General features: G+C 72.2%; 41 protein-coding genes, 1 tRNA gene and 3 pseudogenes. 22 read left to right on the forward strand and 23 right to left on the reverse strand.

Annotation, left to right across the window (positions count from 1 at the left end):
* Window positions 1-1,273: 1,273 nt before the first annotated feature.
* Window positions 1,274-2,827: pseudogene (locus ACH4ZX_RS31620) on the reverse strand (PT domain-containing protein); the annotation flags it as partial.
* A pseudogene (locus tag ACH4ZX_RS31625) lies at window positions 2,775-2,939 on the reverse strand (PT domain-containing protein); the annotation flags it as partial. The pseudogenes ACH4ZX_RS31625 and ACH4ZX_RS31620, both read right to left, overlap by 53 nt.
* On the opposite strand from ACH4ZX_RS31625, the gene ACH4ZX_RS31630 reads away from it, so the two are divergent.
* Window positions 2,938-4,026, forward strand: a complete 1,089-nt coding sequence (locus ACH4ZX_RS31630; protein ID WP_398280250.1) for a YihY/virulence factor BrkB family protein — start codon at window positions 2,938-2,940, stop codon at window positions 4,024-4,026. The pseudogene ACH4ZX_RS31625 and the gene ACH4ZX_RS31630 sit on opposite strands and share 2 nt — an antisense overlap.
* A 38-nt stretch (window positions 4,027-4,064) precedes the next feature.
* On the opposite strand, the gene ACH4ZX_RS31635 is transcribed toward ACH4ZX_RS31630, so the two are convergent.
* From ACH4ZX_RS31635 to ACH4ZX_RS31655, 5 genes are all read right to left on the reverse strand, one after another.
* Window positions 4,065-5,864, reverse strand: a complete 1,800-nt coding sequence (locus ACH4ZX_RS31635; RefSeq protein ID WP_398280348.1) for a copper resistance CopC/CopD family protein — start codon at window positions 5,862-5,864, stop codon at window positions 4,065-4,067.
* A 227-nt stretch (window positions 5,865-6,091) separates the two neighbouring features.
* Window positions 6,092-6,865 (reverse strand): SDR family NAD(P)-dependent oxidoreductase, encoded by a 774-nt coding sequence (locus ACH4ZX_RS31640; protein ID WP_398280253.1) that lies wholly within the window; start codon window positions 6,863-6,865, stop codon window positions 6,092-6,094.
* Window positions 6,853-7,326, reverse strand: a complete 474-nt coding sequence (locus ACH4ZX_RS31645) for a cupin domain-containing protein (RefSeq protein ID WP_398280256.1) — start codon at window positions 7,324-7,326, stop codon at window positions 6,853-6,855. Before ACH4ZX_RS31645 ends, ACH4ZX_RS31640 begins: the two co-directional genes overlap by 13 nt.
* Before the next feature lie 10 nt (window positions 7,327-7,336).
* Window positions 7,337-7,942, reverse strand: coding sequence for a GNAT family N-acetyltransferase (locus tag ACH4ZX_RS31650; RefSeq protein ID WP_398280259.1), 606 nt, complete (start codon window positions 7,940-7,942; stop codon window positions 7,337-7,339).
* Window positions 7,935-10,103 (reverse strand): penicillin acylase family protein, encoded by a 2,169-nt coding sequence (locus tag ACH4ZX_RS31655; protein ID WP_398280262.1) that lies wholly within the window; start codon window positions 10,101-10,103, stop codon window positions 7,935-7,937. Before ACH4ZX_RS31655 ends, ACH4ZX_RS31650 begins: the two co-directional genes overlap by 8 nt.
* A gap of 183 nt (window positions 10,104-10,286) precedes the next feature.
* On the opposite strand from ACH4ZX_RS31655, the gene ACH4ZX_RS31660 reads away from it, so the two are divergent.
* From ACH4ZX_RS31660 to ACH4ZX_RS31685, 6 genes are all read left to right on the forward strand, one after another.
* Window positions 10,287-10,880: an HhH-GPD-type base excision DNA repair protein gene (locus tag ACH4ZX_RS31660; protein WP_398280265.1), complete on the forward strand. Its 594-nt coding sequence runs from the start codon at window positions 10,287-10,289 to the stop codon at window positions 10,878-10,880.
* A gap of 160 nt (window positions 10,881-11,040) precedes the next feature.
* Window positions 11,041-11,706: an HdeD family acid-resistance protein gene (locus ACH4ZX_RS31665; RefSeq protein WP_398280268.1), complete on the forward strand. Its 666-nt coding sequence runs from the start codon at window positions 11,041-11,043 to the stop codon at window positions 11,704-11,706.
* A gap of 83 nt (window positions 11,707-11,789) precedes the next feature.
* Window positions 11,790-12,113 carry a hypothetical protein gene (locus ACH4ZX_RS31670; RefSeq protein WP_398280271.1) on the forward strand — a complete coding sequence of 108 codons (324 nt, stop codon included), beginning with the start codon at window positions 11,790-11,792 and terminating at the stop codon, window positions 12,111-12,113.
* Between the two features lie 49 nt (window positions 12,114-12,162).
* Window positions 12,163-12,297: a hypothetical protein gene (locus ACH4ZX_RS31675; protein WP_398280354.1), complete on the forward strand. Its 135-nt coding sequence runs from the start codon at window positions 12,163-12,165 to the stop codon at window positions 12,295-12,297.
* A 193-nt stretch (window positions 12,298-12,490) separates the two neighbouring features.
* Window positions 12,491-12,787: a type II toxin-antitoxin system VapB family antitoxin gene (locus ACH4ZX_RS31680; protein ID WP_003999914.1), complete on the forward strand. Its 297-nt coding sequence runs from the start codon at window positions 12,491-12,493 to the stop codon at window positions 12,785-12,787.
* A 98-nt stretch (window positions 12,788-12,885) separates the two neighbouring features.
* Entirely contained in the window at window positions 12,886-13,527 is a 642-nt protein-coding gene (locus tag ACH4ZX_RS31685) for a LytR C-terminal domain-containing protein (protein WP_398280274.1), read from the forward strand.
* A gap of 88 nt (window positions 13,528-13,615) precedes the next feature.
* On the opposite strand, the gene upp is transcribed toward ACH4ZX_RS31685, so the two are convergent.
* The gene (gene upp / locus ACH4ZX_RS31690; RefSeq protein ID WP_360746346.1) at window positions 13,616-14,251 is read right to left on the reverse strand and encodes a uracil phosphoribosyltransferase; all 636 of its coding nucleotides are present in this window, start codon (window positions 14,249-14,251) and stop codon (window positions 13,616-13,618) included.
* Between the two features lie 871 nt (window positions 14,252-15,122).
* Between upp and ACH4ZX_RS31695 the strand changes: the two genes are divergently transcribed.
* From ACH4ZX_RS31695 to ACH4ZX_RS31705, 3 genes are all read left to right on the forward strand, one after another.
* Window positions 15,123-15,650, forward strand: coding sequence for a hypothetical protein (locus ACH4ZX_RS31695; protein WP_398280277.1), 528 nt, complete (start codon window positions 15,123-15,125; stop codon window positions 15,648-15,650).
* Window positions 15,651-15,706: 56 nt separating this feature from the next.
* Window positions 15,707-16,138 (forward strand): tRNA adenosine(34) deaminase TadA, encoded by a 432-nt coding sequence (tadA, locus tag ACH4ZX_RS31700; RefSeq protein ID WP_398280280.1) that lies wholly within the window; start codon window positions 15,707-15,709, stop codon window positions 16,136-16,138.
* 45 nt (window positions 16,139-16,183) lie between these two features.
* Window positions 16,184-16,268: transfer RNA gene (locus ACH4ZX_RS31705), tRNA-Ser, on the forward strand.
* A 98-nt stretch (window positions 16,269-16,366) separates the two neighbouring features.
* Here the strand turns inward: ACH4ZX_RS31705 and ACH4ZX_RS31710 are convergent.
* Entirely contained in the window at window positions 16,367-16,666 is a 300-nt protein-coding gene (locus ACH4ZX_RS31710) for a hypothetical protein (protein WP_398280283.1), read from the reverse strand.
* 490 nt (window positions 16,667-17,156) lie between these two features.
* On the opposite strand from ACH4ZX_RS31710, the gene ACH4ZX_RS31715 reads away from it, so the two are divergent.
* The 5 genes from ACH4ZX_RS31715 to ACH4ZX_RS31735 all read left to right on the forward strand — a co-directional run bounded on the left by ACH4ZX_RS31715 (window position 17,157) and on the right by ACH4ZX_RS31735 (window position 20,704).
* A complete protein-coding gene (locus tag ACH4ZX_RS31715; protein WP_324790204.1) occupies window positions 17,157-17,336 on the forward strand; it encodes a hypothetical protein in 180 nt (59 codons plus the stop codon).
* On the forward strand, window positions 17,333-17,626 hold the full coding sequence (locus tag ACH4ZX_RS31720) for a Dabb family protein (RefSeq protein WP_360746361.1): 294 nt from the start codon (window positions 17,333-17,335) through the stop codon (window positions 17,624-17,626). Before ACH4ZX_RS31715 ends, ACH4ZX_RS31720 begins: the two co-directional genes overlap by 4 nt.
* Before the next feature lie 155 nt (window positions 17,627-17,781).
* Complete coding sequence (locus ACH4ZX_RS31725) at window positions 17,782-18,636, forward strand: RNA polymerase sigma factor SigF (protein WP_398280286.1); 855 nt, start codon at window positions 17,782-17,784, stop codon at window positions 18,634-18,636.
* 310 nt (window positions 18,637-18,946) lie between these two features.
* Complete coding sequence (locus ACH4ZX_RS31730; RefSeq protein WP_398280289.1) at window positions 18,947-19,840, forward strand: RNA polymerase sigma factor SigF; 894 nt, start codon at window positions 18,947-18,949, stop codon at window positions 19,838-19,840.
* Window positions 19,841-19,879: 39 nt separating this feature from the next.
* Complete coding sequence (locus ACH4ZX_RS31735) at window positions 19,880-20,704, forward strand: hypothetical protein (protein ID WP_398280292.1); 825 nt, start codon at window positions 19,880-19,882, stop codon at window positions 20,702-20,704.
* Between the two features lie 59 nt (window positions 20,705-20,763).
* Here the strand turns inward: ACH4ZX_RS31735 and ACH4ZX_RS31740 are convergent, their stop codons facing one another.
* Complete coding sequence (locus ACH4ZX_RS31740; RefSeq protein WP_351887720.1) at window positions 20,764-20,958, reverse strand: hypothetical protein; 195 nt, start codon at window positions 20,956-20,958, stop codon at window positions 20,764-20,766.
* Window positions 20,959-21,153: 195 nt separating this feature from the next.
* On the opposite strand from ACH4ZX_RS31740, the gene ACH4ZX_RS31745 reads away from it, so the two are divergent.
* The 3 genes from ACH4ZX_RS31745 (at window position 21,154) to ACH4ZX_RS31755 (ending at window position 25,181) form a co-directional block, all read left to right on the forward strand.
* Complete coding sequence (locus ACH4ZX_RS31745; protein WP_398280295.1) at window positions 21,154-21,648, forward strand: MarR family winged helix-turn-helix transcriptional regulator; 495 nt, start codon at window positions 21,154-21,156, stop codon at window positions 21,646-21,648.
* Between the two features lie 13 nt (window positions 21,649-21,661).
* Window positions 21,662-24,253: an MFS transporter gene (locus tag ACH4ZX_RS31750; RefSeq protein ID WP_398280298.1), complete on the forward strand. Its 2,592-nt coding sequence runs from the start codon at window positions 21,662-21,664 to the stop codon at window positions 24,251-24,253.
* 106 nt (window positions 24,254-24,359) lie between these two features.
* Window positions 24,360-25,181 carry a YceI family protein gene (locus ACH4ZX_RS31755; protein WP_398280301.1) on the forward strand — a complete coding sequence of 274 codons (822 nt, stop codon included), beginning with the start codon at window positions 24,360-24,362 and terminating at the stop codon, window positions 25,179-25,181.
* Window positions 25,182-25,241: 60 nt separating this feature from the next.
* Here ACH4ZX_RS31755 and ACH4ZX_RS31760 read toward each other — a convergent pair whose 3' ends face one another.
* Both ACH4ZX_RS31760 and ACH4ZX_RS31765 read right to left on the reverse strand, forming a co-directional pair.
* Window positions 25,242-25,940, reverse strand: coding sequence for a GAF and ANTAR domain-containing protein (locus ACH4ZX_RS31760; RefSeq protein ID WP_398280304.1), 699 nt, complete (start codon window positions 25,938-25,940; stop codon window positions 25,242-25,244).
* Window positions 25,941-26,069: 129 nt separating this feature from the next.
* Window positions 26,070-26,798: an ANTAR domain-containing protein gene (locus ACH4ZX_RS31765; protein ID WP_398280307.1), complete on the reverse strand. Its 729-nt coding sequence runs from the start codon at window positions 26,796-26,798 to the stop codon at window positions 26,070-26,072.
* Between the two features lie 226 nt (window positions 26,799-27,024).
* Between ACH4ZX_RS31765 and ACH4ZX_RS31770 the strand changes: the two genes are divergently transcribed.
* Complete coding sequence (locus tag ACH4ZX_RS31770) at window positions 27,025-27,378, forward strand: STAS domain-containing protein (protein WP_398280351.1); 354 nt, start codon at window positions 27,025-27,027, stop codon at window positions 27,376-27,378.
* A 65-nt stretch (window positions 27,379-27,443) separates the two neighbouring features.
* Complete coding sequence (locus ACH4ZX_RS31775; RefSeq protein WP_360746391.1) at window positions 27,444-27,914, forward strand: PPOX class F420-dependent oxidoreductase; 471 nt, start codon at window positions 27,444-27,446, stop codon at window positions 27,912-27,914.
* Window positions 27,915-28,068: 154 nt separating this feature from the next.
* On the opposite strand, the gene ACH4ZX_RS31780 is transcribed toward ACH4ZX_RS31775, so the two are convergent.
* The 11 genes from ACH4ZX_RS31780 to ACH4ZX_RS31830 form a co-directional block, all read right to left on the reverse strand.
* On the reverse strand, window positions 28,069-28,839 hold the full coding sequence (locus ACH4ZX_RS31780; RefSeq protein WP_398280310.1) for a TetR/AcrR family transcriptional regulator: 771 nt from the start codon (window positions 28,837-28,839) through the stop codon (window positions 28,069-28,071).
* A gap of 217 nt (window positions 28,840-29,056) precedes the next feature.
* Window positions 29,057-31,342, reverse strand: a complete 2,286-nt coding sequence (locus ACH4ZX_RS31785) for an ArnT family glycosyltransferase (protein ID WP_398280313.1) — start codon at window positions 31,340-31,342, stop codon at window positions 29,057-29,059.
* Window positions 31,339-32,805, reverse strand: a complete 1,467-nt coding sequence (locus ACH4ZX_RS31790) for a glycosyltransferase (protein ID WP_398280316.1) — start codon at window positions 32,803-32,805, stop codon at window positions 31,339-31,341. Before ACH4ZX_RS31790 ends, ACH4ZX_RS31785 begins: the two co-directional genes overlap by 4 nt.
* 14 nt (window positions 32,806-32,819) lie before the next feature.
* The gene (locus ACH4ZX_RS31795) at window positions 32,820-34,484 is read right to left on the reverse strand and encodes an ATP-binding protein (protein ID WP_398280319.1); all 1,665 of its coding nucleotides are present in this window, start codon (window positions 34,482-34,484) and stop codon (window positions 32,820-32,822) included.
* On the reverse strand, window positions 34,481-35,221 hold the full coding sequence (locus tag ACH4ZX_RS31800) for a response regulator transcription factor (RefSeq protein WP_398280322.1): 741 nt from the start codon (window positions 35,219-35,221) through the stop codon (window positions 34,481-34,483). The genes ACH4ZX_RS31795 and ACH4ZX_RS31800 overlap by 4 nt, the downstream gene beginning before the upstream one ends.
* Window positions 35,222-35,355: 134 nt before the next feature.
* The gene (locus tag ACH4ZX_RS31805) at window positions 35,356-36,402 is read right to left on the reverse strand and encodes an amidohydrolase family protein (protein ID WP_398280325.1); all 1,047 of its coding nucleotides are present in this window, start codon (window positions 36,400-36,402) and stop codon (window positions 35,356-35,358) included.
* 88 nt (window positions 36,403-36,490) lie between these two features.
* Window positions 36,491-37,366, reverse strand: a complete 876-nt coding sequence (locus ACH4ZX_RS31810; RefSeq protein WP_398280328.1) for a DUF2797 domain-containing protein — start codon at window positions 37,364-37,366, stop codon at window positions 36,491-36,493.
* A 245-nt stretch (window positions 37,367-37,611) separates the two neighbouring features.
* Window positions 37,612-37,926, reverse strand: coding sequence for a hypothetical protein (locus ACH4ZX_RS31815; protein ID WP_398280331.1), 315 nt, complete (start codon window positions 37,924-37,926; stop codon window positions 37,612-37,614).
* Between the two features lie 322 nt (window positions 37,927-38,248).
* Window positions 38,249-38,548, reverse strand: a complete 300-nt coding sequence (locus ACH4ZX_RS31820; RefSeq protein ID WP_398280334.1) for a hypothetical protein — start codon at window positions 38,546-38,548, stop codon at window positions 38,249-38,251.
* Window positions 38,549-38,801: 253 nt separating this feature from the next.
* Entirely contained in the window at window positions 38,802-39,074 is a 273-nt protein-coding gene (locus tag ACH4ZX_RS31825) for a hypothetical protein (protein WP_398280336.1), read from the reverse strand.
* A gap of 22 nt (window positions 39,075-39,096) precedes the next feature.
* Window positions 39,097-39,723 carry a DUF6313 family protein gene (locus ACH4ZX_RS31830; RefSeq protein ID WP_398280339.1) on the reverse strand — a complete coding sequence of 209 codons (627 nt, stop codon included), beginning with the start codon at window positions 39,721-39,723 and terminating at the stop codon, window positions 39,097-39,099.
* Between the two features lie 464 nt (window positions 39,724-40,187).
* Here ACH4ZX_RS31830 and ACH4ZX_RS31835 point away from each other — a divergent pair, with 464 nt between their 5' ends.
* Window positions 40,188-40,787 carry a hypothetical protein gene (locus ACH4ZX_RS31835; protein WP_398280342.1) on the forward strand — a complete coding sequence of 200 codons (600 nt, stop codon included), beginning with the start codon at window positions 40,188-40,190 and terminating at the stop codon, window positions 40,785-40,787.
* 411 nt (window positions 40,788-41,198) lie between these two features.
* A pseudogene (locus ACH4ZX_RS31840) lies at window positions 41,199-41,598 on the forward strand (transposase); the annotation flags it as partial.

Below are 41,598 nucleotides of genomic sequence, written 5' to 3' on the forward strand. Positions count from 1 at the left end.
GACGCATCAGCGCGGCCAGCAGCAGCGGGTGCTCGATGATCGGCTCCTCACCGCGGTCCTCACGGCGGGACAGCATCGCTGCCAGCAGGAGCGGGCCGAAGGCGGATTCCTCGCCGAACTCTTCCTGGCCGGCCTCGGCCTTTTCACGAGTGGGAGTCTCCGTCGTTGCCGTCATGGTTCCCTCTTTCTTCGACGCATGTTCAACGGAGTGCCCGGCCTTTGCCGGCCTGGCGCTCCGCCCTTCATCGCCATCGTCCTGGCGCAGGTCGTCGGCCGCACTTCGATCATGCGCCAGATGGCTGGCGAATTCCCGAAAACTCGCGCACGCCGAAAGCGGGAGTTATAGCGGCAGCAAATGAGGGAAGAGTTTCCGGTCCGGCCTGCCCCGCAGGCCGGAACACCGCGGTCCGCGGCCCGTACGGCGGCGGACCGCCGCTGCCGTACGGGCCGCGGCCGGCCGTCGGTGGCGGCCTCCACTGATCACCCGACCGGCCCACCGGTCCTCGGTGCCCGTACGGACGAAGGCCCCGACCGGTTCGCCGGTCGGGGCCTTCGTCGGGGCGGGTAGTCGCCGGGGGTCGCCCGGGCTCAGCCGGTGAAGGTGAAGTACTTCCAGGTGCCGTACGTCGTGGTGTTCACGCTGTCGCCCGAGCCGCTGATGTAGGAGTCGCGGACCCGGTAGCGGTAGCCGGTGGGCGGGGTGCCCGTGATGGTGACGACGGACTTGCCCGTCGAATCGAGCGTGAAGTACTGCTTGGCCGTGTTCTGCCAGACACCGCCGTAAGAGATCTGGACCTGCAGCAGCTGCTTGCGGCCCGGGTACGCCGTCATCGTGGTCGTGACGACCGGGTCCTTGGACTGGTGGAAGTAGTAGTAGGTGTGGTTCCACGCGTACCGCGTCTTGTAGGAGCCGCCGAGCGTGGTGGACACCTTCACCTTGGCGCCGACCGTGCTCGTCGCCGTCTTCGGCGCGTAGCGGGCGTCGCCCGCGAACTTCGCCGTGAGCTTGGTCTTGCGGGTCAGGGTGAGGGGGGCGGACAGGTTGCCGCTGGAGTCGACCGTGCCGGACTTCACCAGGGTGTCGGGTTTGTCGGCGCCGTACGGGTTGGCCCAGATCTCGACCGTGCGGTTCTTGTATGTGGTGCCGAGGTGCGCCGTGAAGGTGACGGACTTGGCGTAGTCGTAGACCTTGCCGTCGTTGTTCAGCGTCAGCGTGGGCGTGGCGCGCGAGACGCTGACGGTGTCCGAGGCGGTCGCCGCGGTGTGCGTGCTGTCACCGGCGTACGTGACCGTGTACGTGACCTTGCCCCCGGCGGGCGGGGTGTCCGTGAAGGAGTACGCGCCGCCCGTGCCGAGGGGCTTGGTGCCCAGGGACTTGCCGTTCGGGGACTCCAGGTCGGTGCGGGTGACCTGCAGCGGGGTGCCCGCTGGCAGCGCCAGGTCCGCGGTCAGCTTGCCCTTGACGGTGAGGGAGGCGGCGCGGATGGCCGTCGCGGGGGCGTCGGCCGTCAGGGTGGGGGCGTACTTGCGGGGCGCGTCGACGGTCTGGAACCGCATGGCGTTCGCGGACCCGGTCAGCACGAACAGCTGCGAGCCGTCGGCCGACCAGGTGGTGGTGTGTCCGCCGCCCGGCATCCAGGAGTGCGACAGGTTGCGGACACTGGCGGGCTGGGCGGGGTCGGTGCCGAAGACGTAGGTGTCGCCGACGTCGTCGGTGTCGAGGACGGTGGCCGCGACCGTGCCGTCCGGGGCGACGCCGACCGTCAGCGGATTCGAGGCGATCGGGAAGGTGCGCACCGCGGACAGGTCGGAGAGGCGGTACTCGGTGAGCGTCCGCGGCGCGGGCCCGGTGACGATGACGTTCTGGCCGTCCGGGGTGAGGGCCGCGTCCTGGACGGAGGCGCCCTTCTCGGCGGAGACGCGGATCACCGGGGTGCCGGAGGAGATGTCGTAGACGACGATCGGGCCGGAGCTGATGTGGGCGTCGAGGGCGAGCAGCGTGCCCGGGTTGTCGGGGTCGGCGTAGAGCTCGGGCGGGCTGGAGAAGTCGTGGCCGGCCGCCAGGTCGAGGGTGACCGTGGACTGCTGGGCGGTCAGGTCCACCTCGCCGAGCCCGGAGTCCCACTGGTCGCCGTAGCCGAACCACAGCCTGCCGTCGGCGTAGGCGAGGCGGGAGGGGGCGGTCTTGTCGCCCGTCGGGTACTCGGCCGCCTGCGTGAGCTGCTCGGTGTCGAGGGCGACGATCTTGTCGGCGCCGGCGACCGCGGCGTACAGGGTGCTGGAGTCCGGGCTCAGTTCCAGGTCGAGGACCTGGGGCAGACCGGTGAACTTGGTGACGACCGTGCCGGTGAAGTCGGTGACGACGATCTGGTTGCCGTAGCTGTCGCTGATGAAGACCCGCTGGTGGACGCCGTCCACCACGGTGTCGTCCGCCCCCCAGACCGGTATGGACGTGCTGGAGTCGGCGGACGCCGGTGCGGCGAGCACCACCGAGCCGAACAGGGCCGCCAGGGCTGCGGCGGCCGGGAGAGTGCGCAGACGCACGGTTCGAACCCCCCGGAACGAAGTGAGCGCAAGTGGGTGCCACCCGTGTGTCCGGTGCGTCCGGTGCGTCCGGTGCGTCCCCGGGCGCGCCCGGTGCGTGTGAAGCAGGGGCCGCGTGTGGCGGGTGAGCGAAGAGTAAGTGATGCCGTGGTGAACCCCTGCACAGGGGTCCGGTCCGGGTCCCGGGCGGACCGTTGCCCCCGGTTGGCCGGTCGGTCGGCCGGTTGGCCGGTCGGTTGGCCGGTTGGCCGGTCGGTTGGCCGGTTGGCCGGTCGGTTGGCCGGTTGGCCGGTCGGTTGGCCGGTTGGCCGGTTGGCCGGTCGGTCGGCCTGAGCCCGGGAGCGGCCTGTGGGCGTGGTGCTTGAGGCGGGAGGCTCGGGGCACCCGGCGCCCATGAATCAGCCGCTCGAACCCAGGCATACGCGACACACGGCACGTCCCGGTCCAGGCGACCCGGAGTCCGGGGAGGAGCGGGCGGCGGACACCTCCGAGGAGTCGTTCGGCCCGGACCCGGAGGTCGAGGAGCGGGCTCCGGACACCCCGGCCGGTCTGCCGAAGCAGCGCTGGGGCGCGGCGCTGAAGGGCACCTTGAAGGAGTTCAAGGACGACGAGCTGACCGACCGCGCGGCCGCGCTGACGTACTACGGGGTGCTCTCGCTCTTCCCGGCCCTGCTGGTGCTGGTGTCGCTGCTCGGTCTGGCCGGCCGGTCGGCCTCCGAAAAGGTGCTGGACAGCCTCAACCGGCTGGCGCCCGGCTCGGCCCGGGACATCCTCACCCGTGCCGTGCACCAGTTGCAGGACAACGGCGGTCTCGGTTCGGTCATGGCGATCGTCGGCCTGGTCCTGGCGGTGTGGTCCGCCTCCGGGTACGTCGCGGCGTTCATCCGCACCGCCAACGCGGTCTACGACATCCCCGAGGGACGCCCGGTGTGGAAGATCCTGCCGGTGCGGCTCGGGGTGACGGTCACGCTCATGGTGCTGGCCGTCATCAGCGCGCTGATCGTCGTCTTCACCGGCGGCGTCGCCCGTCAGGCGGGAAAGACGCTCGGCATCGGCGACACGGCGCTGACCGTCTGGTCCATCGCGAAGTGGCCGGTGCTGGTCCTGCTGGTCACGATCATGATCGCGATCCTGTACTGGGCGACGCCGAACGCCAGGACGCGCGGACTGCGGTGGGTCACGCCGGGCAGCTTCCTCGCCCTGCTGATCTGGCTGGCCGCCTCCGCCGGGTTCGGGGTCTACGTCGCCAACTTCGCGTCGTACAACAAGACGTACGGCACGATGGCGGGAGTGATCGTCTTCCTGATCTGGCTGTGGATCGGCAACCTCGCCATCCTGCTGGGCCTGGAGTTCGACGCGGAGGCGGCACGGCAGCGGGCCCTGGCCGGCGGGCATCCGCCGGGCGAGGAGCCGTACACCACGCCGCGCGACACCCGTGCCTGGGACGAGGAGGACCGCCGCCGCCTGCGCGGCACCACGTGACGGCGACGCCGCCTCCCCGGCCTCACAGGGCCATACAGCTAGCCGGTGATGCGGACCGGCTTCGTGACAGTCACCTGGTCGACGTCGGAGACGCGGACCGTGACCCTCATCGTCCAGGTGCCGGCCAGGGGGAGGGTGAGGGACCCGGTGCCCCAGTAGCCGCCCCGGTCGGTGAGGCGGGCGTCGACCGGGCCGATGCCGCGGGCGGGCAGCGTGAGCGACATCCGCAGTTCGGGGACGGTGGAGATACCGCCGTCGGGCCCGTACACCACGGCCTGCACGGAGTTGCCGCCCACCCGGCCGGGGTCCAGGGTGATCTGCACCTTGCCGCGGCCGCCGGGGGTGCCGACGTCGAAGGGGACCGTGGTGACCGACGCCACCGGCAGTCCGCCCGCGGTGGTCGCGGGCCCTCGGGCCGCCTCGGCCTCGGCGCGGCCGGGCAGGGTGCCGGTGAGCACGGTGGTGATCACCAGCACCACCAGGCCGACGGCGACCTCGGCCAGCACCCGATGACGCAGGACGCGGCGGTGGTCGTCGCCGGACGCCTCCTCGGCCGCCTCGGACGCCTCGGCCGCCTCGGCGGGCTCCGGCGGCAGCGACGGCAGGGACGCCAGCGACACCAGTGGCGGCGGGCCGCCCACCGGCTCGGAGACCCGCTCGGGCACAGCTGCCTCCGCCCGCGCCGCCGGCAGCAGCGCCGTCGCCCGCCGGGACAGCCCGGCCGCCGCCAGCAGCAGCGCCACCGCGGCCAGCTTCGCGGTCAGCAGACGGCCGTACGCGGTGCCGGTGAACTGGTCCCAGGAGCCGAGGCCGCGCCAGGACTGGTAGACGCCGGTGATCACGAGGACGGTCACGCAGGCGAACGCGATGCGGGAGAACCGGGCGACGACGGCCGCCGGGACCCGGTCGCGGTGCAGCGTGCGCAGCAGGGCCGTCAGGCCGCCCAGCCAGACCGCCATGGCCAGCAGGTGCAGCACCGACGACGCCATCGCCGCCGGCACCTGGATCCCGGCCGACGCGTGCTCGGCGGACGCCCAGGTCAGCGCCAGGCCCACGGCGAGCACGGCGCCCGCCGCGAGCGCCGGGCGCGACCATGCCCCGCGCCCGCGCAGCCACCGGGCCCACACCGCCGCGGCCACCAGCAGCAGCGCCAGCCGGGCCAGCAGGGCCAGGCCCGGCCGGCCGGTCAGGGTGCGGGCGAGGGCGGAGGGGTCGAGGGCGGCCGACGGGCCCGCGCCCGTCTCGTAGGGGCCGCGCAGCACCAGCAGGGCGAGCGTGGCGGCCAGCAGCGTCCACCAGCCCGCCGTCAGGGGCCGCCGCAGCGCGCCCCGCTCGGGCGGCCGGCACAGCGCCACGAACGCCGCCGTGCCGATGAGCAGGGCGGCGGCCAGGTACGCCAGGTAGCGGGCGACGGTGAAGAGGCTGCCGGTGACCGGGTCCTCGACGGGGCCGGTGTCCACGGGCGCCGTGGTCGCGGAGGGCCGGCCGACGGAGAAGGTGAAGGCGCCGGACACCGGGTGGCTGTCGGCGGAGACGACCCGCCACGCCACGACGTACGTGCCCTCGGACAGGCCCGCGGGCAGCGGCACCCGGACCGTGTCGGAGCCGCCGGGGCCGTGCTGGGCGCCGCCCGTGCGGACCCGCCGGTTGCCGGGGTCCAGGACGCGCACGGAGTCGTCGAGCAGTCCGACCGACTCGGTGAAGGCCAGGGTGACGTGGCGGGGGGCGGAGTCGAGGACGGTGCCGTCGGCGGGGTCGGTGGAGCGCAGGGCCGCGTGGGCGGACGCCGGGACCGCGCCGCCGAGGACGAGCAGGAGCAGCAGGGCGCCGAGCAGCACCAGGCGCGGCGGTCGCCGGGGTCCCCGGCGGGCCGGGCCGGCGCGCCGGGCCTCCCGGCGGGCCGGGTCGGCGCTGTGCGCCGGGTCATCCGTCACGTCGTGTCCCGGACTCTTCGCCACGCTCCCTCACTTTCCGCCGTCCGGCCGTCGCGCCGTCGCCGCACCCCTCCGCATAGGTACGGACGCCGGTCCCCGTGCGCTCACCACGTGGGCCGGTCCCCGTGCGCTCACCACGTGGGCCGCGCCGACACGCCGCCGTCGACGACGAGGTCGTGCCCGGTGATCCAGGAGGCGAGCGGGGAGGCGAGGAACACGCAGGCGTCGCCCACGTCCTCCGGCCGTCCGAGCCGCCCCGTCGGCGCCGCCGCCCGCCATCGCCGCACCCCCTCCGGCCAGTCCTCGGCGAGCCCCGCGCGGTCGATCAGGCCGGGCGAGACCGTGTTGACCCGGATGCCGTGCGGGCCGTACTCCAGGGCGGCGGAGCGGGCGTGCATCACGACCGCCGCCTTGGACGCGCTGTAGTGCGCGTGCCCGGGGGCGGGCTGTCGTGCCTCGATGGAGGCGATGTGCGTCACGGAACCCCCGCCGGCCTGCTCCCGCATGATCTCGGCGGCGGCCTGGGTGCAGGCGAAGACGCTCGACAGGTTGGCGTCCACGACCGCCCGCCACTCGGCCGCCGTCATGCCGGGCAGTTCCCGGACCGGCTGCACGCCCGCGTTGTTGACCAGCGCCGTGAGCCGCCCGCCGCCCCAGTCGGCCGCCTCCCGCACGACCCGCGCGCACGCCTCCTCGTCGGTGAGGTCGCCCCGCAGTACGACGGCCCGGCCGCCCGACTCCTCGATGCGGCGGGCCACGTCGTGCGCCGCGTCCACCGCCGTACGGCAGTGCACCGCGACCGCCGCGCCCTCCTCGGCCAGCCGCACCGCGATCCCCCGCCCGAGGCCGCCGCTCGCGCCCGTGACCAGGGCGACCTGGCCCGCCAGCAGGCTCACGGGCGGCACAGTCGCGCGATCCGCGCGGCCTCGGCGGGATACCGCGCGGTCAGCGCGGCCGCGTCGCCGTGCTCGTAGCCGGCGTAGGTGAAGCCGGGCGCCATCGTGCAGCCGAAGAACGTCCACGCCCCGCCCGCGGCGACCCGTCCGCCCATCCAGGTGCCGGCCGGGACGGTCAGCTGGGGCTGCTGGCCGTGCAGCACGTCCGGTCCGAGGACGGCGTCGGCGGAGGTGCCGTCCGGGGCGAGGAGCAGCAACTCCAGCGGGTCGCCCAGGTAGAAGTGCCAGATCTCGTCGGCGGGCAGGCGGTGCAGGGCGGAGAAGTCGTCCGCGGTCAGCAGGGCGACGATCGCGGTGCCCTCCGGCCGCCCGTCGGCACGCTCGGGACCCGCCCAGGTACGGCGGAACAGGCCGCCCTCGCGCGGGATCGGCTCCATCCGGTAGTGGGCGACGAGGTCTTCCGGAGTCATCCGGCGAAGGCTACCGCCCTCCCCCGGACTCCCGGTGGAGGAACGCCAGCCGGGCCGTCTTGGCGGGCAGGTACACGTCCGGGAGGTCGACCTCGGGGAGCACGACCACCGGGCCCGCCGTGAAGCCCTGGCGCAGGAAACGGGCGACCGCCTTCTCGTTGCGCACGTCGGGGTCGACCACGATCCGGCGCCGGTCCGGACCTGCCAGAAGGTGGGCGGTGACGACACCGAGCAGCGCCGCCGTCCAGCCGGAACGCGGCCCGCCCGGCCCGGCGGGCGCGAGCAGCAGGTGCAGGCCGATGTCGCCGGGGCGCACCTCGTAGCACTCGCCGACCCGGTCGGCCCGCGGGTCGTACGTCTGCACCAGCGCGGCCGGTTCGCCGTCCTTGACGACCAGGAAGGCGTGGTGGGTGTCGAGCGTGTCCAAGTGGGCGTAGATGTCGGCCACCTGGTCGCGCGTCAGGCCGTTCATGCCCCAGAAGGCGGCGCGTTCCTCGCGGACCCAGCGGTGGACCGTCCCGGCGTCGCCGTACGGGTCGAGGGGCCGGATGCGGACGGTGCCGAAACCGTCGACGGTCTCCTCGTGGACCGGGGCGGGCGGGACGACGTCAGGCATGGCTCTCCTTCTCGAGGCGGGCGAAGTCGGTGACGACCGGGACGAGGTCTCCGGTGAGCCACCGGGGCAGCTGGTCGCGGTGGTGGGGCGAGCCGGGGACCCCGGAGGCGCCGAACGGGACCACCCACCGGCTGTCCTCGCGCCGGGCCAGGTCCCACACGTAGCGGGCGGCCGGGCCGCGGGCGGCCAGATCGGTCAGCCCGGGCACGCCGGAGGTGCACAGCACGCAGTCGTGGTCGCCGGACAGGCCCGGTTCCTCGGGCGCGGAGGCGGGCGTGGGGAGCGCCCGCCAGGGGGCGAGGCGGTGGGTGTCGCCCCAGGTGGCCTCGGTGCCCGCGGCGGCCACCTCCTCCAGGGCCGCGCGGACCGTGGCCGGGCGGTCGACGCCGTACAGCTCCTCGGCCCGCAGCAGGTGTTCGAGGGCCAGGCCGACGCGCGGCGTCAGGGCGAGCCAGGGAAGGAAGACCTCCGGGTAGGCGGGTGGCACGGCCAGCGCGGCGAACGCCGGGTGCGCGGCGAGTCGGCGTACGACCGCGCCGCGCACCGCCGCGTAGCCGGCCGCGTCGGCGCTGTCCGCGTCCATCCGGCGGTCCCAGCGCAGCAGGCGGTCGCGCAGGGCGGCGGCCTCGGGGGACAGGCCGTCCAGGGCCGCGAGGAGGTCCAGCAGGGGCGCGGCGGAGGCGAGGTGGGTGTCCATGTGGATCGCCGCCATGTCACCGGGCGCCCAGCGGTCCTTCCCGGCCAGCAGGTCGGTGATGCGGTCGGCGCGGTGCGGCGGGGCGAACTCGACGCCGAGGGCGGCCGCGGGGCCGCGCTGGTTGGCCATCACCGCGACGCCGTCGGTCAGCCCGGCCCGCGGGGGTTCGTGCCAGCCCCGCCATTCGTGGCCGGGCTCCCAGGCGGGCACGAGCCGGACGCGGTTCGCCGCGGAGCGCACGGGCACCCGGCCCGCCACCCGGTGCAGCACGCCGCCCTCGGTGTCGCCGGCCAGCACGACGTTGACGGGCTCGGCCCACAGGTCGACGGCCCGGTCGACGTCCTCGACCCGGCGCGCCCGCAGCAGCGGGAGCAGGGCGCTGAAGCCGAGGTCACCGGTGACCCGGGGCGGGTAGCGCAACGCCAGGGCCAGGGGGGCGGGGGCGGACGCGGCATCGGAGGGGGCGGCGGACCCGGCCTGGGTGCCAGCGCCGGCGCCGACGCTGGCGTCGGGCGGGGTCCCGGCTTCCGTCACCCCGCCGTCCAGGCCCTCCGGGCCGCCGATGATCACCGGTCCGCGGGCGGTTTCGAGGATCTCGATCTCGACCGGTTCCTCCCCGGCCACCTCGACGGTCTCCGTGTGGCGCGAGGCGCGGTGCCAGGCGCCGTCCGGACCGAGGGCCTGCACGCCCGCGCCGGTACGCCTGAGATGCTCCCGGTACAGGTCCTGGTAGTCGGCCATGGCGTTGGTGATGGCCCAGGCGACCGTGCCCGTGTGGCCGAAGTGAGCGATGCCGGGAACGCCGGGGACGGCGAGGCCGACGACGTCGAACTCGGGGCAGGAGAGGTGGATCTGCTGGTAGACGCCGGGGTCCTCGATGAAGCGGTGGGGGTCGCCCGCGAGGACGGCGTGCCCGGTCGCGCTCCGCTCGCCGCTCACCAGCCAGCCGTTGCTGCCCGAGGTGCCCGGTCCGTCGGCGGCGAACAGCCCGACCACCTCGGGCCCGAGGTGCGCCAGTGCCTGTTCGCGCCAGAGCTTGGCCGGGAAGCCCGCGAAGAGGATGTGCGTGGCGAGCCAGACGCCGAGCGGGGTCCACGGCTGCCAGCGGCCGGGGCGCAGGCCGGTCGCGGCGAACTCGGGCGCCGCGGCCCGCGCGAGTTCCGCGTTGACCCCGTCGACGTACGCCCGGACCCACTCCGCCGTCTCCGGGTCCTGTTCCGCCAGGCTCGCCCAGCAGCGGCGGGCGGTGTCGGCGAGGCGGGCGCGGCGGGCGAACAGGTCCCAGGGCAGGGCCGCGGCGCCCAGGAAGGACGCCGAGGTGCCCTGGGCGCGGTGCCGCTCGACCTCCAGCTGCCAGGCCCGGTCGCGGGCGGTGACGACGCCCTGGGCGCGGGCGAGTGCGCGGGCGTCGTCGGCGCGCAGATGCGGGATGCCCCAGGCGTCGCGACGGATCTCGGCTGCCACCCCGCGACCCCCTTTCACTTAAGTAAGCCTTGCCTAACTAATCCGGACGGAATCGTACGTCAGGGGGCACGGTGGGAGTTGCCGTGGGAGCGCCGTACTGCCGGAAGCGCACGGCCGGAAGCTCCGTACCGCCGGGAGGGCGCATCGCGCGCGGCCCGGAACGGTCCGCGGGATCATCGGTCCATGGACGTCACCCTGCACCTCGCCCAGGACCCCGAGGCCGACGCGCTCCTCGGGCGCTCCCCGCTCGCCGCGCTCGTCGGGATGCTGCTCGACCAGCAGGTCCCCATGGAGTGGGCGTTCAAGGGGCCCCGCACGATCGCGGACCGGCTCGGCGCCGACGACCTGGACGCGCACGACATCGCCGTGCAGGACCCGGAGGCGTTCGCGGCCCTGCTGGCCGAGAAACCGGCCGTGCACCGCTATCCCGGCTCCATGGCCAAGCGGGTCCAGGAGCTGTGCCAGTACCTGGCCGAGCACTACGACGGCAACGCCGAGCTGGTCTGGAAGGGCGTCAGCGACGGGCGTGAGCTGCTGCGCCGCCTGCAGGATCTGCCCGGGTTCGGCAGGCAGAAGGCGCAGATCTTCCTGGCCCTGCTGGGCAAGCAGCTCGGCGTGCGCCCCGAGGGCTGGCAGGAGGCCGCCGGCGCGTACGGCGAGCCGGGGTCCTTCCGCTCCGTCGCCGACATCACCGGACCGGAGTCGCTGGCCAAGGTGCGCGCCCACAAGCAGGAGATGAAGGCGGCCGCGAAGGCGGCGAAGGGCACGCGCAGCTGAGCGACTGAACGGCTGCGATGGCCGCGACGGCAGCGACGGCTGCGACAGCTGCGACAGCTGTCGCGGCCGCGACGGCCGCGACAGCTGAACGCCGAATGCCTGTAAGCCGACCGGCCCGCGCCCGGTGGCGGGGCGGCCTGGGCCGGTCCCAGCATGGACCATGACCGAGGCACCGACCGGCTCCTCACAGGGCCCTCACTTCGACGACCGCAAGGTCCACGCGGCAGGCCACGCACCGGGCGCACACGAACCCGAGCCGCCCCTCGAAGGGCCCCTGCACGCGCTGTCCCACGCCGCCTGGCAGATCGTCCTGCTCACCGGCGTGGCGTCCCTCGTCCTGGGCGTCCTGCTGCTGGTGTGGCCGGGCCCCTCCCTGCTCGCCGTGGGCGTCCTGTTCGCCCTGTACCTGCTGATCAGCGGCGTCTTCCAACTGGTTGCCGCGTTCGGCACGCACCGCACGACGTCCCTGCGGGTGCTGGCATTCGTCAGCGGCGCCCTGTCGATCCTGCTGGGCCTGTTCTGCCTGCGCGGCCCCATGCGCTCGATCCTGCTGCTCGCCCTGTGGATCGGGATCGGCTGGCTCATCCGCGGGATCACGCAGACCCTCGCCGCCGCCTCCGACCGGTCCATGCCGGCGCGCGGCTGGCAGATCTTCCTCGGGATCCTCACCTTCCTCGCCGGGATCGTGCTGATCGTCTCGCCCTTCACGTCGGTCGCCGTGCTCACCCTGGTATGCGGGATCTGGCTGATCGCGGTCGGCGTCGTGGAGATCGTCACCGCGCTGCGCATCCGGGGCCTGGCCCGGCAGGTGCCGCGCGCCCTGTGACCGGCACGGCGCCCGATACGCCGAACGGGCGGATTCCGCGTCCGTGTGACGCGCACCGGGCGTGCCGGGGGAAGCCACCCGGCGTGAGCACCGCACGACGCCTCCCGCGCGGCCGCGCCTGGCCGCGGCTGCTCGTGCTGCTGTTCGTGCTGCTGGTGCCGGCCGCGCACACCGACGCCCTGACGGCCCCGCCGATGTCCGTGGAGACCGTCGAGTACGACGCCCCGGACACGGCCGTACGGCCACCGGCCCCCGCCGCCCACCGTCCCGCCGCACCCGCGCGCCCGGCCGCCGTCGCGGCCGCCGCGCCCGCCGCGCGCGCCGTGCCCGGGGCCCGCCCGTGCGCCGCGCCGCCGCTGCCGCCGTACGCCCTGCGGGCCCGGCGCTCCGTGGTCCTGCGCTGCTGACCGGCCCTCCTTCCTCCCGGCCCGTCGGCACAACGCAAGGAGCACCCCCATGCCCACAGACATGCCCACAGACCCGTACGCGGTGCTGCGCGCCCTGCTGCGCGCGGAGGCCGTGCGCAGCGCCTCCCGGCCGCAGCGCGCGGAAGCGAAACCGCAGCCGGCCGAACAGGACCGGCGCGGCTGACCGCGCGGCCGGGCGCCGCCGGACGGCGCCCGGCCCACCCCCGGCGCCCTTCGCTCATCCATGCCGACATGTCCCGGCAAGCCGGCCACAGCCAACCCCTTTGACTGACATGGCCGGAATCTCCGCGTACTTGCCCCGCCCCGCCGGGGCCTGGAGGCTGCGCCCGGCGAGGCTCGCCCGGTAGGCTTTCCGTGTGATCTTCAAGCGCATCGGAAACGGCCGGCCGTACCCCGACCACGGCCGGGAGAGCACCCGGCAGTGGGCGGACGTCGCGCCACGCCCGGTCCGCCTCGATCAGCTCGTGACGACCAAGGGGCAGCTCGACCTGGAGACCCTCCTCGCCGAGGACTCGACCTTCTACGGCGACCTGTTCGCCCACGTCGTCAAGTGGCAGGGCGACCTGTACCTGGAGGACGGACTGCACCGCGCGGTGCGGGCGGCGCTCCAGCAGCGACAGGTGCTGCACGCACGCGTCCTGGAGCTGGACTGACGCGCTCCCGCGTCCCGGGTTGGACCTTTCGGGTTGACTGAGCGGGGTCCAATGATCATCTAGTAGGAATCACCGCCCGGGCGCACTACGCTGCGCCCATGAGCATGCTGACTCCCCCAGGCATGGGCGGGAAGTACCGGATCACGGGGGACACGTACCCGCGGATGCGCCCGCGTCGGCGGCACGGAAGGATCCTGGCCGCCGTGGCGGCGTCCGTCGCCGTGCTCGGTCTGATCGGCTGGGGCACCCTGCAGCTCATCGACGTCTTCACCGGCGGCGCCAAGAAGGACTCGGCGTCCCGCACCAAGGCGGCCTGCGCGGCCCAGGCGAGCCCGTCGGCCACCGCGGCCGCGCTGCCCAGGCCCGCGCAGATCACGGTCAACGTGTTCAACGCCACGCCCCGCAGCGGGCTGGCCAAGGAGACCGCGGACGAACTGAAGAAGCGCGGCTTCAAGATCGGCGAGGTCGGCAACGCGACCAAGAAGTACGACAAGAAGGTCAAGGGCACCGGGCTGCTGCTCGGCCCGGCCTCGTCGCTGAAGACCTCGCTGCCCGTGCTCGCCACCCAGCTCTCCTCCGCCGAGCAGCAGGCCGACGCGGCCCGCAAGGGCACCGACGTGGACCTGATCATCGGCAGCGGTTTCAAGGCGCTCACGAAGAAGGCGGACGCCGACAAGGCGCTGGCCACGCTGGCCGAGCCCCGGCCGACGCCCACCGCGGGCAAGAAGAAGGGCTGCTGAGCCCGGCAGGTCCCCGGCGCGGGGAAGACCGGCCGGGGTCCATTCGGCGGTGGACGGCCGGGGCCTATTCGGCGGTGGCCGCCCGGGCCTATTCGGCGGCGCCGTAGAGCCGGTCGCCCGCGTCGCCCAGGCCCGGCACGATGTAGCCCTGCTCGTTGAGGTGGTCGTCGACGGCGGCCGTCACCACGGTCACCGGGGTGCCCGCCAGCTCGCGCTCCATCACCTCGACGCCCTCCGGGGCGGCCAGCAGCACCACGGCGGTCACGTCGTCGGCGCCGCGCCTGATCAGCTCCCGGATCGCGGCGACCAGCGTGCCGCCGGTGGCCAGCATCGGGTCCAGGACGTACATCTGACGGCCGGAGAGGTCCTCGGGCATACGCGTGGCGTAGGTGGAGGCCTGCAACGTCTCCTCGTTGCGGATCATGCCCAGGAAGCCCACCTCGGCGGTCGGCAGCAGCCGCATCATGCCGTCCAGCATGCCGAGCCCGGCGCGCAGGATCGGCACGACCAGCGGGCGCGGGTGGGACAGCTTGACGCCGGTGGTCGCCGCGACCGGCGTGTTGATGTCGACCTGCTCGGTACGCACGTCGCGCGTGGCCTCGTAGGCGAGCAGGGTGACCAGCTCGTCGGCGAGACGGCGGAAGGTCGCGGAATCGGTGCGGCGGTCGCGCAGCGTGGTGAGCTTGTGGGCGACCAGAGGGTGGTCGACGACGTGGAGACGCATGACCACACAGTAACCGGGCCCGCCGGGGCCGTCGTCCTCACCAGGCACAAGCCGCCACACCGGCCTTCACCCATGAGCCCGCATCAAACCACTCGCCCGAGGGAAAGTGGGAGGGACGGACCAGGGTGGTGAACCGATGCCTGAGCTGTCTGACCTGTCTGAGCTGCCGGAAGGCGAATCCGAGAGGAAGTACCGATCCGAGGGGAAGTACCGACCCGGGCGGAAAGCCCGATCCGAGCCGGAGCCCCGATCCGAGCCGGAGCCCCGATCCGGGCGGAAGGCCCAATCCGAGCCGGAGCCCCGATACAGGCCGGAGCCCCGAGCCGAGCCGGACTCCCGATCCCAGCCGGAGGCCCGACCCGGGCCGGAGCCCTCCGCGCAGGACACCGATGCCGAGCGCCGCAGGCGCCGCGCCCAGTTCCTGCGCGACCTCGCCGAGGCCCGCGAACTGCGCGCCCGGGTCCAGCCCCGGCGCGCCAAGGCGGCCCGGCTGCGCCACGCGATGCGCATGCGGACGTTCCGCTGGTAGGACCTCCGCCGGGAGCCTCCGCCGGCGGCACCCACCGCTCCGCCGCGCCGGGAAGATCTTCGGGGCACACGGGTGTTGACCGGGTGGCCGTGCATGGACTCGGGGGAAAGCCGCGTACGATCCGCTGGTGGCGGCAACGAGTTTGCTGGTGAGTGCTTGACCGACGCGCCCGCGTACGCGCGGTCGAAACTGCCGGACACAGGGAGCCGAAGACGTCCCCTGAACGCCTTGTTTCTGCCACGATTCCGAGTGGGTGGGGCTCGGAGCCCGAGCTCTCCCCGCCCGTAGCCTCCGCCGGGGGGATCCCCAACCGGCACGCCTAAGAACAGTGGGAGAGTCACGGTGTACTTCGCCGCACTGCTCGCGCGCACCGAAGACGGGTGGGAAGCGAGCGACACAGAACTCCTCGACAACGTGGAGACCCTGTCGGATCTGGCCGACCTCGCCCGGGAAGCCTCGGCCGACGAGGACACGGTGCTCGTTCTGATCGAGCAGGAGGACGAGTGGTTCGGCGTCGTCCGCGTCGACGGCGAGGACGACCCTCGTATCTACGTCTCGGACGCCGCAGCCGCCGCCCGCAGCAGTTACGGCGAGATCCTGCTCACCGACGAACTGCTCGGAAGGGAGCCCGGCGACGACGGCCCCGACCTGGACTCCCTGGACCTCGACGGCACGGAGGACGGAGAGGACGAGGACGGCGACGAGGACGCCCCGTCCGCCGAGTCCGTGCCGCACGGCCCCGTCGGTGACAGCGAGATCCTCGACGACCTCGGTGTCAGCGCGAAGGAGCTGCGCCTGCTCGACGAGGACGCCCTGACCACGATCGCCGAGGCCCTGGGCGCCTCGGAGGTACTGGAGACCGTCCGCTGACCTCGCCGACCGCACCCCGTACGGCCGACCCGGTACGCGACCCGTGGCGGGCCGCGATGCGACTCGCCCTGGCCGAGGCCGAGCAGGCCGGCCGGGGCGGGGACGTGCCGGTCGGCGCCGTCGTGCTGGCCCCGGACGGCACGACGGTGCTCGCCGCCGGGCACAACGAACGGGAGGCCACCGGCGACCCCACGGCCCACGCGGAGGTGCTGGCGATCCGCCGGGCCGCCGCCGGGCTCGGCGGGTGGCGGCTGACCGGCTGCACGCTCGTCGTCACGCTGGAGCCCTGCACGATGTGCGCGGGCGCGCTCGTGCAGTCCCGTGTGGACCGCGTCGTCTACGGCGCCCGCGACGAGAAGGCCGGCGCGGCCGGCTCCCTCTGGGACGTCGTGCGCGACCGGCGGCTCAACCACCGCCCGGAGGTGATCGAGGGCGTGCTCGCCGACGACTGCGCCCGGCTGCTCACGGACTTCTTCCGGAACCGCTGAATACCGATTTCTGAGCTGGGCCGGTCTTGCTGTAGGGTCTCCCTCGGTAGCGTGTCCGAGCGGCCGAAGGAGCTCGCCTCGAAAGCGAGTGTGGCGCAAGTCACCGAGGGTTCAAATCCCTCCGCTACCGCTTGAAAAAGGGTCCGGCTCGGTGAGCCGGACCCTTCGCGCTTCTCCCGCTTGCGGTTTCCATCCCAGCGGCCCCGGCACCCGGCCGGGGCTCGTCCGTCAGACGCTCGCGGCGAGCCAGCCGATGGTCTCGGTGGTGTGCTTGCCGTCGCTCTTGGTGGCGCCGGCGTACACCTCGTTCAGGCGGATGAGGAAGCCCGTGTTGGTGACGTCATGGATGCGGATGCCCGGCGTCTCCGGACCGTTGAAGGTCTGGGTCAGCGGGAGGACGACGACGCTGGACCCCTGCGGGAACGGGGTGGGGAACGTGACGCGCGTGAAGGTCGAGGTGTTGCCGCCGCTCGTCTCGATGGGGTTGTCGGACCTCAGGTCGATCTTGCCGGTCTGGATGAGGCTCATGGTCGACGCCCTTCATGGGGGGTGGGATGTCCCGGCCGTCCTCGACGGCCAACGGGAGGATCGTCACGAAAGCGGCCCCGCATGCCGAAGTCCCGCAAACGAGTGATCACTTTTCAGACACCCACAAAACGGCAGCTGAGACCCGTCCCACCAAAAGAAGGCCACCGAAGAAGGCCACCGAAGAAGGGCCCCGTCGTGAGACGGGGCCCTTCGGGTGCTTACGGACGGACCCTCAAGTGCGCGTCGCCGACGGGGGAGAACAGCGCCGCACACCCCGCAGTGGGGGTCCGTCCGGGCCCTTGGGACTCCTGCCAGATCCGCCGGGCTTGGTCCCATGATGGCCGCCGGCGGCGCCGCGCGGACCCGGCGAAAGCCCCTGATCCACGGGCCGTTGGTCCCTAAAGACGATGTGAGGGGGACGACGCGGGGGTTACACTCGCGGCCGGCAACAGGGGGCCCTCGGGGCACAGCAGTCACAGGGGAGGCCGCGGTGGCGGTGAACTTGAAGAGGATCGCCGTCTACCTGCTCGCGGTCTTCGCGCTGTACGTGATCATCACGGACCCGGCAAAGGCCGCCGACTACGTCCAGATAGGCTTCGAGGGCATATCGGACGCAGCCAAGGCCATGGGCGACTTCATGACCTGGGCCGTCAACGGAGGTAAGTCATGATCCGCCATCTGGTCCTCTTCAAGCTCGACGAGGGCGTCGAGCGCGACGACCCGCGCGTCGTGGAGGGCTTCGAGGCCTTCCGCTCGCTGGAGGGAAAGATCCCCGAGATCCGGTTCTGGGAGCTCGGCTGGAACCTCAGCGACCGGCCCATCGCCTACGACTTCGCCATCAACTCCGGCTTCGACGACGTCGCCGCGCTGCGCCGCTACGTCGAGCACCCGGAGCACCAGGCGGGGGTCGCGCTGTGGAAGCAGTTCTCCACCTGGGTGATCGCCGACTACGAGTACTGAGCCCGGCATTCTCCGAGCCCTCCGCCACGACGGCGGGGGGCTCTCTCGCGTTCACCGGCCAACTCGTCCCTCAACACGGCGTTATGCGGTGCTTGCACACAGTGCACATGTCTTGTGATGCTATGACCGCTTTTGACGGATGAGTTGACCGATGTATGACCGATGAAGAGGTGGCGTTGACCGTGTCGGCCAGTACTGCGCCTCCCCAGGACGTCGACGATCCCGCTCCCGCCGCCGAACGGCGCAGCCGCGGCGCGGACACCCGGGCCCTCACCCAGGTGCTCTTCGCCGAGCTCAAGCAGCTGCGGCCGGGCACCCCCGAACACGACCGGGTGCGCGGGGCACTCATCGAGGCCAACCTCCCGCTGGTGCGCTACGCCGCCGCCCGCTTCCGCTCCCGCAACGAGCCCATGGAGGACGTGGTCCAGGTCGGCACCATCGGCCTGATCAACGCCATCGACCGCTTCGACCCGGACCGGGGCGTGCAGTTCCCGACGTTCGCGATGCCGACGGTCGTCGGCGAGATCAAGCGGTACTTCCGCGACAACGTCCGCACCGTCCACGTACCGCGCCGCCTCCACGAGCTGTGGGTCCAGGTGAACAGCGCCACCGAGGACCTGACCACCTCCTTCGGGCGCAGCCCGACGACCGCCGAGATCGCCGAGCGGCTGCGGATCACCGAGGAGGAGGTGCTCTCCTGCATCGAGGCCGGGCGGTCGTACCACGCGACCTCACTGGAGGCCGCCCAGGAGGGCGACGGGCTGCCGGGGCTGCTGGACCGGCTCGGCTACGAGGACCCGGCGCTGGACGGCGTGGAGCACCGCGATCTGGTCCGGCATCTGCTCGTCCAACTCCCCGAGCGGGAACAGCGAATCCTTCTTCTGCGGTACTACAGCAATCTCACCCAGTCGCAGATCAGCGCGGAACTCGGCGTGTCACAGATGCACGTCTCCCGGCTACTCGCACGTAGCTTCCAGCGGCTGCGGTCCGCGAATCGCATCGAGGCATAAGAGGCGCACGGGAGCATGGCCGGAACACACCCGGAACTCCGCAGTTCGCAAGCAGGATCGACGGGTAACCGATGCGAGCGAATCGCTCACCAGCGCTCTTCCCGACAGTTTCGCGCCGAAAAAGCCTCAGACCCCCTCTTTCCAGGGCCGATTCAGCTCTTACATGTCGACATGTCACTACAGCGTGTTGCCGACATGTGACATTCTTCCGGAAGCGCGTTTGCCGCGGCTTCGGCTCCGGTATTCAGGTGAAGGCTGCGTTCCTCGATGGGACGTCGCCGCGACCGTCCCGCGACCCAGAGGGGGTGGCATGTCCGTAGAACAGGGCAGCTCCAAGGTGCTCACGCTCACGAAGAGCGAGGTGGCGCCCGCAGAGCCCGACGTGCTCGACGACGTGGTGGCTCTCGAGGCCGCGCCGGCCCCGGCCCTCCCGGCCTCGGAGACCATCGACACCCGCACCCTGTCCCGCTCCCTCTTCCTGCGGCTGGCCGCCCTCGACGAGAACAGCCCCGAGCGCGCGTACGTCCGGGACACCCTGATCGAGCTCAACCTTCCGCTGGTGCGCTACGCCGCCGCCCGCTTCCGCTCCCGCAACGAGCCGATGGAGGACATCGTCCAGGTCGGCACCATCGGCCTGATCAAGGCGATCGACCGCTTCGACTGCGAACGCGGCGTGGAGTTCCCGACCTTCGCGATGCCGACGGTCGTCGGCGAGATCAAGCGGTTCTTCCGCGACACCTCGTGGTCGGTGCGCGTGCCGCGCCGCCTGCAGGAGCTGCGGCTGGCCCTGACGAAGGCGAGCGACGAGCTCTCGCAGAAGCTGGACCGCTCGCCGACGGTCACCGAACTCGCCGGCGCGCTCGGCGTCTCGGAGGAGGACGTCGTCGACGGCCTCGCGGTCGGCAACGCCTACACCGCCTCCTCGCTGGACTCCCCGGCGCCCGAGGACGACGGCGGCGAGGGCTCCCTCGCGGACCGCCTCGGCTACGAGGACAGCGCGCTGGAGGGCGTCGAGTACCGCGAGTCCCTCAAGCCCCTGCTGGCCAAGCTCCCGCCCCGGGAGCGCCGGATCATCATGCTGCGCTTCTTCGCCAACATGACCCAGTCGCAGATCGGCGAGGAGGTGGGCATCTCCCAGATGCACGTCTCGCGACTGCTGACCCGGACCCTGTCCCAGCTCCGCGAGGGGCTCATCTCCGACTGAGGGGTTCTCTTCTGACGGAGCGTCAGCCACACTGGCGCGATGCTTCGCGGGTCTTCTCGGACTACGACGACATGGACACCCGGCCGTCGGCGCGCCCTGATCGGCGCGGCGGCGGCCGTCGTCTGCCTGGGCGGCGTCCTGGGCGCCTGCGCCGGTGACGACGGAGGCGGCGGATACGTGGCGACCGGGGCGGCGGGCGGACCGCCGCCGGCCTCGGGCGCGGCCGCGGCGCCGACGGACGGGGTGCGGCTGGTTCCGCTCGACAACAGCGCCGGGGGCGGCGGGAACGGCGGGGGTGGGGGCGACAGCGGGGACACCGGTGCCTCGGGTGACGGCGGTGACGGGGGTGACCGACGGGCGGCGAGTGCGGACGGCTCACCGGACCGCGGGGCTGCGCCGGACCCCGGCGGTACTCCTCGGTCCACGCCGACGAAGGCGTCCGGCACGCACGGCGGCACCGGCGGGCCGGGAGACGGCACCACGTCCGGCGGCGGACCGGCCGGTCCGGGCTCTCCGGGCTCTCCGGCGCCGACTCCCGGTCAGCCGACGCCGGCCGGCCCCGCCGTACTGAGCTGGGGCGAGCCGGAGCGGGAGGCGACGGACCGCCGGTGGTGCGAGAAGGTGACCGTCGCCTTCGACAACTCCGCCGGTACCGCGGTGCGTTCGGGCACCGTCACGTTCGGCACCCATGTCGTCGGCGCGCTCGGCGTCGACTGGGGGACCGTCGAGTCGACGGTGGGGCTTCCGGCGCCGATCGGGGCCGGGACGCGGACGGAGCGGACCTGGACGGTGTGCGTCGACTGGTGGCGGGTGCCGCTCGGCATGCACATCGAGACGCGGGACGTCTCCGTCCGGTGGGAGTAGCCCGGCCGTCGGGACACTCTTGAACGCCGCCCGGCCGTTCCGCTCGAACGCGGCCCGTTCTACTTGAACGCCAGCCAGGCCACCGCGGCGACGACCGCGACGGCGACCACGATGCCGACGATCAGGCCGACGCGCGGGCCGGACGACGCGGCCGCCTGCTGCCGGGCCGGCGGCGCCTCGTCGACGAAGGCGCGGAACATCTGAGTGCTGCCTGCGGGGTCGTGATTGCCCTGGGGGCCCTGGGGGTTAGCCATAGCCCGGAACCCTAGCGAATACCGGGTGGGGACCCAAGTGCGGGGCGGCCCACCACCACGGACGCCCCCACCTGCGCGTTTACGTCCGCAATACTTGCCTTTGCCAAGTTTTTGGCCCACACCCGCCCGATTTTATTTGCCTGCGGCAACCAACAACTCTTACGGTTGCCCCAAGCAACGAATGTGGGAGGTGTCATGGCCGAGCGGGCGCAGTACGAGGAACTGATCCGCCAGTTCAGCGCCTTCGGCGCCGTGAAGCGGGAGCTGGGGCGCATCCTGCCGCACGACTGCCCCAGTGGCTCCGCGGCCGTCCTGACGCTCCTCGGACGCCACGGCGACATGCGCATGAGCAAGCTCGCGGAGCTGCTCTCGGTGGACATGTCGGTCACCAGCCGCCACGCCGCGCACCTCGCCGACCGGGGCTGGATCGACCGCTCCCCCGACCCGTCGGACAAGCGGTCCCGGATCCTGCACCTCACCCCCGCGGGCCGCGCCCAGCTGGAGGCGCTGTCCGAGCGCACCGCCGAACTGCTCGCCGACCGCCTGAGCGACTGGAGCGACGACGAGGTCGCACAGCTCACCCGGCTCATGGCGCGGCTCAGGTCGAGCTTCGACGACTGCCGCACCACCGCGCCCCGGCACGCGCCGCCCGCACTCGCACCGACCACCCGTACACCCGCAAGCACGTAAGAGAAGGAAGTCCATGGCAACGACCACACCAGCCGGTGTGCGGGCCCACGCCAAGCACGGGGGAGGCTCCTCCGACGGCGCTCCGATGACGCACCGGCAGATCATGGAGGCGCTCTCCGGGCTGCTGCTCGGGATGTTCGTGGCGATCCTGTCGTCGACGATCGTCTCCAACGCCCTTCCGGAGATCGTCGGCGACCTCGGCGGCGGCCAGTCCGCCTACACCTGGGTCGTCACCGCCAGCCTGCTGGCGATGACGGCGACCACTCCCCTGTGGGGCAAGCTCGCCGACCTGTTCAGCAAGAAGGTCCTCGTCCAGGCCGCCCTGGTCGTCTACGTCCTGGGATCGGCCGCCGCCGGTCTGTCGCAGAGCTCGGGGATGCTGATCGCCTGCCGTGTCGTGCAGGGCATCGGCGTCGGCGGTCTGTCGGCCCTGGCGCAGATCGTCATGGCCGCCATGATCTCCCCGCGGGAACGCGGCCGTTACTCCGGCTACCTGGGCGCGACCTTCGCCGTCGCCACCGTCGGCGGGCCGCTGCTCGGCGGTGTCATCACCGACACCTCCTGGCTGGGCTGGCGCTGGTGCTTCTACGTCGGCGTGCCCTTCGCCGTCATCGCGCTGATCGTGCTGCAGAAGACCCTGCACCTGCCCGTCGTCAAGCGGGACGTGAAGGTCGACTGGGCCGGCGCGTTCTTCGTCTCCGCCGCGGTCTCGCTGCTGCTGCTGTGGGTCACCTTCGCCGGTGACAAGTACGACTGGCTGTCGTGGCAGACGTACACGATGATCGCCGGGTCGGTCGTGCTGGGGCTGATCTTCCTGCTGGTCGAGTCGCGGGCCGCCGAGCCGATCATCCCGCTGCGGCTGTTCCGCAACCGCACCATCACCCTGTCGTCGCTCGCCTCGCTGTTCGTGGGCGTGGCGATGTTCTCCGGCACGGTCTTCTTCGCCCAGTACTTCCAGCTGGCCCGGGACGAGTCCCCGACCATGTCCGGCGTGCTGACGATCCCGATGATCGGCGGCCTGTTCGTCTCCTCCACCGTCTCCGGGCAGTTCATCACCCGCACCGGCAAGTGGAAGGCGTGGCTGGTCAGCGGCGGCGTGCTCGTCACGGCGGGGCTGGGCCTGCTGGGCACCATCCGCTACGACACGCCGTACTGGAAGACCGCCGTCTTCATGGCGCTGCTGGGTCTCGGCATCGGCATGATGATGCAGAACCTGGTGCTGTGCACGCAGAACCAGGTCGACCCGCACGACCTCGGCGCGGCCAGTTCCACGGTCACGTTCTTCCGGTCCCTCGGCGGTGCGATGGGCGTCTCGGCGCTCGGCGCCGTCATGGCCAACCGCATCACCGACTACGCCCGGGACGGCATCGCCGGCCTCGGCCCGAAGTACGCCGCGCTGGCGTCCGGCTCGAGCTCCTCCAGCCAGATCCCGGACATGGACAAGCTGCCGGCGCCGCTGCGCACCGTCATGGAGAGCTCCTACGGCCACGGCATCGCGGACGTGTTCCTGATCGCGTCGGGCCTGGCGCTGGTCGCCTTCCTGATCACGCTGTTCATCAAGGAGGTCCCGCTGCGGACCAAGGGCGGGCTGGCGCAGGCCGCCGAGAGCGAGACGCCGGCCGGGGCTCCCGCCGTCGAGGCCGCGTCCGCCGTCGAGGCCGTCGAGGCCACGTCCGTCGTCAACGCCGGGGCCGCTTCCGGGGGCACCGTCGAGGCCGGGGCTCCCGGTGCCGAGACGGCCGCGGGCCGGGCGGTGTCCGGCACGGAGCCGGCGTCCGAGGTCGGGCGGCCGCTCGCGGCCGTCGCCACGGCGGCCCGCCCCGAGGAGACCTCCGGCGCCTCCGGGGGCTTACCGGTGCGCGGGTTCGTGCGCGGCGCCGAGGGCGTGGCCGTGCCGCAGGCCGCCGTCACGCTGATCTCGCTGACCGGACGGCAGCTGGGCCGGTCGGTCGCGCAGGCCGACGGCTCCTACGCGCTGGACGCGCCGGGCGCGGGCTCCTACGTCCTGATCGCCGCCGCCGACGGCTTCCAGCCGCAGGCGTCCACGGTCGTGGTGACCGGCGAGCCGGTCTCGTACGACGTCCTGCTCAGCGGGACCAGCGGGCTGAACGGTCTCGTGCGGGCCGCGCGGACCGGTGAGCCGGTGAAGGACGCGATGGTCGTCGTCACCGACGTGCGCGGGGACCTGCTGGCCACCGGGACGACCGGGGAGCAGGGCGAGTTCGGCTTCACGGAGCTGGTGCCGGGTGCCGTGACCGTCGCCGTCAACGCCTCCGGGTACCGGCCGCGGGCGCTGCCCGTCGAGGTGGGCGGCACCGGCGTCACCCGGATCGAGGTCGGCCTCGACGCGGGTGCCCAGGTCCAGGGCGTCGTACGGGCCCCGCACGGGCCGCTGGCCGACGCCCGCGTGACGCTGGTCGACGCGGCGGGCAACGTGGTCGGCACGGCCACCACCGGGCCGGACGGCGCGTACGCCTTCACCGACCTGGACGGCGGCGATTACACGGTGATCGCGGCGGGCTACCCTCCGGTGGCCACGGCGCTCACCGTCAGCGGCCGCGGAGTCGACGACCACGACATCGAACTGGCCCATCCGGGACAGTAGTCCGGGACCGGCCCCGGCCCGTGGCGGTGGCGCACTGTGAGCGGCGGTGCGCCCGCCACGGGCCGGCCTCTTTCACGACCACGTGCTGTTGCAGGGAGAAAACGGGATGGGACTGACCGCGAGGATCCGCACGCGGGACGGATGGGCCGTGTCGCACGCGATCGTCACGGTGACCGACATGACCGGTGCGCAGGTGCTGCGGGCCGAGGCGGACGCCGAGGGAAACGTACGGGACACGACCGGGCTCGCTCCCGGGCCGTACACCGTCGTCGTCACGGCCGTCGGGTACGCGCCCGCCGCCGCGACCGCGATCGTCACCGCGAGCCGGCGGGCCGAGGTCGGCACGGTGACCCTGGACCGGCAGGGCGGCACCGAGCTGCCGGCGCCCGGACCGTGGACCATCGACCCGGCGCACTCGGCGGTCACCGCCGTCGCCCGGCACCTGGGGATCTCCAGTGTCCGCGGCCGGTTCACCGAGTTCGCCGGACGCGTCGAGATCGCCCCGGACGAGGTGGGGAAGTCCAGCGTCGAGGCCGTCATCCGGGCCTCGTCCATCGACACCGGCAACGGGATGCGCGACGGCCACCTGCGCTCGCCGGACTTCCTGGACGTCGAGAAGTACCCGGAGATCGTCTACCGCTCCACGGGCCTGACGGCGGCCGGGCCGGACCGCTGGACGGTGCACGGCGAGCTGACGCTGCACGGCGTCGTACGGCCCGTCGACCTCGACCTCGCCTACCTCGGCACCAGCGCCGACCCGTGGGGCGGCACCCGCGCCGCGTTCCGCGCGACGACGGAGCTGCGGCGCGAGGACTTCGCCATGCACTACAACCAGGTCGTGCAGGCGGGCATCGCCGCGATCGGCACGACGCTGAAGGTGGAGCTGGACGTCCAGGCGGTACAGGGCGAGTCCCTGCCCCAGCCGTGACCCGCCCGCGGTGGACGGTCAGCCGCCCGCGGTGGACGGTCAGCCGCCCGGAGTGGACGGTCAGCCGCCCGCGGTCCGGGTGACGAGTTCGGCGCACAGGTCGCGCAGCTTCATGTTCGCGTTCTGCGAGACGCGGCGCAGGCGCTCCATGGCCGTGGCGGCGTTGATGCGCTCCTGCGCCATGAGGATGCCGATCGCCTGGTCGATGACGCTGCGGGAGAGCAGGGCGGTGCGGACGTCGGCGACGGAGTCCGTCTCGCGTTCCACGCGCAGCGCGAGGCTGACGGCGTCCGCGGCCTGCGCGGCGAAGGCGCGGGCGGCCCGCCTGCCGGTGCCCAGGACACCCGGCTCGACGCCGTAGAAGTTGAGGGCCGCGCCCCGTTCGCGCTGCACGACGAGCGGCAGGGCCAGGACGCAGCGGACGCCGACGGAACGGGCGTAGGCCGTGTAGCGCGGCCAGCGGGTCTCGGCGGCGAGGTCCGGCGCGTACTGCTCGAGGCCCGTGTCGGCGGCCTCGACGCAGGGGCCCGAGCCGTTCTCGTACTGGCGCTGGTCGAGACCGTTGACCAGGTCGCTGCTGCCCGCCAGGGTCAGCAGGCGGTCGCCCCTGCGCACCGTGACACTGCAGGCGGCGGCACCGGGCACCGCCCGGACCGCTCGGTCGGTCAGGTCCCGCAGCAGCGTGTCGAGTCCGCCGCTGCGCGCGATCGCCATCTCCAACGTGTCGGAGCCGGATGTGCCGGGCGTGTCAGGACTCATGAGAGTACTGATAACCCGGAAGGCCGCGGACAAGCACGGACCGGACCGTGGCGGACGTCGCACCGCCGCCCGCGCACACACCCTCACGCCGCCCGCGCGCACACGCCCTCACCGGCCGCGCACGCGTCCTCACGCCGGCCGGTTGCTCGCGTCGACGATGCGCCGCGCCAGGTCGCGCAGCTTGACGTTCTCCCGCTGCGAGGCCCGTACCAGGCTGTCGAACGCCTCGGCCGCGTCCATGTTCATGCGTTCCATGAGGATGCCGGTGGCCTGGCCGATCAGGTCGCGGGTGCGCATCGCCTCGGTGAGCTGCTCACGCACCGTCGTCGAGTCCAGGGCCAGGCTGACGTGCGCGGTGAACAGGCGGCCGATGCGGGTGGCGGCCTCGTCGAAGGCCCGGGGCCGGCGCGCGTACGCGGTCAGCACGGTCAGCCGCCGCCGGTCGGTGCGCAGCCGCAGCGCGAGCGCGGAGCGCAGGCCCAGGCCCGCCAGGCCGCCGCCGCCCTCCTCGGTCTCACTGTCGTCCAGGCGGACGACGGGCCGGTGCCAGAGCCCGTCCCAGTACGGCTGCTGCCGGTCCCCGTCCGCGCCCGACGCCTCCGCGGCGCGGACGATCTCGTCGGTCCAGGCGACCGTGCGCGGGTGGCTGTCGCCGTCGAGCACCGAGACGCCGGCGTGCTCGGCGCCGGGCAGCAGGTGCACGGCCAGACGGGCCGCAGTGCGCATGGCGCTGTTGGGGGTGACGGTGTCGTGCAGTTGCTGTGCCGCCGCCGTCAGGGCTTCGGCCAGCTCGAACCCCGCTGAAAAGGGGGGCAAATCAGAAAATTCAGACGCAGTCACCACGAACCTCTTCGGCATGCACGGCCGACAAGCCGTGCGCAGGAGAGCTCCGCAGCACATTCCTGACTGCGAGCACAGTACGGACAGCACTTTATCCGTTCTCCCGCACGCCGATCACGTCCTCCCGGCCGTCGGTACGACTGCCCTTTTCAAGCCTCCCTGGGGCATGGTGGAATGACGGCAGGTCGGGAAGTGGCCTCCCCCGGATTCCGGACGTCCGTCTGCCGTCTGCCAGGTGAGTGCGATGACCTTCCTGCTGGCCCTCTGCCGGGTCGATGACCTGCCCGGATGCACACTGATCACCCTTCCCGACGAGATCGACCTCGCCAACGGCGCGCTGCTGCTCGACGCCGTGGCCGCCGCCGTGACCTCCCGCCTCGGCCGGATGGACCTGCTGGTGCTGGACCTGACCGGCACCGGCTTCATGGACTCCCAGGGCGCCCGCCTCGTCGGGGACGTCCACCGCTTCCTGGCCGGCCGCGTCCCGCTGCGGGTCGTGGCGGCGCCGGGCGGCCTGCCCAGCCGGGTCCTGGAGCTGACCGGGATACGCCGGGACGTTCCGGTCTTCGGCAATCTGACGGAGGCGCTGCCGGGCTGAGCGGAGCGGCGAGAAGCCGCGCGACACGTCCCGGGCCGGCGGGCGGGACGTCCTAGGCTGGCGCCATGGCACCGAACATCGCGACCAACACCCGCGTCTCCCTGGACGAGCTGCTGGACTTCGTACGGCCCCGCCATCGCGCGATCCTGCTGACCCGGCGTGCCGACGGCAGCCCGCAGGGCTCCCCGCTGACCTGCGGCGTCGACGACTCCGGCCGGATCGTCGTCTCCACCTACCCCGAGCGCGCCAAGACGCGCAACGCCAAGCGGGACCCGCACGTCAGCCTGATCGTGCTGAGCGACGACTGGAACGGGCCCTGGGTCCAGATCGACGGCACCGCCGAGGTGATCGACAGCCCCGACTCCGTCGAGCCGCTGGTGGAGTACTACCGCAACATCGCCGGCGAGCACCCGGACTGGGACGAGTACCGGGCGGCCATGCTGAAGCAGGGCAAGTCGATCATCCGGGTCACGCCCGAGAAGTGGGGTCCGGTGGCCACCGGCGGCTTCCCGGCCCGGCTGGCGTCCCAGGAGTAGCACGGCGGGGGGCCAGGAGCAGCACGGCGGGGGCCAGGAGCAGCACGGCGAGCGGCCAGGCGTGCGGCCGGCGGCCAGGAGCAGCGCGGCCGACGGCCAGGAGCAGCGCGGCCGACGGCCAGGAGCGGGAGGTCCGGCGCCCGGAAGCGAGCGGTCAGCCCCGGGCGACCATCGCCTCGATGCCCGCCAACAGCAGCTCCAGGGCGAAGGCGAAGTCCCTCTCCCGCATGTCCTGCACCGTGTCGCCGCCGCGGGCCGCCATGAGCTCGGCGGACTCCTGGACGACCTCGGCGGCTTCCGGGGCCCGGGTCGCCGCGCTCATCGCGTACCGGAAGTACTCGTCCTGGGTCATGCCCGCGGCGGCGCAGCGGGCGATGAAGTGGCCCTCGACCGTGCCGTAGCCGTACACGAACTGGAAGACGGCGGAGATGGCGCCGGTCAGACCGTGCACGGGCAGGCCGGTCCTGCGGACGACCTGCTGGACGGCGCGGGAGAACGACAGCGAGTTCGGGCCGATGTTGAGGAACGTGCCGGCCAGCGGGGACAGCCAGGGGTGGCGCACCAGCAGGGTGCGGTACTCCCGGGCCAGCGTCCGCAGTTGGTCGCGCCAGTCCTCGTCGGCGTCGGGGCCGGCGTCCGGGTCGGGCAGCGCCAGCTCGCCGAAGGCCGCGTCGAGGGCGAGTTCGAGCAGGTCGTCCTTGGTGTCGACGTACCAGTAGACGGACATCGCGGTGACGTTCAGCTCGGCGGCCAGGCGGCGCATGGAGAATCCGGCCAGCCCCTCGCCGTCCAGCAGCCGGACCGTCGCCTCGGTGATCCGCTCCCGGTCCAGCCCCGACGGCTGTCCGCTGCCGCGGCCTCCCCGGCGGGGCTTGCCCTCCAGCCAGACGCTGGTCCGCCCGGCCCGCTCGGCTGCCCTCACCATGGCGCACCTTCCTCGACGTCGTTCGCCGGCCAGGATGCCAGGTGGCGGCATCCGCCCGCCCGGCTGCGGGCGGCCACCACCCCCGAGTCTGCCCGTTCCGCCCCGCGCGCCAACGCGGCGGGGGACGTGGGTGACGCGTGGGACGGTCACCGGCGGTGGACGACAGACGGAGCAGGGCGGTGGCCGAGGCCACCGCCCTGCTCCGTCCGACGGACCGTCAGCCGCTCGTCTTCTGCGTGAGGTCGTAGAAGGTGGCCGAACCGGCCGTCACCGTCTTGAAGTTGGCCTCCACCCAGGAGGTGATCTGCGCGGAGGTGCCGCTGTTGCCGCCGCCCATGCCGCCGCCGGCGACGAAGTAGTGGATCTTCCCCTCTGCCACGTACTTCTTGAACTGGGCCAGCGTCGGGGAGGGGTCGGTGCCGTTGAAGCCGCCGATCGCCATCACCGGTTCGCCGGTGGAGAGCTGGTAGCTCGCCGCGTTCTGGGCGCCGATGGCCGCGGCGACCCAGGTGTACTCGTCCGCGTCGGTCTCCAGCAGCTTCTTGGCCTCGGAGCTGACGCTCGCGCCGTTCAGCAGGCCGCCGGCGCCACCGCCGCCGCCCATGCCGCCGCCGTCGCCCGTCTGGCCGCCGGGCATGCCGCCCTGCTGGTTCTGGCCCTGACCCTGCGTGTTGCCGTTGCCGTTCTGCTGGCCCTGCTGGCCGGGTGCGCCGCCCGGGAAGCCGCCGGGGCCACCGCCGGGGAAGCCGTTGCCCTGCTGGCCCTGCGTGTTGCCGTTGCCGTTCTGCTGGTTCTGGCCCTGCTGGCCCTGCTGGCCCCGCATGCCGCCGCCGGGACCGCCGGGACCGCCGGGGCCGCCGCCCATCGTGCTCGCACCCGCCGGACCGGCCGTCACGATGGAGCCGGTGTGTCCGCTGTCCACGGTGCTCAGGGTGTACGCGGTCGGGCCGGCCAGCGCGGCCACCAGGCCCAGGGCCGCCGCCCCGAGGGCGAGCCGCCGGCTGATGCGGCCCGCGAAGATCAGGCCGAGTGCGGCCGTCAGACCGCCGACCAGGACCAGCCACTTCAGCCAGGGCAGGTAGTCCGGGGTGCGGTTGAGCAGGATGTAGCCCCAGGCGGCGCTCGCCACGGCCGAGGCCGCGAGGGTGAGCGACGCCCACGTCTCGCTCCGCCGCTCCCACAGCAGCGCCGAGCCCATGCCGACCACGGCCGCCAGGTAGGGGGCGAGGGCCACCGTGTAGTACTGGTGGAAGATGCCCGCCATGTAGCTGAAGACGACCATGGTCGTCAGCAGCGAGCCGCCCCAGACCAGGAACGCGGCGCGGGTCGCGGAGGTGCGCGGCAGCTTGCGGGTGGCCACCAGACCGGCGGCCAGCAGGATCAGCGCGGCCGGCAGCAGCCAGGAGATCTGGCCGCCGACCTCGGAGTTGAACATCCGGTTCCAGCCGGTCTCGCCCCACATGCCGGTGCCGCCCCCGCCGCCACCGCCGCCGACGCTGCCGGTCTCGTCGCCGCTCAGGCGGCCGAGGCCGTTGTAGCCGAAGGTCAGCTCCAGGAAGGAGTTGTTCTGCGAGCCGCCGATGTAGGGGCGGGAGGAGGCCGGCCACAGCTCGACGATCGCGACCCACCAGCCGCCGGAGACGACCAGCGCGAGCGTCGCCGCGGCCAGCTGCCCCAACCGCTTCTTCAGCGGCACCGGCGCGCACACCGCGTACACGATCGCCAGCGGCGGCAGGATCAGGAAGGCCTGCAGGGTCTTGGCGAGGAACGCGAAGCCGATCGCGACCCCGGCCCACAACAGCCACCTGGTCCGGCCGTCCTCGACCGCGCGGACGACGTAGTAGCAGGCCAGCGCCATCAGCAGGGCCAGCATCGCGTCCGGGTTGTCGAACCGGAACATCAGCGCCGCGACGGGGGTGAGCGCGAGCACCGCGCCGGCGATCAGTCCGGCCGCGGGGGTGGACCGGCGGCGCACGGCCGCGTACACGACGGCGACCGTCGCGACGCCCATCAGGACCTCGGGGACCAGGATCGCCCACGAGTTCAGCCCGAAGATCCGCACCGACAGCTCCATCGGCCACAGCGAGGCCGGGGGCTTGTCGACGGTGATGGCGTTGCCCGCGTCCAGCGAGCCGAAGAAGAACGCCTTCCAGCTCTTGCTGCCGGCCTGGACGGCCGCGGAGTAGAAGGAGTTGGCGTAGCCGGAGGCGCTGAGGTTGTAGAGGTAGAGCAGGCCGGTGGCCAGCAGCAGGCCGAGGAGGGCCGGGCGCGCCCAGCGGGGGTCCTCGGGCCGGCCCCGCCACAGTCCACGCCCGAACGGCTGCTTCGGTTCGCCCGCCGCGGGAGCGGGCGGGAGCGGCGGCGGCGCCACGGGCTCCTGCGGGGCCGGGGTGAGCGTGTCCGTCGTCGGCGCGCTCGCCGACGGCACGCTCGTAGTCGGTGGTCCCCAGGCGGAGGGACCCGGTCCGGCCTCGTGGCTGGTCCGGTCGTAGTCGGTGGTCATCGGAAGTCCCTCGGGTCGGTGTCGGTGGGGCGCACCGGCTGCAGCTGCACGGTGGCGTCCCCCCAGGTGCGGGTGCGGGTGCGGTCCGCGGCTTCACCGGCGCGGAACGGGACCGTGGTCTGCTGCCAGTACGGGTGCGCGTGCGGGTGCTGGGGCTGCGCTTGCTGTGCGTGGGCCGGTGCGGACGGGGTGCGCGAGGCCACCACGGCCGAGTGCCGCTCCTCCTGGCGGTCGGGGAACACCCACGCCCGGAACAGCAGGAAGCGCAGCACCGTCGCCGCGAGGTTGGCGGCGATCAGGACGGCCAGTTCGGTGGAGTGGGCCGGGTCGGACGTCGCCGCGTTGAGTGCGGCGAGCGAACCGCTGGTCAGCGCGAGGCCGATGCCGAAGACGACCAGGCCCTGCGCCTGGTGCCGGACGGCGCCGCCGCGTCCGCGCACCCCGAAGGTCAGGCGGCGGTTGGCCGCGGTGTTGGCGACCGCCGAGACCAGCAGGGCGAGCGCGTTGGCCGCCTGCGAGCCGGAGAACACCCGGAAGCCGCTGTAGAGGAGCAGGTAGAACAGCGTCGACAGACCGCCGACCACGCAGAACCCGACGAGCTGGCGGGCCAGCCCCTTCGGCACGTCCTCGAGGTCGCGGTCGCGCGGATCGTCGCCGAAGGGACGGGCGAGCCGGTCCAGCGGCAGCGAACCGGTGGCCAGGGCCCTGCCCACGCGCCACACTCCCTTGAGGTCGTCGGTCGCCGTGCGCACGATGTGCACCGTCGAGTCCGGGTCGTCGACCCAGTCGACCGGCACCTCGTGGATGCGCAGGCCCGCCCGCTCGGCGAGGACCAGCATCTCGGTGTCGAAGAACCAGCCGGTGTCCTCCACCAGCGGCAGCAGCACCTGGGCGACGTCACGGCGTATCGCCTTGAAGCCGCACTGCGCGTCCGAGAACCGGGCCTGCAGCGAGCCGCGCAGGATGAGGTTGTAGGCCCGGCTGATGAACTCCCGCTTGGTGCCCCGTACGACGCGGGAGGAGCGGGCCAGCCGGGAACCGATCGCCAGGTCGGAGTGGCCCGAGATCAGCGGCGCCACCAGCGGCAGCAGCGCGTTGAGGTCGGTGGACAGGTCCACGTCCATGTAGGCGAGGACCGGGGCGTCCGAGGCGGACCAGACGGTCCGCAGCGCGCGGCCGCGGCCCTTCTGCTCCAGCCGGAAGGACCGGACCTCGGGGATGTCCGCCTCCAGCCGCCGGGCCACCAGGGGGGTGGTGTCCGTCGAGGCGTTGTCCGCGATCGTGATGCGGAACGCGTACGGGAAGGTGCGCCTGAGGTGCTCGTGCAGTCTCAGCACGCACGGCTGGAGGTCCTTCTCCTCGTTGTAGACGGGGATCACTACGTCCAGGACAGGCGTACCGGCGTCGCCGGCCGGGAGGTGCTCCCGCGCCGGCAGGGTGCCGGGAGAAGAGTCGGTTCGCATGACATCGACTCTGGTCAAGCGTCCTGTCGCACCCATGTGGTGGCGCTGTGCTGTGCCTGTGAGTGTGATTGCCGGTTCGTTTCGGGGGCCGGCCGGGGCGCCTGCGGGGCCAGGGCCGGCAGATGGACGGTGAACACCGTGCGTCCGGGCACGCTGTCCACGGTCACGGCGCCGCCGTGCGCGGTCGCCACGGCCTGCACGATGGCGAGCCCCAGGCCGGTCGAGCCGGTCGAGCGGGAGCGCGCCGAGTCGCCTCGGGCGAACCGTTCGAAGACGTGCGGCAGCAGCTCCGGCGGGATGCCCTGGCCGTTGTCCTCGACGTCCACGCACATCCACGGTCCGCGCCGCTGCACGCGCGCGGTGACGGTCGTACCGGGCGGGGTGTGCTTGCGGGCGTTGCCGAGCAGGTTGACCAGCACCTGCTGGACGCGTGCCGCGTCGGCCGACACCAGGGCCGGCTCGTCGGGCAGGTCGAGGCGCCAGTTGTGGTCCATGCCGGCCGCCCGGGAGTCGCTGACGGTGTCGACGACGAGGGGGATGAGGTCGGTCTGCTCGAACTGCAGCGGACGGCCCGCGTCCAGCCGGGCGAGCAGCAGCAGGTCCTCCACGAGCAGCGTCATCCGGCCCGCCTCGGACTCGATGCGGCCGAGGGCGTGCCGGGTGTCGGGGCCGACCTGCTCGCGGCCGCGCCGGGTCAGCTCGGCGTACCCGCGGATGGAGGCGAGGGGCGTACGCAGTTCGTGGCTGGCGTCGGCGACGAACTGCCGTACCCGCATCTCGCTCTGCTGGCGGGCGTGCAGGGCGCCGTGGACGTGGTCCAGCATCCGGTTGAGCGCGGCGCCGACCTGGCCGACCTCGGTGTGCGGGTCGGTCTCGGACTCCGGGACGCGCTCGCTGAGGTTGACCTCGCCGGTGTGCAGGGGGAGTTCGGAGACACGGGTGGCGGTGGCGGCGACCCGGCGCAGCGGGCGGGTGGCGACGCCGACCAGCACGTAACCGGCTATGACGGCCGCGCCGAGACCGGCGGCGGTGACGCTGACCTCGACGAGGATCAGGGTGTTGATGGTGCTGTCGGTGTCCTTGGTGGGGATGGCGACGTAGTAGTCGCCGTTGACCCCGGTGACGTACTTGACGAGGTAGTCGCCCAGCCCGGGCAGCTCCACCGTGTGCGTCCGGCTGTCCTGGGCCACCTGGTTGAGGGCCTTGATCACGGACTCGTCGAGTTCCTCGTCGTCCATGTTGGTGACGCCGCTGCTGTCGGTCGACTTCTTGCCGACCCGGCCGTCGGTGATGGAGCCCTTCACCACCTTCGCGGCGACCGTGCCCTCGGGCTGCGGCCCGTGCGTGACGAACTCGGCGAGGTCCGTCCTGCCCTGCTGCTCGGGCGGCGTGGAAACGGCGTTCTTGTCGTTCTTGCCGGCGCCGGGCGGCCCGAAGCCGCCCGCGGCGCGCGCCGCGACCTCGTTCAGCCGCCCGTCCAGCTGCTCGTACAAGTGGGACCGCAGGGCCAGCGTCGTCACCGTGCCGATCACCGCGCAGACGACGGCGATCAGCACCACGGACGCGACGACGAGCCGCGTCCGCAGGGTGCGCGGCTGTCCCGCCCCCGCTCTCGGCTTCGTCCGGGCGGGCAGGCCCCCGCGTCGCTTCCGCGGTCGCGGTCGCCGTCGCCCGCTCATGACGCGGCGGGCTTGATCAGGTACCCGGCACCCCGACGGGTGTGGATCATGGGCTCGCGTCCGGCGTCGATCTTCCGGCGCAGGTAGGAGATGTACAGCTCCACCACGTTGGCCTGGCCGCCGAAGTCGTACGACCACACGCGGTCGAGGATCTGCGCCTTGCTGAGCACGCGCCGCGGGTTGCGCATCAGGAAGCGCAGCAGTTCGAACTCGGTGGCGGTGAGGTGGATGTTCTGGCCGGCCCGCGAGACCTCGTGGCTGTCCTCGTCGAGGGTGAGGTCGCCGACGACCAGGACCGATTCGGAGCGCCGGTCGGCGGCGCCGGAACGGCGGATCAGTCCGCGCAGCCGGGCGACGACCTCCTCGAGGCTGAAGGGCTTGGTCACGTAGTCGTCGCCGCCGGCGGTGAGACCGGCGATACGGTCCTCGACCGCGTCCTTGGCGGTGAGGAACAGGACCGGCACGTCGGGCAGCTCGCGGCGCAGCCGCCCCAGCACGGTCAGCCCGTCCATGTCGGGGAGCATCATGTCGAGCACGACGGCGTCGGGACGGAACTCCCGCGCGGTCTGGACGGCTCCCGTGCCGTCACCGGCGCTGCGTATCTGCCAGCCCTCGTAGCGAAGGGCCATGGACAGCAGTTCGGTGATCGACAGTTCGTCGTCCACCACCAGGACTCGGACGGGGCTCCCGTCCGGCCTCAGCAGTTCGGTGCGCCCCTGGGGCGAGGTCGTGGTCATGGTGAACACACTGTCTGGACCCTCTGAGAGCGCCCTTTCGACAACCTGTGATTTTGCTAAGAAACTCACAGGCGCCTCTCAGGCGGCGCTTGGGCAATCCCTTGCCGCTTCCCTGGTGGGAAGTTGACGTGAGGTCACAGCCCGAACAGCCGCGCCCCGTTGTCGTGGCACACGGCGCGCAGCCACGCGTCCCCGAGCCCCAGCTCCTCCAGGGCCCGCAGCTGGTCGAGGTAGGGGTAGGGGATGTTGGGGAAGTCGCTGCCGAGCAGGATGTGGTCCCCGAGGCCGGCCAGCCTGGGCAGCGCGCGCTTCGGGAACGGCGCCAGCCGCTCGCTGAAGCCGGTGAACGCCATGGTGGTGTCCAGCCGCACCTCGTCGTACCGCTCGGCCAGGGCGAGGAAGTCCTCGTACTCCGGCATGCCCATGTGCGCGACGACGAGCCGCAGCCGGGGGTGGCGGGCCAGCACGCGGGCGACGGGTCCGGGCCCGGTGTGCTTGCCCGGCGCGGGACCGGAACCGCAGTGGATCACCACCGGCGTACCGGCCTCGGCCAGCAGCCCCCACGCCGGGTCGAGCAGTTCGTCGGCCGGGTCGTACGCCCCCACCTGCACGTGCGCCTTGAAGACCCGCGCGCCGGCCTCGACCGCGTCCCGCACGTACGCCTCGACCCCGGGCTCCGGGAAGAGCGTCGAGGTGTGCAGGCAGTCCGGGGTGCGGCGGGCGAAGTCCACGGCCCAGCCGTTGAGCCACTCGGCCATGCCGGCCTTGTGCGGATAGAGCATGGCCGTGAACGCGCGCACGCCGAACTCCCGGATGAGGGCGACCCGTTCGGCCTCCTCCGCCCGGTAGGTGATGGGCCACTCGACACCGCCGGTCAGCGGGCCGAGCGAGTCGAAGTACCCCCAGACCTTGCGCAGGACGCGCTCCGGCATGAAGTGCGTGTGGACGTCGACGAGCCCCGGCACCCCGAGCCGCTCCCAGAACCGCCGCACATCGGCGGCCTCGCCCGCCCCGGGGGAGGCGGGCGCGGTGGGCGCGGTGGGCGCGGTGGGCGCGGTGGCGGTGGGCACGGTAATGGCGGGCTCGGTGCGGGCGGTGGTGGCGGGCGTACGGGTGCGGGTGCCCGGCTGCACTGCTGTCCGTCCGCCCGGCCGCCCGGACAGCGCTCGGTGATCGCTCATGCCCTCACCATCACCCGCACCCGCAGGCCGGAACAACCCGTCCTGCAGACCCGTCCTGCGGACCCGTCCTTCAGACCCGTCCTGCATGTCAGAACAGCCCGTCCTGAACCCCCACGTCCTCCCTGAACTCCCGCACCGGAACGGTGAACCCGCCCCCGTCCGGGGCGGGAACCAGGTCCCAGCCGGTCATCAGCCGGGTGTCGAGCACGACGACCCCGCGCCCGGTCGCGAGATGCAGGTCGGGCCCGGCCGCCGCCAGCAACTCGCCGGCCACCGACCCGCCCGCGACCAGTTCACCGACCAGGCCGGCGGCGGGCGGCAGCCCCGCGATCCCGAACGCCTCCACATGGTCGACCACCCGGCACGGCTCACCCGCCAGCGACTCCGGCCAGCCGGCCAGCCCCACCGCCCGCGCGTGCAGCGCCGCCACCTCGGCCGCCCGCTCCGCCGCCGACGCGGGCAACCGGGACCGCACCGCCCGCTTCTCGCCGTACGGGATCCGGTCCGGCACCTGAAGCGCGGCCCGCAGCAGTTCCTCGGTCCGCCGGGCGGCCATCAGCGGCCCGGCGCCGAGCCAGCTGAAGCAGACCGCCCCCTGCTCGAGCAGCCGGGCCGAGCCCCGCTCCACCGCGGTGATCCCGACCTTGACCATGCCGGGCCCGAACCACGCCAGGTATACGCGGTACGGCCGCGGGTCGTCCGCGATCGTGTCGGCGGCGACGGAGTGCGCCCGGTCCAGCCGCGCGCACTCCTCGCACCGCGCCCCCGTACTCCGCCCCGGCACGCCCGCCCGCACCGGACACGGATGCCCCCTGGCTCCCACGCATGTCCGCCCACCCCCGTCCGCGACCGCGAAGGCCACGCGCTTCCCCCGCACCAGCGCGCTGCGCCACCCGCCGTCCCAAGCCAGCACGGGACGGCCCGCCGTCCAGCGCAGCCCCGCGCACTTCCATGCCTGTGCCATCACTCACGAGCGTAGGGGGACCCACTGACACCCGCCGCCCGCCCCGACCGCCCCGGCCGCAGACTCAGCCGCCGGCCTCCGCAGCGGCAGCGGCCGCCGACCCCGCGGGACCGGTGCCCGTGACCTCCGTCTCCGCCGTGGCCGCACGGCGCGCCCGCGCCCCGCCAACTGGCACCCCACGCACCCCGGATGCCCCTGCCGGACGGTGAGGTCCCGCACCCGCCAGCCCCACTGGTAAGAACTGGCTACACGCCCAGCCCCACCAGCCCGCCACGCATCCCCAACTGCAGGACCTGCTCGACCAGTTCACCCACGCCTACAACCACCAACGCCCCCACCGGTCCCTGCCCCACCGCGCGACCCCGGCAGCGATCTACGCCACCCTCCCCAAGGCCCGGCCCGCCCACAGCCGTGACGCCGACACCCACACCCGCGTCCGCCACGACCGCATCGACCAATCCGGCCTGGTCACCCTCCGCGTCGGCGGCAAACTCCACCACATAGGCGTCGGACGAACCCACACCCGAACCAACGTCATCCTGCTCGTCGACGATCTCCACGTCCGCATCGTCAACGCCACCACCGGAGAACTCCTCCGAGAGCTGATCATCGACCCCACCCGCGACTACCAGCCCCAGCACCCCACGAACACGACGAAACCCCCGAACCCGTAGGTTCGAGGGTTTCCGATGTCCTGAGACATCACAGTGTGCACTCGGCAGGATTCGAACCTGCAACCTTCTGATCCGTAGCTCTGTAGAGATCGGTCAATGGGGGTCATAGAGGCTGCCGTACGGTCCCTCAGAGTTGCTGATGGTCATGGTCGCTTGCTGGGGTTGCTGTACTTCGCTGCTGTACCGCAGGAAGAACGGCGGCTGGAGGTCAGCCGAGGAGTTCATAGATCGCCGCGACGGTGTTGAACACCGCCGGCACGACGAAGACGCTTCCTACGACGATCCACGCGCACCCTGCGACTCGGCGCCCGCGGGTTGGCGCTGTCGGCGGAATCAGCACATCGGCGACCCTGATCGTCTCGCTCGGGGCGATGATGCTGCGCCCGGTGCGGCGTTGCTTCCGCCCCGCCCATAGGAAGAAGCAAGCGCCCAACGTCGTTAAGGCGGCCAGTTGGAGGTGCTCACCCGGCGAGTCAGCGCCTGCGAGCGTCACGACCACGTTCGACACAACATCTCCCCCACCAGGACCACAGTGCGTGGATCACCTCACACTGGCTCGACCATGTCAAGCGCGCGGGCTTCATCCAAGTGGCCCGCCCACCCGCACGCTTTCCAACTGTCCGCGTCGCCGTCCGGGTGCGTTCGTAGGGGTTCGCGGGCCAGGTCAGAGGGGTGCGCGCACGGCGGTGAACGGTGGCGGCCGTCGGTGCGCTGGACAAAGACCAGGACAACGAGCGGCTCAGAACGCACGCGGTTCATGGTCAGCCCCGCTGTGATGGCGCACGCCAGGTCCGTGCGGCACCTCGAACGTCGGCGGCCAGAGCGACGATGTCTGGCACTTGCTCCTCTTGTGATGCCCAGGCCAGATCGATGTACATGAGCGCGGCGGCCGAGCTGCCGAGCTGAGTTCCGTGACCTTCGACTCCCCAGCGGGCGAGGTGACGTGCCCCCTCGTCCAGGCCGTCCTCGGGAGCGGTGGGAAAGATCTCGCGCAAGGCGGCGCGAGCGATCTCCATGGCGCTTCGTGTCTGCATCGTAAGGGCCCTTCCTGAGGGGTCACGGGTGGTTGGCGCGCGCGGTGCACACGAGGCACTTGTCCTGGTAGCCGGTCATCCACATCACCGCGCGGGCGAAGCTCTCGGCGGATTCGAGGGCCTCGGTGCGGTCCAGTTCAGCGAGTTCGACCGTGCAGAGTACGTCCCGGACCAGGATCTCCCAGTGGTCCTGAGCCTTCTTCCAGTCTCCCCGGTGGGCCCGCCTCACATAGCGGTCCAGGAACTCTTGGTCCACCGCACTCTTGAGGTGCAGTGACTCAAGAAAGGTGATCCTTCCCGGCAACTTGAGCCGGCGGCTGAGGCCCCTCTGCTGAAAGAGGTGATTGGTGGCGATCTCCTTGACCCGCTGCATCCGGGCAGCGATCACATGACCGGCCACTCCACCAATGAGGGCAGGCACTAGCAGCCAGCCGAGTACCGACGCACCCCACGACGATTCGTGCACGGGAGGGTCGATGAGCGTGAACGCCCTGTAGATGCCGCTCCAACCCCTTTCGGATCGGCTGGCACCGAACACCCAGACGAACCCGATGACCAGGGCAATCGGTATACCCCAGTCGATGAACCACTGTGTGACGCCCGACAACGCTTTGCGTGAGCGGAACGTACGCCGTATCCATACCGCCACGGACTGCCCACGCGGCGGTGGCAAAGATGGCGGCAGAGGCGGCTGAGGTGGTGACGGCAACGGAGGCCCTCCAAGGAGGCGACAGGGCTCGGTCACTGCAAGTGACGCTTTCCTGCGATCTGTGGTTGCAGCCATCGATGGACCTGGGGATCCTCTAGCTGCTGCGGGTACCGGAAGGCGATCAGGACCCTCACCAGCCATACCGTCGGTGGCCGCCCGCATCCGGTCGATGAGGTACAGCAACGCAACGGACATCTGCCGCGACGGCTTGCAAGACCGCCCAACGCCACCCGCAGCTCTGGCTGCATAAAACCCGCTGTCACCCGATCATGCAGCAGTCCCGTCGGACAGTGCCGGACGTGAAAGGTGGCTGGGGTTACGGTTCTTGGCCGCTGTACAGATGTCGCCAACTATTGGGCTCCGTGTGAGGCATGATCCAGTGCAACTACGGCTGAGGAGACTTCGTGGACACTGGAGATCTCGCTACGTGGGTGGGTTCCTCCTTCGCCGCCATAGCGGCTGGGGCCACGATCTGGACGTTGAAGAGCCAGCGGGACCAGATCGACGAGCAGCGTCGGTTCATTGCTGAGCAGTCGGCCACGCTGGCACTGGAACGTACTGAGCTTCGCGCTACTGCTCGCGACCGCAAGATTGCGCAAGCTCGCCAAGTAGAGATGAAAGTCGAGCTCGAGGTTCAGAGCGGAGCCCCGGCAGACACGAACGGTGAGCCCATCCCCGACACCTTCAAGATCGAGGTGCGCAACCTCAGTGCCGAACCCATTCACGAGGTCACAGTCCGATTCGGGAACCAGGAGACAGAGGAGGCGTCGGCAGCTGTAGAGGCCGAGTTGCTTCGAAGGGGCTTGACCGTAGTCTCAGACGGGCCACGGCTGAACGTGCCCGTCCCACTGGTCGGGGCTGGGCGTATCTACCTCTTCATGTCCGGCTCCATGTTTGCCGAGGTCGACCGCCACCGTCCGGCCCTTCACTTCACAGACAACGCCGGCGTCCGGTGGAGGCTCGACGAGTACGGCGACCTGCGGGACTTGGCGCACCCTGGCTAGTTGGGCATCAGCCTGGGTGACGACGCCGCCGGCCGTGTGTCCGTGTGCCAGCGCTCTCAGCTTGGGAAGCTAGGGTCGTCTAGGGAGGCAAGCCCTGCTGACCTGCGGCTGAGTGGTGTTGCCGCTTGGCGGGCGGTCGACCAGTTCCCCGGTGCTCCCCGTGGTTCCCCGCACGATCTGGCACGGGTCTGGCACGCCTGCCTGCGTTACCACTGCTGGTAGAGAGGTCCAAGAGGTCTGTAGATTCGTCCTCAACGGACGTGCGCCTCGTCCGGCCCGCCAGCCATTCCACCACGGCCGAGGATGGTGTCCCACCGAGTGGTGTAGCAGCGATCTCCGCATAGCCCCTGGTCATGAGGTGGCCATCGCGCAACTCTCCGAGTAGAGAAGCTCGTTGAGAGAGGTGACGCGATGGCCTTGTCCCAGCATGACTTACTCCGGCTGATGGAGTCACTGCGTACGGCGGACGGAATCGAGTTGATCAGGGTCCTGGCCCAGCGGATCCTGCGGGAACTCATCGAGGCCGAGGCCACCGCCCACATCGGCGCGGAGCCCGGCGAGCACGCCGAGACCCGTACCACCTGGCGCAACGGTCACCGCGACAAGGTGCTGACCACGCCGGCCGAGACCTGGACCTGGCCATCCCCAAGGTTCGCACCGGCAGCTTCTTCCCCAGCCTGCTCGAACGCCGCCGCCGTATCGACCAGGCCCTCTACGCCGTCATCGTCGAGGCATACGTCCACGGAGTGTCCACCCGCAGCGTGGACGACCTGGTCAGAGCCCTGGGCGCGGACACCGGCATCTCCAAGAG

The organism is Streptomyces sp. NPDC020490 (assembly GCF_044335305.1).
In the GTDB taxonomy this organism is placed as follows: domain Bacteria; phylum Actinomycetota; class Actinomycetes; order Streptomycetales; family Streptomycetaceae; genus Streptomyces.

Excerpts from the sequence above, each read along its gene's own strand:
- ACH4ZX_RS31630 (WP_398280250.1), top strand. The coding sequence starts at position 2,938 with ATGAATCAGCCGCTCGAACCCAGGCATACGCGACACACGGCACGTCCC.
- ACH4ZX_RS31645 (WP_398280256.1), bottom strand. The coding sequence starts at position 7,326 with ATGACTCCGGAAGACCTCGTCGCCCACTACCGGATGGAGCCGATCCCG.
- ACH4ZX_RS31650 (WP_398280259.1), bottom strand. The coding sequence starts at position 7,942 with ATGCCTGACGTCGTCCCGCCCGCCCCGGTCCACGAGGAGACCGTCGAC.
- ACH4ZX_RS31660 (WP_398280265.1), top strand. The coding sequence starts at position 10,287 with ATGGACGTCACCCTGCACCTCGCCCAGGACCCCGAGGCCGACGCGCTC.
- ACH4ZX_RS31665 (WP_398280268.1), top strand. The coding sequence starts at position 11,041 with ATGACCGAGGCACCGACCGGCTCCTCACAGGGCCCTCACTTCGACGAC.
- ACH4ZX_RS31675 (WP_398280354.1), top strand. The coding sequence starts at position 12,163 with ATGCCCACAGACATGCCCACAGACCCGTACGCGGTGCTGCGCGCCCTG.
- ACH4ZX_RS31685 (WP_398280274.1), top strand. The coding sequence starts at position 12,886 with ATGAGCATGCTGACTCCCCCAGGCATGGGCGGGAAGTACCGGATCACG.
- upp (WP_360746346.1), bottom strand. The coding sequence starts at position 14,251 with ATGCGTCTCCACGTCGTCGACCACCCTCTGGTCGCCCACAAGCTCACC.
- tadA (WP_398280280.1), top strand. The coding sequence starts at position 15,707 with ATGCGACTCGCCCTGGCCGAGGCCGAGCAGGCCGGCCGGGGCGGGGAC.
- ACH4ZX_RS31710 (WP_398280283.1), bottom strand. The coding sequence starts at position 16,666 with ATGAGCCTCATCCAGACCGGCAAGATCGACCTGAGGTCCGACAACCCC.
- ACH4ZX_RS31720 (WP_360746361.1), top strand. The coding sequence starts at position 17,333 with ATGATCCGCCATCTGGTCCTCTTCAAGCTCGACGAGGGCGTCGAGCGC.
- ACH4ZX_RS31725 (WP_398280286.1), top strand. The coding sequence starts at position 17,782 with ATGACCGATGAAGAGGTGGCGTTGACCGTGTCGGCCAGTACTGCGCCT.
- ACH4ZX_RS31730 (WP_398280289.1), top strand. The coding sequence starts at position 18,947 with ATGTCCGTAGAACAGGGCAGCTCCAAGGTGCTCACGCTCACGAAGAGC.
- ACH4ZX_RS31735 (WP_398280292.1), top strand. The coding sequence starts at position 19,880 with ATGCTTCGCGGGTCTTCTCGGACTACGACGACATGGACACCCGGCCGT.
- ACH4ZX_RS31740 (WP_351887720.1), bottom strand. The coding sequence starts at position 20,958 with ATGGCTAACCCCCAGGGCCCCCAGGGCAATCACGACCCCGCAGGCAGC.
- ACH4ZX_RS31745 (WP_398280295.1), top strand. The coding sequence starts at position 21,154 with ATGGCCGAGCGGGCGCAGTACGAGGAACTGATCCGCCAGTTCAGCGCC.
- ACH4ZX_RS31750 (WP_398280298.1), top strand. The coding sequence starts at position 21,662 with ATGGCAACGACCACACCAGCCGGTGTGCGGGCCCACGCCAAGCACGGG.
- ACH4ZX_RS31755 (WP_398280301.1), top strand. The coding sequence starts at position 24,360 with ATGGGACTGACCGCGAGGATCCGCACGCGGGACGGATGGGCCGTGTCG.
- ACH4ZX_RS31760 (WP_398280304.1), bottom strand. The coding sequence starts at position 25,940 with ATGAGTCCTGACACGCCCGGCACATCCGGCTCCGACACGTTGGAGATG.
- ACH4ZX_RS31765 (WP_398280307.1), bottom strand. The coding sequence starts at position 26,798 with ATGCCGAAGAGGTTCGTGGTGACTGCGTCTGAATTTTCTGATTTGCCC.
- ACH4ZX_RS31770 (WP_398280351.1), top strand. The coding sequence starts at position 27,025 with ATGACCTTCCTGCTGGCCCTCTGCCGGGTCGATGACCTGCCCGGATGC.
- ACH4ZX_RS31775 (WP_360746391.1), top strand. The coding sequence starts at position 27,444 with ATGGCACCGAACATCGCGACCAACACCCGCGTCTCCCTGGACGAGCTG.
- ACH4ZX_RS31780 (WP_398280310.1), bottom strand. The coding sequence starts at position 28,839 with ATGGTGAGGGCAGCCGAGCGGGCCGGGCGGACCAGCGTCTGGCTGGAG.
- ACH4ZX_RS31785 (WP_398280313.1), bottom strand. The coding sequence starts at position 31,342 with ATGACCACCGACTACGACCGGACCAGCCACGAGGCCGGACCGGGTCCC.
- ACH4ZX_RS31790 (WP_398280316.1), bottom strand. The coding sequence starts at position 32,805 with ATGCGAACCGACTCTTCTCCCGGCACCCTGCCGGCGCGGGAGCACCTC.
- ACH4ZX_RS31795 (WP_398280319.1), bottom strand. The coding sequence starts at position 34,484 with ATGAGCGGGCGACGGCGACCGCGACCGCGGAAGCGACGCGGGGGCCTG.
- ACH4ZX_RS31800 (WP_398280322.1), bottom strand. The coding sequence starts at position 35,221 with ATGACCACGACCTCGCCCCAGGGGCGCACCGAACTGCTGAGGCCGGAC.
- ACH4ZX_RS31805 (WP_398280325.1), bottom strand. The coding sequence starts at position 36,402 with ATGAGCGATCACCGAGCGCTGTCCGGGCGGCCGGGCGGACGGACAGCA.
- ACH4ZX_RS31810 (WP_398280328.1), bottom strand. The coding sequence starts at position 37,366 with ATGGCACAGGCATGGAAGTGCGCGGGGCTGCGCTGGACGGCGGGCCGT.
- ACH4ZX_RS31825 (WP_398280336.1), bottom strand. The coding sequence starts at position 39,074 with ATGCAGACACGAAGCGCCATGGAGATCGCTCGCGCCGCCTTGCGCGAG.